Here is a 57,671-nt window from a genome sequence, read left to right on the forward strand (position 1 = left end):
TCCGCTCGGGCATTCGTCGTCGCCTTAGCGACCGCCCTGGCACTCAGCAGCGCGAACGTGGCCGGCACCCCGGCCTTCGCGCAGGAGGACCCCGCCCTGGCAGCCCTCACCCAGGTGGTCCCCGAGATCGTCGAAGAGGCCAAGACCGCCCCGCCCACCGAGATCCCCGACGGCGACGTCCAGAAGCCCTTCGCCGTCGCGACGGACCCCGACCGCACCCTGGTCGCGACCGTGAGCGAGACCGACATCGGCATCGGCATGCCGGAGGCCGCGGGCAACGGCAACCAGCCGCTGCCCGGCCTGGTCACCTACGCCGCCAAGCAGCCCAGCGTCGCCTTCGCCCACCAGCGCACCGGCCAGATCGCCCGGGCGCTGACCATCATCAAGGACGCCTCGGCGCCCACCGAGTACCGCTTCCCGATCTCCGCCCCCGAGGGCAGCATGCTGGAGGTCGAGGACGACGACGGCACCGTCCTGATCTACCAGGACGACTTCTACATCGGTGAGATCGACCTTCCGTGGGCCAAGGACGCCAACGGCAACGCGGTCCCGACCTCGTACCGGGTGGAGGGCATGACGCTCATCCAGACGGTCAGCCACGCGGGCGCCGCCTACCCCGTGGTCGCCGACCCCGCACTCAAGCTGCAGTGCGAGTGGTGGAAGGCCATGTGCCGGCTCATCTTCTCGAAGAAGCTCACCAAGAAGATCTACGGCGCCTGGTTCGTCGCCGGCGTCGCCGGCGCCATCGAGGCGATGAAGGGCGCCTGCGACAAGCTCAAGGGCAAGGCCAAACTGATCTGCAAGATCGCCTACACGGCGGGCGGCGCCTCGGCCATCTACAAGGTCCGGGAAGCCGCCAACAAGAACCAGTGCTTCGCGGTCAGGTTCCAGGCTCCGGGCATCGTCTGGTACGAGGTCCGCAAGAAGAGCTGCCAGAGCAAGTAGCCCCCGCACCATCCTGACGCCCCCGCCGACCCTGCGGGGGCGTCGCCGCAGGAGAATCGGCGGGGTCGCGGTGGTTACCGTACGTCATCGTGCGAATGAACCCTGGAAGACGGCAAACGTTTACGGATCATCCATGCAAGATCACCCGGATGGTCGCCGGTGATCTTTACGTTTGCGGCGTTTGTGCAATGCCCCCCACCGCACGTGGAAGGACATCCATGCGCATCTCCGCTCGGGCATTCGTCGTCGCCTTAGCGACCGCCCTGGCACTCAGCAGCGCGAACGTGGCCGGCACCCCGGCCTTCGCGCAGGAGGACCCCGCCCTGGCAGCCCTCACCCAGGTGGTCCCCGAGATCGTCGAAGAGGCCAAGACCGCCCCGCCCACCGAGATCCCCGACGGCGACGTCCAGAAGCCCTTCGCCGTCGCGACGGACCCCGACCGCACCCTGGTCGCGACCGTGAGCGAGACCGACATCGGCATCGGCATGCCGGAGGCCGCGGGCAACGGCAACCAGCCGCTGCCCGGCCTGGTCACCTACGCCGCCAAGCAGCCCAGCGTCGCCTTCGCCCACCAGCGCACCGGCCAGATCGCCCGGGCGCTGACCATCATCAAGGACGCCTCGGCGCCGACGGAGTACCGCTTCCCGATCTCCGCGCCCGAGGGGAGCATGCTGGAGGTCGAGGAGGACGACGGCACCGTCCTGATCTACAACAACGACTTCTACCTCGCCGAGATCGACCTTCCGTGGGCCAAGGACGCCAGCGGCAACGCAGTGCCGACCTCGTACCGGGTGGAGGGCATGACGCTCATCCAGACGGTCAGCCACGCGGGCGCCGCCTACCCCGTGGTCGCCGACCCCGCACTCAAGCTGCAGTGCGAATGGTGGAAGGCCATGTGCCGGGTGATCTTCTCGAAGAAGCTCACCAAGAAGATCCACAACGCCTGGCTGTACGTCGGGGCGGCCGCCGCGACCGAGGCGGTCAAGGCCGCCTGCGACAAGGCCAAGGGCAAGATCAAGGTGGCCTGCAGGGCGATCATCGTCGCGGGCGTCGCACAGTACATCTACAAGATCAGGGAAGCCGCCAGGAAGAACCAGTGCTTCGCGATCCGCATCCAGATGCCCGGACCCATCTTCTGGGGTGAGGTCCGCAAGAAGAGCTGCCAGAGCAAGTAGCCCCCGCACCATCCTGACGCCCCCGCCGATCCGGCGGGGGCGTCGCCCTACGCGCACACCTCCCGGAGTACCCATGCCTGCCATCACGCCACGGGCCCTCGCCGGTGGCCTCGCCCTCCTGCTTCTCCCCCTGGCCGCGCCCCCGGCACCCGCCGCCGCCGAACCGCCGACCCCGGCCGCCGTCCCCAGCGCCGCCGCGTCGAAGCCGGGAGACGACCCGAGCGCCCCCGCCAGCCTCGCGGCCGAGCCGAGCGCGCCCGACGAGGCCTCCGCCCGGCTGTCCGCCCGCCTGACGGGCCGGCGCGTCGAGGTCGCGGACGCCCGTACCGAGACCACCACCACCTACGCCAACCCGGACGGAACGCTCACGGTCGATTCCTTCGCGGGCCCTGTCAGGTTCCGCCGCGACGGCGAATGGGCCCCGGTGGACATCTCGCTCACCAAGGCTCCGTCGGGCGAGATCGTGACCCGGGGCCACGGCCGGGCGCTCAGGCTCGGCGGCGGACGCTCCGGGGTGTCCCGGCAGACGTCGTCCGCGCCGACCGACCTGATCACGATCGGCGAGGGCGCCGCCAAGGTGACCATGCAGTGGAAGGGCGCGCTGCCCGCACCGCGCCTGTCCGGCGAGACGGCCACGTACCCGGACGTCATGCCGGGCGCCGACCTGGTCGTCACCGCCACCAGGACGGGCGCCGAGCAGTTCCTGCTGCTCAAGTCCCGCCCGACCGCGCCGCTGACGTACGCGCTGGGGCTGAAGGCGCCGGGCCTTACGCCGCGCCAGGCCGCCGACGGCGGCGTGGAGCTGGTCGACGCCAAGGGCAAGGTCGCCGTCACCATCCCCGCGCCGGTCATGTGGGACGCCACCAAGCACCCGGTCTCCGGCGAGCACCTGCGCCGCGCCCCCGTGGACATGAAGGTCTCCGGCCGGGACCTCGTCCTCACCCCGGACCCGGCCTTCCTGAACGACCCGGCCACGACGTATCCCGTCACCGTGGACCCGTCGCTCAACCTGGGCCAGGTCTTCGACACGTTCGTGCAGGAGGGCTACGGCACCGACCAGTCGGGCGCCACCGAGCTCAAGATCGGCAACAACGGCAGCGGCCAGGTCGCCCGGTCGTTCATCACGTGGAAGACCCCCGGCATCGCGGGCAAGAAGATCCTCTCGGCCACGCTGAAGCTCTGGAACTACCACTCCTGGTCCTGCAGCGCCCGCTCGTGGGAGGTCTGGTCGGCTGATCGCGCCACGACGGCGTCGCGCTGGCCGGGCCCGCACTCGGCCGCCAAGTACGCCTCCTCCAGCGAGACGAAGGGCTACGGCAGCGGCTGCGCCGACGGCTGGGTCACCGCCAACGTCACCACGCTGGTGCAGCACTATGCCACCCAGGGCTGGAAGGAGTCCGGCATGGGCCTGCGGGCCGCCAGCGAGTCGGACGAGTACGCCTGGAAGCGGTTCCACTCGGGCAACGCCTCGTCGAAGGTGCCGGTCATCTCGGTGACGTACAACTCCTACCCGAGCGCCCCGGTCTCCACCTGGGTCTCGCCGTTCACCGAGTACGACGGCACCCTCTGGACCAACACGCTCACCCCGCAGCTGCGCAACCACGTGCGCGACCCCGACGGCGGGAACGTGCGCGGCCTGTTCGACGTGTACGCGGGCTCCACGCTGCTGATCGACAACCTCTACGGCGGCTACGTGGCCAGCAACGGCTTCTCCGGCGCGAATGTGCCTGCCGGCAAGCTCGCGAACGCCAAGACGTACACGATCCGGTCGTGGGCCAACGACGGCTCCCTGACCTCGAAGGCGTACCAGTCGAGGGCGTTCTCCGTCGACACCGCCAAGCCGCCCGCGCCCAAGGTGGCCTCCGCGGACTACCCGAACGACGGCGGCTGGCACGGCGACGCCGGCAAGGCGGGCACGTTCACGCTCACCCCGGCGAACACCGACACCGGCTGGATCGCGTACAAGCTCGACAACAGCGCCACCACGAAGGTGCTCAGCACCGGCGCGGCCGTCACCGCCAAGCTGACGCCGCCCACGACCGGCGCGCACACCCTCAGCGTCCACACCATCGACAAGGCAGGCAACGCCTCACCGGTCACCGCGTACACCTTCAACGTGGGCTCCGGTGCGGCCGTGGCCTCGCTCGTCGCTCCCGCGGACGGGCTGCGCAGCACCGGCAGGGTGCCGCTCGCGGTGACGGGCACGGCCTTCACCCAGGCCAGGTTCCAGTACCGGCGCTCCGAGACCGGCACCTGGGCGGACCTGCCGGTCGCGAACGTCACCGGCGCCGACGGCAAGCCGCTCACCGCCTGGCCCGTGGCGGCCCCCAACGGGGTGTCCGGGCTGGTCTGGGACGCCGCGACCCACCTCGGCGACGCCGCGGTCCAGGTGCGCGCGCTCGTCTCGGGCTCGTCCGGGACCACGGTGGAGTCCCACCCGGTCGAGGTCGTCGTGGACCGCCGCGCCATCCGGGCCGCCACCAGCCAGGTCGGTCCGGGCGTGCTGAACCTGCTCACCGGCGACTACCGCCTCCAGACCGCCACGGGCGGCTCCTTCGGCCTGACGCTCACTCGCACGGCCTCCTCGCGCGACCCCGGCACCGCGTGGTCGCCCGCGCTGACCGTGCTCAAGGAGACCTCGCCCACCTCCGTCGAGCTCACCCGGGCCGACGGCGCACCGGTGCAGTTCACCAAGACCAAGGACGGCTGGAAACCGGAGGCCGGCGCCGAGGACCTGACCCTCACCGGCACGTACACGCTCACCGACTCTCGCGGCGAGGTCACCGCCTTCACCAAACAGGGGGACGTCTACATACCCGCCGGGCACGCCTACGAGCAGGGCCTCCCCAAGTCGATCACCCGGTCGGGACACACGCTGGAGCTCGGCTACGACGCCGCCGGCCGCCTGGCCACCGTCTCACTCAAGGGAGCGGTGATCGCCCAGTACGGCTACGACGGCGCGGGCCGGCTCTCCGAGGCGTGGGACCCGCGGATCAGCCCGCCGCTGAAGACGGTCTACGGGTACGACTCCGCCGGCCGCGTCACCACGCTCACCCCGCCCGGCGAGCTGCCGTGGACCTTCGGCTACGAGGCGGACGGCCGCCTGCGCTCGCTCACCCGCGCCACGCTCAAGCCCGGCACCGCCGACCAGGTCGCCGGCGAGGCGAAGACCACGATCGTCTACAACGTGCCGCTCACCAAGGCGGGCGGCGGCCCGGCGGACGTCACGGCCCCGCACGTGACCGCCTGGGGCCAGGCCACGGCGCCCGTCACGGCCACGGCGGTCCACCCGCCGGGCTCCACGAACCGCCCCACCGTGACCTACCTGGACGCATCGGGCCGTGCGGTCAACGTGCTGACCCCCGGCGGGCACCTGTCCGCCACCGACTACGACCGGTTCGGCCACGCGGTGCGGGTGCTCACCGCCGCGAACAGGGAGCTGTCGCAGCGGCCGACGACCGACTTCCGGCTCGCCGAGCTGGCCATCACCGGCTACAGCCCCGACGAGCGCGCCGAGCTGCTGTCCACCCGCTCGGTCTACGACGCCTCCGGCCGCCGCAAACTGGAGGAGCTGAGCCCGGTCCACATCGTGAACCTGGAGTCCGACGTGGACGGCCTGGGGATCGGGTACGCCATCGGCGCCAGGACCCGCACCGTCAGCACGTACGACGAGGGACGGCCGGCCTCCGCGACGGCCCGCGACCTGCCGACCACCGTCAAGACCGGCGCCGTGATCGTCGGGCGCGAGTCCAAGCCGGACGTGGACGTCAGGACCACCGCCACCACCTACGACTGGGCCACCGGCCGCCGGCTCAGGACGGTCCGCGACCCCGGCGGCAGGACGGTCACCGCCGACACCGCCGCACCCGTCCTCTACTCGGCGACCGGCAGCGCCCCGTGCGGCGGGCGGCCCGAATGGGCAGGCCTGGTGTGCCAGGACGGCGGGCGGACGTACACCTACTACACCGCCTCCGGCCTGCCGCACACCGTGACCGAGGCAGGCACGGTCACCACGATCAAGCGCGACCAGGCCGGCCGGCCCATCGCGACCCAGTCCGGCGGGGAGGCCGAGATCGGCATCGGCTACAGCCCGGCCACCGGCCGGCCCACCGAGCGGTGGCGCGGCACGGAGAAGGTCGTGACGGCCTACGACCGGCTGGGCCGGGTCATCTCCCACACCGACGCGGACGGCGGCCAGACCCGCACCGACTACGACGACCTCGACCGCCCGGTCAAGGTCGCGGACTCGGCCCCGTCCACCAGGGTTTACGCCTACGACCACGCGGCCGAGCCGCGCGGCCTGCCCACCTCGGTCACCGACTCGGTCGCGGGCACCTTCACCGCCCGCTACGACGCCGATGGCCGCCAGATCGAGGGCGATCTGCCGGGCGGGCTGCACGTGCAGTCCCCGTACGACGAGCGCGGGCAGAACTACGCCCAGATCTACACCCGGGACGGGCTGGAGGCCCCGGTGATGATCGACCAGGTCGGCCGGAACGCCCACGGGCAGGAGCTGCTGCGCATGCGCACCGACGCCATGACCGAGCGGCAGCTCGGCTACGACAAGGCGGGCCTGCTCGCCTCGGCGCTGGAGATGGCGTTCCCGCTGTGCACGCTGCGCCGCTACGGCCACGACGGCGCGGGCAACCGGGTCCGGCTGGCCGTGCAGGCGTCGGACGAGGACTGCCCGGTGGCCGACGACTCCGCCGCGAGCGTCACGACGTACGCCTACACCTCCGACGGCAGGCTGACCGGCGAGGGCTACGGCTACGACCCGGCGGGCCGCACCACCTCGCTGCCGGGCGGGCGCACCGTCGGCTACTTCGCCGACGGCCTACCGGCCAAGCAGACCTCCGGCGATCGGAGCCTGACCTGGAAGCGCGACCCGGCGGGCCGGATCCGGTCGGAGACCACCGAGGCAGGGGCGGTCACCGTCCACCACTACGGCTCCGACGGCGACCGGCCCTCCTGGGCCGCCCAGAACGGCGCGGTCGTCCGTCACGTGGCCGGCGTCGGCGGCAACCTGGCCGCGCTCACGGACGCGACCGGATCGGTGCGCGTCCAGCTGCTCACCGTCGAGGGGGACGTGGGCACCGAGCTGGAGCTCGACAGCGGCCTGGCCACCGTGGTCGGGTACGACGAGTTCGGCGTGCCCTCCCAGCCGCGCCGGTACGGCCGGCTCGGCGGCGCGTTGCACCCGACCACGCTGGACGGGACGGTCCTGGTGTCGGGCCGCCTGTACGACCCGTCGCTCGGCCGCTTCCTCCAGCGGCCGTACTGAGCCGGCGCGATCCCGCCTGGGTCTCCCAGGCGGGGTCACCGGTCAGATCCCCGTCTGGTACGTCATGGTCTGGAGGAGTGCGGGACGATCAGCCCGTCCCATTCGTCCTCGCCGAGCTCGCGCAGGATCGCCTTCATCCGTTCCGCAGGGAGAATCCCCTGGGCGGCAGGAGGACGCCCAGGGGATTGGCGGAACACTCAGGCGCACGTGTACCCGGAGGGCGTCTGAGTGTTCCCGTTCGGACGGCTGGCCTGGAACCCGAAGGTGGTGCCGGTGTTCGGGGCCAGGGTGCCGTTGTGGCCCGCGTTCCTGGCGGTGACGGTCTGCCCGCTCACCGACACGGAGGCGTTCCACGAGCCGGTCAGCGTGTGCCCGGCGGGCAGGGTGAAGGTGACCGTCCAGCCGCTCATGCTGGACGTGCCGGTGTTGGTGACGGTCACCGGCTGGACGACGTACCCGTTGTTCCACTGCGTCTGCACGGTGCCGGCGGCCGTGCACCCGCCGCCGCCTTGGCCCGCTGTCGTGGTGAAGGTGACGAGCGGCGAGTTGGCCGACAGGTTCCCGGCCCCGTCCCGTGCCCGCACGTACACCTGGTACTGGGTCTCGGGGCTCAGGCCGGTCAGCGTGATCGAGTTCGTGGTGCTCTGGCCGAGCGGGTCCGTGGCGCCCTGCTCGCGGTAGACGTTGTATCCGGCCAGCCCGCTGCCGCCCGAGTCGGTGGAGGCGGTCCAGGTCAGGCCGGCGGAGTTGGAGGTGACGTTGCCCGCCACGGGCGTGCCGGGCGTGGTCGGCGGCGTGGTGTCGGTGGTCGTGCCACCGGCGAGCGCGTCGTGCACGGCGTTGTACGACGACTTCGGCTGGTAGTTCTCGTCGTAGATCAACGCGGCGCCCTGGCCCTGGAAGGTGTCCGGCACCCAGGAGTACTTGTCGGTGAAGCCCCAGATGGTGACCCCGGCGCAGGCGGTCACGTTCAGGCAGGCGTTGACGACGTTGCGGTAGTAGGTGGCCTGCGTGGCGTCCTTGCTCGCGTCCCTGGGCATCTGCATGCGCACATCGAGCTCGGTGATCCGGACCTGGACGCCGAGGTCGGCGAAGCGCTGCAGGTTCTGCTGGAGGTCGTTGGGGAAGCCGTACTGGATGGCGAGGTGCCCCTGGAAGCCCACGCAGTCGACGGGCACGCCCTGCTGCCGCAGCGACGAGACCAGGTTGTACATCGCGGTGCTCTTGGCGTTGATCCCCTCGACGTTGTAGTCGTTGATGCACAGCCGCGCGTTGGAGTCGGCGGCGCGGGCGGCGCGGAAGGCGTCGGCGATGTAGCTCTGGCCGAGCGTGTTGTACCAGAACGAGGTACGCAGGTTGCCGTTGTCGTCGAAGACCTCGTTCACCACGTCCCACGAGACCACGGTCGCGTTGCTGGCGTAGCGGCCGACGACCTGGCTGATGTGGTTCTGCATGGCCGAGCGCATCGCGGTGGCGCTGAGGCCCTGCACCCAGCCAGGCGTCTGGTTGTGCCACACCAGCGTGTGGCCGTGGACCTGCTGGTTGTTCTGGGTGGCGAAGTTGACGATGGCGTCGGCGCCGGAGAAGTTGAACTGGCCCTGGCTGGGCTCGGTGGCGTCCCACTTCATCGCGTTCTCGGCGGTGACCTGGCTGAACTCGGTGGCCGCGATGTTGCGGTAGGAGGTCTCATTGGACAGCGGGCTGGTGGCGAGCGCCGCACCGATGAACTTGCCCCGGGCGGACGCGTGCGTACGCAGGGGCGACGACGCGTCGGCCGAGGTGGCGGGCAGGAGGAAGGCTAAGAGCGTCCCCACCAAGGTGAGGACTCTGACGAGCGAGGACGACAGCACAGGCATCTACCTCCGGAGGCAGGCACTCGATCCGAAAGTTTCGATCCCTCTGGATCGCATCGCAGACGCTATTGACATGCAAGTGAAGGGTCAATGCAGATCTCGAGCAGCCCTTAAAGCAGCAGCTGGGAGCCAGAAACTATCGGCACTCAAATGAAACTTTCACGGAGCTTGATCGAAATCCCCGCCTCGGAGACATTGGTGGCAGTCACCGCGAGAAGGGCGGCGCCGATGCCGGACCGGGCTCATCCCGCCGGAGTGGAGCCGCCCCCGGGGAGCACCTGTTTCTCCGCCCTAGCGCGACGTACCTACCGGTCGGTACTGTGATTTATCCAGAATAATCGTCCACCGCGGGAGTTCTGCGCAATGTCCCTTTCGCACGACCAGGTCCAGGCCCAGCTCACCGGCCCCGGCCAGCTCTTCGAGATCGAGGAGATCGGCGACACCGGGGTACGCACGTGGAAGCACGCACCCACCCATTTCCGGGCCCTGCTGGAGATGAGCAGGTTCCACGGCGAGAAGGTCTTCCTCGTGTACGAGGACGAGCACGTCACGTTCGAGGACCACTTCCGCCGCGCCGCCACGCTCGCCAACCGGCTGGTCGACGACTACGGCGTGCGCAAGGGCGACCGGGTGGCTGTGGCCATGCGCAACTACCCGGAATGGGTGATCTCGTTCTCGGCGGTGCTGGCGGCCGGGGCCGTCGCCGTACCGCTCAACGCCTGGTGGACGGAGGCCGAGCTGGCCTACGGCGTGAGCGACTCCGGCGCGAAGGTGCTGATCGCCGACGGCGAGCGGGCCGCGCGGCTGGCCTCGGCGGGCGTGCCGATGATCGTCACCAGGGGCGAGGCGCCGGCGGGGGCGCGCGCGTTCGACGAGATCATGGGCGAGGTCACGGCCGACGTGCAGCTCCCCGCCGTGGAGCTGTCCCCCGAGGACCCGGCCACGATCTTCTACACCTCCGGGACGACCGGCAGCCCCAAGGGCGCGCTCGGCAGCCACCGCAACCTCGGCCAGTCCCCCATGACCGTGGCGTACGGGCTCATGCGCGCGGTCGCGCTGGCGGGCAAGGACCTCGCGGCGGCGGCCGGGACGCGCCGGGTCACGCTGCTGACCGTGCCGCTGTTCCACGTCACGGGCTGCTTCTCGGCCATGACCACGACGATGTTCGGCGGCGGCGGCATGGTGCTCATGTACAAATGGGACCCCGAGCAGGCGCTGCGCCTGATCGAGCGCGAGCAGGTCTCCACCATGATCGGCGTGCCGACCAACGCCTGGCAGCTCATGTCCCACCCCGACTTCGGCAAGTACGACCTGTCGTCCCTGACCACCCTCGGGTACGGCGGCGCCCCCGCCCCGCCCAAGCTGCTGGAGCGCATCACCGAGAACCTCCCCAACCGCGCCCCCTCCAACGGCTACGGCATGACGGAGACGACCGCCCTGGCCATCGGCAACGGCGGCGCCGACTACCACGCCAGGCCGGAGAGCATCGGCCTGCCCTCGCCCGTGGTGGACGTGCGCGTGGTGGACCCCATGGGCGCCGAACTGCCGCCCGGCGAGGTCGGCGAGCTGTGCGTACGCGGCCCGAACGTCATCCTCGGCTACTGGAACAAGCCGGAGGCGACGGCGGAGACCTTCATCGACGGGTGGGTGCACACCGGCGACCTGGCCAAGATCGACGACGAGGGCTTCGTCTACATCGTGGACCGGGCCAAGGACATGGTGATCAGGGGCGGTGAGAACGTCTACTGCGCCGAGGTCGAGGCGGCGCTGTTCGAGCACCCGGCGGTCGACGACGCGGCCGTGATCGGGGTGCCGGACGACGAGCTGGGCGAGGAGGTCGGGGCGGTCATCCGCGTCGCCCCTGGCACGTCGGTCACGGTGGAGGAGCTCCAGTCGTTCCTGGCGGACCGGATCGCCAAGTTCAAGATCCCGGTCCACGTCTGGTTCCGCGAGGGCGAGCTGCCCCGCAACCCCGGCGGCAAGATCCTCAAGACGCACCTGCGCCGGGAGATCCTCGGAAAGACTTGATCAGGCTCCCCGGCGCCTCCTGATCATGGTCTTCCCCGCCGGGGGCGACAAGGCCGTCACGTGTCGCAAGCCGACCGGACGACGGTGACCGCCGTCACATTCTGAGCGCGTTACCCCTGGTCGATCCGGGGGTCTCCGCCCTTGCTTACCTCGCGCGTAATCGCGGCCCCTACGCCGTTGCTGACATCTTTCACATGTCGCAACAAGACATCGAAGGAGCCCGATATGACCGCCGTTACCGTCACTGCCGACAAGGCCAAGTTCCTGCGTCTCGCGCTGGCCGCCGATGCCGTCGTCACCGGCGGCAACGGGCTGGTCTACCTGGCCTTCGCCGGTCCCGTCGGCGACCTCCTCGGCGCGGACGCCGCCCTGCTGCGCGGGATCGGCGTCTTCCTGCTCGTGTACGGCGCCGCGGTCGGCCTGCTGGCCGGACGCCGCGCGATCAGCCCGGCGGCCACCAAGGCCGTGATCGCCCTGAACATCATCTGGACCCTGGGCAGCGTCGCGGCCGTCGTCACCGGGGCCCTGGACCTCACCATGGTCGGCGCGATCTGGGCCATCGCCCAGGCCCTGGCCGTCGCCGGGTTCGCCGAGCTGCAGATCATGGGCCTGCGCAAGGCCCGCAACCAGTGACATCAAAGGGGATGACCATGGACACCACTCTCATCGAACGCTACGTCGCCGCCTGGAACGAGACCGACGCCGACGCCCGCGCCAAGGCCGTGGCCGAGCTGTGGACCGAGGACGCCACCTACACCGACCCCCTGGCCGACGTCGCCGGGCACGCGGGGATCGCCGCGGTGATCGAAGGGGCGCAGGGCATGTTCCCCGGCCTCGTGTTCACCCCGGGCGAGGTGTACGACGCCCACCACCACCTCGCCAGGTTCACCTGGCACCTCGGCCCCGCGGGCGGGGAGCCGGTCGCGGTCGGCTTCGACGTGGTGGAGCTGGCCGAGGACGGCAGGATCCGCAAGGTCCTGGGCTTCCTGGACAAGGTCCCTGCCTGACCCGCCGCATCCGGCCCCGGGTTTCCCGGGGCCATCGGCATGTGCCGGCGAAAACGATTTGCCCCGGCCACGGCCTCCGCCCGACAATCTAACTTCGTGCCCGATCGACTAAAGCGCCTCCTTCGTCACGTTTCCATCGACCTGAGCCCGCTACGTGATTCGCGCGACTATCGCCTGCTGTTCGCGTCCGGGGTCATCACGATGTTCGGCACGTTCATCTCCCTGGTGGCGGTGCCGTATCAGATGAAGGAGCTGACGGGCTCCTATCTGGCGGTCGGGCTGGTGAGCCTGGCGGAGTTCGTGCCCATGGTGGTGTGCGGCCTGTGGGGCGGCGCCATCGCCGACGCCCTCGACCGTCGCAAGATCATCGTACTGAGTGAGCTGGGCCTCCTGATCACCTCGGCCGCGCTCATGGTCAACGCCCTGCTGCCGAATCCCCAGATCTGGGTCCTGTACGTGATGGGCGCCGTCTCCACCGGCATCGCCTGCCTGCAGCGCCCCAGCATGGAGGCGGTGTTCCAGCAGGTCGTCAAGCACGAGCAGCAGGGCGCGGCGGCGGTGCTGTCGAGCCTGCGCTGGAACTTCGGCGCCATCGTGGCTCCGGCCCTGGGCGGGCTGCTGGTGACCACGTTCGGGGCGGCGGTGGCCTACGGGGTGGACGCGGTGACGTTCGTGCTGTCGCTGGCGCTGCTGTGGCGGATCAGATCCCTGCCGCCCACCGAGGACGCCGCCCCCGCGTCGCTGAAGTCGCTGGTCGAGGGCGTGCGGTACGCGGTGGGGCGGAGTGACCTGATGGGGACGTACCTGGTGGACATCGCCGCCATGGTGTTCGCGATGGCGACGGCCCTGTTCCCGTTCCTGGCCGACGAGCTGCGCGCACCGCACCTGCTCGGGCTGCTGTATTCGGCCGGCGCGGTGGGCGCCCTGATCGCCTCACTCACCGGCTCCTGGGCGGTCCGGGTGCAGCGGCAGGGCCTGGGGGTGATCGTCGCGGCGGCGCTGTGGGGCGTGGCGGTGTCGCTGACCGCGCTGGCCCCGAACGTCTGGGTGGTCCTCGTCTGCATCGCACTGGCAGGCGCGGCCGACATGGTCAGCGGCATCTTCCGCATGACGATGTGGAACCAGACGATCCCGCGGGAGCTGCGGGGGCGGCTGGCGGGCATCGAGCTCCTGTCGTACGCCAGCGGTCCCATGCTGGGCAACGCCAGGGCCAGCCTGATGGCCAACTTCGGCGGCACTCGCTTCTCGCTGGGCGCGGGCGGCTTGCTCTGCGTCGCCGCGGTGCTCGCGCTGGGCGCGGCCCTTCCGAAGTTCCGCCGCTACGACGCGCGGACGGACGAGCACGCCCTGGCGGAGAAGGCCCGCAGGGAGATGGCCACCTAAGCCCGGCCTTCCATCTTCGCGAACACCCGCAACGCCTCGGCGTCGGAGTAGACGCTCGTCACGTACTCCTCCACCCACTCCTTGATCCCCTCGAACCCGCTCTCGGCGACCAGCCGCTCCCCCACCCGGGCGGCGTCGAGCGGCGTCCACCGTAGGCTGACCGCCCCGCTCTCCCCATCCAGCAACGCCCAGTGCGCCGCCCCGCCCCTCCCGTACGGCATCCCGACCGACCCCGGGTTGACGATGAGCACCCGATCGGCCAGCCGCACGAACGGCATGTGCGTGTTCCCCAGCACCACGGTCTCGGCCGTCTCCCCCGCCAGCACCTCGCTCCACCGCTCCAGCGAGCTGTCGACCAGGATCACCTCCTCGTCACTGCGCGGCGTGCCGTGCACGAACAACGTCGCCCCCAGCCGCCCGAGCTCAACGACCTGCCGCGCCGGCAACCCGGCCAGCAACTCGACCTGATCGCCCCGCAACCGCTCCCCCGCCCACTGGGTGACCGCACGAGGGCTCTTGTTCCCTCGCGCCACCTCCACCAGCTCCCTGTCGGCGTTGCCATTGACCCACAGCGCCCGCCCTGCGAGCGCCACGAGCACATCCAAAGTCTCAACCGGCATCGGCCCCGCCGCCATGTCCCCGGTGAGCACGATGAGGTCGGCGGCGGCCACGTCAGGCTCGGCCAGCACGGCTTCGAGCGCGGGCAGCACTCCATGAACATCGGACAACACGGCAACACGCATGCCGCCACTCTCTCCCGATCCAGGCCCCACTGGGAGAGCCGTTCGCGACCAACGAACACCTCCGCGTGTATGCGCATTCACTCGGCGTGAACGGATTAGATTGGTAGCGTTGAACCATGACTGCGACTGCCGAAGCGGAGACCGTTGAGATGACGCCTCCACCCTCACTCCCCGACTGGGTCTTCCCACCACCGGAAGGCTTCGTCGCAGAAGATCTCGATCACATTCCGGATTTGCCTGCGCACACAGAGTTGATTGATGGAAGCTTGGTCTTCGTGAGCCCCCAGAGATACTTCCATCAGGCGGTCATCCGCCGGCTGTGTAACAAGCTGGAAGACCTGGCGCCTGCAGATCACGAAGTCGTACAGGAGATGAGCGTCAAGCTGGCTCCGCAGCAGCGTCCAGAGCCTGACCTCGTCGTCGTGGGACCCGACGCGGTGATCGGCGATGATGTCAGCTGTTTCAAGGGCGAGGACGTGGTCCTCGCCGTCGAAGTGGTCTCACCGGACTCCGAGGTACGCGACAGAAAGCGCAAGCCTGTCCTCTACGCAGAGGCGGGGATTCCCCACTTCTGGCTGATCGAGAAGATCAACGGCAAGCCGGTTGTTCACGTCTACGAGCTCGATCTCGTCACGAAGTCCTACGTCGTCACCGGTGTCCATCACGACAGGTTGAAGGTATCGGTACCCTTCGACATCGACATCGACCTCACCACGCTCAACAAGAGCAGAACACGATAAGGGCGGCTCAGCCCGCCTCCCACCACCCCTCATACTGCTCCACCAACTCATCCACCTTGGCCAGCGCATCGCGGTCGAGCCCTTCAACGACGACCAGCCACTGCGCGTCCTCAGCGTCGTCCTCCCCGGCGAGCGTCTCCCGCACCACCCCCGGCACTCCGAGCTGCGGAAACCACTCGCCCAGCGTCTCAGCGACCTCCTCGGCGTCTGCACGCTCGCCGAACACCAGCAACTGCCTCATGCAGTCGCATTCTGCCAGCCGACCACGCACACGCTGAATCGAACACCCTACGCACATCCCGTTACGGCCGCTAACGCGAAAGGGCTGGTACGGCGTGCGCCGTGCCAGCCCTTCGCAACCGGCTCAGCCGCTCCGCAGCTGAGCTCCCACGCGATCGGCCGCCATCGCCACCGCCGCATCCCGCGCCGCCGTAGTCTCCTCCACCGTCAACGTACGGTCGGCCGCACGGAACCGCATCGAGTAGGCGAGCGACTTGTTTCCCTCGCCCACCTGCTCCCCGGCATAGACGTCGAACAGCCGGATCGACTCCAGCAGTTCCCCTGCCCCGTCGCGCAGCGCCGTCTCCACGTCCGCCACCGGCGTGAAGTCGGGCACGATCAGGGCGACGTCCTGCGTGGCCACCGGATAGGCGGACACCGGAGGCGTCTCGACGGGCCCCGGCATGACCGCCTCGAGCCGCGTCAGCTCCAGCTCCATGGCAGCCGTGCGCGGCGGCAGCCCGTACGCCTCGATCACCCGCGGATGCAGCTCGCCCGCATGCCCCACGAGCGTGTCGCCGACGTAGAGGGCGGCGCACCGCCCGGGGTGCCAGGGCTCGTGCTGGTCGGCGCTGATGGACAGCTCCAGCCGCGACTCGGCCGCCACCAGCCGCGCGGCCTGCACCGCGTCGGCCCATGAAGCCTGCCGGCCGCCGCCCCACCAGCCGGACCGCTCGAACTCGCCGGCCAGCACGACCGCGACCCGCAGCGGCTGGTCGGGCAGCGAAGCCTCGATCGAGGCCAGCTCGTCGAGGGTCGGCCTGCGCTCGACGCCGAGCACCGGCGCGACGTCGGGGGCGTTCTCGCGAGGCCGGTAGACCGATCCCGTCTCGAACAGGGCGACGTCCGCGAACCCGCGCCCGACGTTGCGGACCAGGGTCTTGAGCAGCCCCGGCAGCAGCGTGGTGCGCATCAGCGGCTCGTCCTCCGACAGCGGGTTGGCCAGGCGCATCGCCCGGCGCCGCGCGTCCTCGGCCGGCAGCAGCAGCCGGTCGAAGTCGTCGGGGCTGATGAACGGGTAGCTGAGCACCTCGACGAAGCCGCCCTCGGCCAGTGCCCGGCCGACCCGCCTGTACAGCCGCTGCCTCTCGGTGAGCCCGGCGCCCGCCGGGGCGGCGGGCAGCAGCGAGGGCAGGCTCTCGTAGCCCTGTAGCCGGATGACCTCTTCGGCCAGGTCGTTGGGGTCGGTGAGGTCGGGCCGCCACGACGGCGGCGTCACCGTGATCATGTCGTCGCCGGTGACGGCCAGCCTGGCCGCCATGGCGCCGCCGGTCACGACCCCGGTCGGGTCGACGCCGCCCTCGCGGACGGCCGGGTCGGTGCCGTCGACCACGACGCACCCGATCTGCTCCAGCCGGGTGACCACGGTGTCCTTCGAGTATGTGACACCGGCCACCGTCGCCGGGTAGCCCGACGGGATCGCGATGCGCGCGGGCGACACCTCGACCTCGGCGTGCGTGACCCCGGGCTGGATGCTCGCCCCGCCCAGCTCGGCCAGCAACCGCACGGCCCGCCACGATGCGACGAGCGGCAGCTCCCGGTCGACGCCGCGCTCGAACCGCTTGGACGCCTCCGACACCAGCCCGTGCCTGCGCGACTCGCGCGAGATGCCGGTGGCGGAGAAGTGTGCGGCTTCGATGACGATGTCGGTCGAGCCGTCGGAGATCTCGGTCTCCAGCCCGCCCATGGTGCCGGCCATCGAGATCGGGCCCGACTGGTCGGTGATGAGGATGTCGTCGGGGTCGAGCTCGCGTACGACGTGGTCGAGCGTCTCCAGGCGCTCGCCCGCCACGGCCCGGCGTACGACGATCTCGCCGGTCAGCTTGTCGCGGTCGAACGCGTGCAGCGGCTGCCCGAGCTCCAGCATCAGGTAGTTGGTGATGTCGACGGCCATCGACACCGGCCGCATGCCGGCCCGCGTGAGGCGTACCCGCATCCAGAGCGGGCTCTGGGCGGCGGGGTCGAAGCCGGTGACCTCGCGCAGCACGAACCGGTCGCAGGCGGTCGGGTCGGCGATCGAGGCCGGCCACGACGGCCCGGTCTCCGCGGGCAGCTCGGCGGAGCTCGCGTCGGCGGGGTCGCGGAAAGCCACCCCGAAGGCGGTCGCCGCCTCGCGCGCCACGCCCCTGATCGACAGGGCGTAACCGATGTCGGGCGTGATCTCCAGCTCGATCACGTCGTCGCGCAGGCCGAGCAGCTCGACCACGTCGGCGCCGATGGGCGTGTCCGCGGGCAGCACCATGATGCCGGCCTGCTCGTCGCTCAGCCCGAGCTCGCGCTCGGAGCAGATCATGCCCTCGGACATCCGCCCGTACGTCTTGCGCGCGCCGACCTCGAACCCGCCCGGCAGCACACCACCGGGCAGCACGACGGGCACGCGGTCGCCGGCCGCGAAGTTCGTGGCGCCGCAGACGATCTCGCGCGGCGCGGCCTCGCCCGTCTCGACCTTGCAGTGCCTGATCGGCTTCTTGAAACCGGTCAGCTCCTCGATCTCGAGCACCTCGCCGACGACGACGTTCTTGACGTCGTGGCCGTGCGAGATGATCGACTCGAGCTTGAGCCCGGCCGCGGTGAGCTTGTCGGCCACCTCGTGGGCGGTGACCGCCGGGAGATCGACATACTCCCGCAGCCAGGAGAGCGGGACCTTCATCAGATCTCCATTCCGAACGGGAGCGTGAAGCGCACGTCTCCTTCGACCATGTCACGCATGTCCTCGGCGTTGTGGCGGAACATCAGCGTCCGCTCGATGCCCATGCCGAACGCGAACCCGGAGTAGCGCGACGGGTCCACGCCGCACGCGACCAGCACGCGCGGGTTGACCATGCCGCAGCCGCCCCACTCGATCCAGCCCTCCGACTTGCAGGTGCGGCAGGGCGGGTTGCCGGGGATCGCCGAGGCGCCGCGGCAGACGAAGCACTTGAGGTCCATCTCGGCGGACGGCTCGGTGAACGGGAAGTAGTTGGGCCGGAACCGCGTCGTGATGCCCTTGCCGAACATGACCTCGGCGAACCGGTCGAGCGTGCCCTTGAGGTGGGCCATCGTCAGGCCCTCGTCCACGGCCAGCCCCTCGGTCTGGTGGAAGACCGGGGTGTGGGTGGCGTCGAGCTCGTCGGTGCGGAACGTCTTGCCCGGCGAGATCACGTAGACCGGCAGCTCGCGCTGGAGCAGCGCGCGGATCTGCACGGGCGAGGTCTGCGTGCGCAGCACCATGCCCGACTCGGTGGACCCGACGAAGAACGTGTCGTGCTCGGAGCGGGCCGGGTGGTCCTTGGCGATGTTGAGCGCGTCGAAGTTGAACCACTCGCCTTCGAGCTCGGGCCCCTCGGCCACCTCGTAGCCCATGGCGACGAAGGCGTCGGCGATGCGCTCCTGCAGCGTGGTCAGCGGGTGGCGGGCGCCGCGCGGCCGCCGGTCCCAGGGCAGGGTGACGTCGACGGTCTCCTCGACGAGCACCCGCGCGTCGCGCTCGGCCTCCAGCTCCGCCTGGCGTGCGGCCAGCGCCTCGTTGATCGCTCTGCGGGCGCCGCCGACGCGCTTGCCCGCCTCGGCGCGGGCGGCGGGCGGCAGGGCGCCGATCTCGCGGTTGGCCAGGGCGATGGGCGAGCGGTCGCCCGCGTGCGCCAGCCTGGCCTGCTTGAGTGCGTCGAGGCTGTCGGCCGCCTTGATCGCCGCGATGGCGTCGGCCTCCATGCGGGACAGCTCGTCGGCATGCAACGGTGTCACCTCGACGGGGTCGTAGTCAGACAAGAGTGAGCTCCGTATCCAGGGCTTGAGCGGAAAAGAGTCTAGTGGGACCCGCCCACCGGGCCCGAATCGCGCGCCCGGCTCCGTGCGGCGGACTACACAGCAGCGGAGACGGCGAAGTCGGGTGTGCCGGTGGGCACGGTAAATCGGAACTCCGCCCCGCCCTCGGGCGCCCGCTCCACGGTGATTGTCCCGCCGTGCGCCTCGACCAGGCCCTTGACGATGAACAGGCCGAGCCCGGTGCCGCCGCGCCTGCGGCTGTTGCCGCCCCGCCAGAACTGCCTGAAGACGCGCGGAGCCAGCTCGGGCTCGATGCCCTCGCCCTCGTCGCGCACCGACACGGCAACTCCCCATCCGACGGACTCGATCTCAATTGTCACAGTGCCGCGCCCGTGGCGCAGCGCGTTTTCCACCAGGTTACCCAGAATCTGGTCGACTTTGTCCTGGTCGAGCCACGTCTCCGGCAGGTCGTCGTCGGCGATCAGGCGGAAGCGCTCCTCCGTCTCGCCCGCCGCGACCCGGCCCGCGATGAGCCTGCGCGCCCTGGCCGGCAGGTCGACGACCTGGCGGCGCACCTCCAGCCGCCCCGACTCGATGCGCGAGACGTCGAGCAGCTCGGTGATGAGCCTGGTGACGCGGTCGGCGTCGTTGTTGACCGTCTCGAGCATCACGCGTTTCTGCTCGTCGGTGAAGCGCGTCCATTTGGCCAGCAGCGTCGCGGTGAACCCCTTGACGCTGGTCAGCGGCGAGCGCAGCTCGTGGGCCACGGTGGAGACCAGGTCGGCGCGGCTGCGCTCCAGCCTGGCGCGGGCGCCGCCGTCGCGCAGGGTGATCGTCACGCGCTCGACCTCGCCACCGCGCTCGGGCTCGCGTACGAGCCGCGCGGCGACGTAGAGCTCCTGCCCGCCCGGCAGGTGCAGCGGCCGCTCCGGCGCCCGGCTCCGGGTACGCAGCCCGCCCTCGGGGTCGAGCGCCTTCCACCAGTCGCGCCCGTCGTGGTCGCGGAAGGGGAACACGTCGTTCATGTGCCTGCCGACGGCGCGCTCCATGGCGACGCCGGTGAGCCGGGCCGCCGCCCGGTTGACGGACAGCACGCAGCCATATCGGTCGGTCACGATCAGGCCGTCGGGAAGGTCGTCGATGGCTATCGTGCACGCGGCGGCCACAATTTGCCCGTCGGTTTCTGCGCCGTGCACGACCCCGCCTCCTCCGCCTACAACGCCGACAATAGCGGGTTTCCAGCCGCCTAGGACACTCGCTGCGCCCTAGCGGAGGAGTAAAGGCATACCGCCGCCGCAGTGGCCAGGTTGAGACTTTCAGCCTGTCCGTAGATGGGCACTCTGACCACATCGTCCGCCTCGGCGAGTATCTCCTCCGGCAGTCCCCAGGCCTCGTTTCCGAAGATCCACGCGGTGGGACCCGACAGGTCGACGTCGTCGAGCGTGTGCTTGCCCGCGCCGTCGGCCGCCAGCACGCGCAAGCCGCGCTCCTTCAGTTGACGCACGGCGGCGCCCACCGGTGCACCGATGACGACGGGCAGATGAAACAGGCTGCCGGCGCTGGCGCGTACGCACTTGCCGTTGTACGGATCCACGGAGGCGTCGGTGAAGACCACCGCGTCGGCGCCGGCGGCGTCGGCGGCGCGCATGACGGTGCCGGCGTTGCCCGGGTCGCGCACGTGCGCGAGCAGCGCGACCAGGCGGGGCTCGCCGGTCAGGGCCTCGTCGAGGGGCACGTGCACGAGCCGGCAGACCGCCAGCAGCCCCTGCGGGGTCACGGTCTGGGACAGCTCGGCCATGACCTCGCCGCTGGCGCGGTGCACGGGCACGCCCTTGAGCGTGGCCTCGGTGATCAACTCGGGGTGGCGCAGCTCGGCCTCCGCCGTGCTGAACAGCTCCAGGGTGACGCCGTCGAGCCTGAGCGCCTCGCGTACCGCCTGCGGGCCCTCGGCCAGGAACTTGCGGTCCTGCTCCCTGAAGGCGCGCTTGGTGAGCCGCCTGGCCGCCTTCACCCGCGGCGACCTCACGTTGGTCAGCTCGGACCCCGCCATGCTCTCCCCTTGAATATCAGGAACACAACAAAGGGCCCACCGCCATCGGTGGGCCCCTCGATCAAAGGCAATTGCTTCAGCTCGCGGCCGGAGCGTTCACGTTCGCCGGGAGCGCCTTCTTGGCGGCCTCGACGAGCGTGGCAAAGGTCTGGCTGTCGTTCACCGCGATGTCAGCGAGGATCTTGCGGTCGACCTCGATGTTGGCCAGTCGCAGACCCTGGATCAGGCGGTTGTAGGTCATGCCGTTCTGACGGGCGGCGGCGTTGATCCGCTGGATCCACAGACGGCGGAACGCACCCTTACGGTCCTTGCGGTCCCGGTAGGCGTACGTCATCGAGTGGAGCATCTGCTCCTTGGCCTTGCGGTAAAGCCGCGACCGCTGGCCACGGTAACCGCTCGCCCTCTCGAGGACGACCTTGCGCTTCTTCTTGGCGTTGAGCGCCCGCTTCACGCGTGCCATGATTCTTCTCCCCGGGGGTTCGCGCTACTTGGCGAGCAGTTTCTTGATCTTCTTGGAGTCGGCGTCGGAAAGGACGACCTCGTTCTTGAGACGGCGCGTCAGCGTGGACGACTTCCACTCGTTGTAGTGCGCGCGATTGGCCCGGCGACGCTTGATCTTGCCAGTGCCGGTGATCCGGAACCGCTTTTTCGCACCGCTGTGCGTCTTCATCTTCGGCATGTCGCCGTCTCTCCTCGTTTCGGTCGTGCCGGTGGCCGGGCCGGTGCTGGCCGACCCGGTCGCGGCGTCTTTCGTCTGCCTGTGGCTGCTGGGGCGCGTTGTAAGGCTAACCCCAACCGCGGGTCATCCTTCCTGTAGGGAAGTCTCCTCGCCGCCACGCTGTGCCTTGGCTGCGGCCTTTTCGGCCTTGGCCTCAGCCTTCTTCTTGTGCGGACCGATCACCATGATCATGTTACGGCCGTCCTGCTTGGCGTGGGACTCCACGAAGCCGAGCTCCTGGACGTCGTCCGCGAGGCGCTGCAGCAGGCGGAAGCCGAGCTCCGGCCGGGACTGCTCGCGTCCGCGGAACATGATCGTGACTTTGACCTTGTCCCCCGCCTTGAGGAACCGCACCACGTGACCCTTCTTGGTCTCGTAGTCGTGCGGGTCGATCTTCGGCCGGAGCTTGATCTCCTTGATGATCGTGTGCGCCTGATTCTTGCGCGCCTCGCGCGCCTTCATCGCGGACTCGTACTTGAACTTGCCGTAGTCCATGAGCTTGCACACGGGCGGTCGAGCCGTGGCCGCGACCTCGACGAGGTCGAGGTCGGCCTCCTGGGCGAGCTTCAGCGCGTCGTGAATGGAGACGATGCCGACCTGCTCGCCGTTCGGGCCCACGAGGCGAACCTCGGGAACTCGGATACGCTCGTTGATGCGGGGCTCAGTGCTGATGGGGCCTCCTAGGTTTGCGATCCCTACGTGCTCGTCGTGCCGAGGCCTCCCGCGCTGAACGCGAAAAACCCCGCACGTCGCGCATGCGGGGCCACTGAGCTCTGTGGCTTTCGTGGCCTCGAGCTCCCCGGAGTAGTCCGGCGTGATCCTGGACCCGGCCACCTTTCGGCGACCCGGGTGGGAGGGAGACCTCCGCTTGCGCGTCCAGCAAGGCATGCCGGACCGATCAGAGAGCTACATTACCACAACCATCCGGCCCTCCAGAATCATCCCGCCGTCCAAGGATCCTTTCATCCTGCCTGGCCAAGGATCTCTCCCGGCGGGCCACGCTCGGCCCGTCCGGGTGGCCGACCGCCAGAAGATCCTCGTAGATCGGAGGGGGTCACTCTGAGGATCCCCGGAGGCAACCCGTCGCGCGCGTGCCCGGGTCGGCAGCGGATCAGCCCGTCCGGGTGGCCGACCGCCTGAGGATCTCCGCCTCGCCGGCCGCCCGCATCGCCTCGACGGGCACATCCGTCCGGCCCGTCATCAGCTCCACCTGCCGCACCGCCTGATGCAGCAGCATCGCGAACCCGCCGACGACGGTGCCGCCCGCCGCCTCTACGGCCGCCGCCGCGCTGGTCGGCCACGGCGAGTAGACCACGTCGAAGAGCGCGGGCACCCGGGCCAGCCGGTCGGCGAAGGCGTCGGCCGCGCCGCCGGGCAGCGTGGAGATCACCAGGTCCACCCGCGTCAGCGGGTCGAGCTTGTCGAACGTCTCCACCGCCAGCGCCACGCCCAGCCGCTCGGCCACCTCGACCGTCTCTCCGGCCCGGGTGGGGTCGCGTACCAGCAGGGTGGCCGAGAACAGCCCGAGGTTGCGCAACGCCGCCAGCGCGGAGGCCGCCGTGGCTCCTCCGCCGAGCACGGTGGCCGATCGCGGCGCCGGCACCCCGGCCTCGGCCAGCGCCTGCTCCATGCCGTAGACGTCGGTGTTGTCGCCGTGGCGCAGCCCGTCGCGGAACACCACCGTGTTGGCGCCGCCGACCTCGACGGCCGCCTCGGACACGGTGTCGAGCAGCGGCAGCACGGCCCGCTTGAGCGGCATGGTGAGCGACAGCCCCGCCCAGGGGTCATCGTCGTCCGGCACCTGCCCGCGCACGGGCACCAGCTCCCGCAGCAGCCCCGGCAGCCGCGCCTCGTCGCACTCGAACGCCTCGTAGCTCCACCCGTCGAGGTCCATCGCCTGATAGGCGGCCCTGTGCAGGTAGGGCGAGAGCGAATGACCGATGGGCGACCCCATCACCGCAGCCCGCATCCGCACTCCTTCCCAACGAACACGACGACCCTATCGCCAGCGCCCCGACCTCCCGAACGGCTGGTGCGTCCCCCTTGGACAGCGCCGTCACGGCGGCGGCTCTCCGGCCCAGCGACCACGTCGGCACGCGGGCAACCCGCTCACCAGCCGCCGCACCAACGCGCCGCGGCGCCTCCGAGAGCCGCCCGTTGACGTCGGCGCGTGGGCGGCGTCAGGCGGCGGGCCGGCGCGGACGGCCGGTCAGCCGCCGCACCGCGGTACGCCGTGCGGCGGCACACCGGTCAGCCGCCGTTGCTTTCGTACTCCGCGAGGAGGGCCTGGCGCTCGGCCTCCGTGGTGGCGAACTTGGTGATGTTGCTCTTGGGGTCGGTGGCGACGAAATAGAGCCAGTCGCCCTTCTCCGGGTTCAGCGCCGCCTCGATGGCATGGTCGCCGGGGTTGGCGATCGGCCCGGGCGGCAGGCCAGGGTGCGCGTACGTGTTGTATCGGCTCTTGATCTTGGTCTCTGGGATGGTGGCGGCGGTGCCGTACTTGCCGAGCGCGTACATCACCGTGCTGTCCATCTCCAGCTTCATCTGCGGCTCGCGCCCCAACCGGTTGTAGATGACGCGGGCGATCTTCGGCATGTCCTCGGCTCGTCCGGCCTCGGCCTGCACGATGCTGGCGATGATGATGATCTCGTGCGGCGTGTGCCCGAGGGCCTTGGCGCCGCCTTCGAGGTCGACCTTGTCCGCCGTCTGCTTGAACCGGTCCACCATCGCCGCCAGCATCTGCGTCGGCGTGGTCTTCGGCTGGAACTCGTACGTGGCGGGGAAGGCGTACCCTTCGAGCCTGCCCTTCGCGTACGGCGGCAGGTCGAGATCGCCGGCGTCCTTGGCCGCGGCGGTGAACTCCTTGACCGGCTTGCCGGTCTCCTTGGCGAGCGTGGTCAAGGTGTCGGACAGGCGCAGGCCCTCCTTGAGCCGCACCTTGGCGAGCAGCCGGTTGTCCGGCGTGAGGAGCATCGACACGGCCGTGGTCGCCGGCAGTTGCTTGCGCAGCTTGTACGAGCCCGGCTGCAGCTGGTCGCTCTTGCCCGCGTTGCCGATCGCGTTGGTGAACGCCCTGGCGCTGGCCACGACCCCCTGCCGCTCCAGCTCTTCTGCCACCTCCGCGGCGCTCTGGCCGTCCTTGATCTCGATGACGACCTCGCCGGTGCCCTGACCGGTGTAGTCATCGGGCACGAGGGCGTCACTGAGCCAGAGGTAGCCGTAGTAGCCGCCGCCGCCGATGATGCCCGCGAGCACGACGAAGGCGAGCAACGGTGCTATGAATCCGCCCCGGTTGCGGCGCCTGCGCCGCCTGCGGCTGTTGCCGCGTTTGCCGGAGCCCCGGGTGCGGCGCCTGGGCTGACCTTCGTCGTCCTCGGCGCCGAGCAGCGTGTTCAGATCGAGATCGTTCATAGGTTCGCTGGCCAATCTCCCGGTACGGCCGGCCAGGAGTCAAGCGGATGCGCCCAACCGGCAGGGGTTACCGAGCGGAACTGGGGGGTCCGCCGGGCATGCTCCCATGCCCAGCGGGAATCACTCTGAGTAGCCATGCTAAGGGATGGAAAGAGGGCGGATGCCCCGTTTTGGGGCTTTCGCGCGGGGACAGAGGCGGTCCCGTCGAACATCAGCTCGTCCCGAGGTTCTTGTTCAACTCTTCCCGGTATCTCACGAACTCGCTCTCTTTGTTGGTGAATTTGGTGATTCTATGCGCCGGATCCGTCGTTACAAACCAGTGCCAATCACCCTTCGCCGGGTGCAGGGCCGCCATCAGCGCCTTTTCCCCAGGATTGGCGATGGGTCCCGGCGGCAGTCCTTTGTGGCGATAGGTGTTGTAAGGAGAGTCGACCTTGGTGTCGCTCTCCGTGACCCTCAGCGTCCGCCGGTTCTGGGCGTACAGGACGGTGCTGTCGATCTCGAGCTTGGTGCCGCGCTCGAGGCGGTTGTAGATCACTCTGGAGATCTTGGGGTAGTCCTCGTCGGTCCCGCCCTCGGCCTGGATCAGGCTGGCCACCGTGACGGCCTCCAGCGGCTTGAGGTGCACACGGGCAGCCTGCTTCTCCAGCCCCACCTTCCTGGCCGCCATGCCGAAGCGCTCGACCATCGCCGCCAGCACGTCCACGGCCGTGTCCCCGGGCTCGATCTCGTACGTGGCGGGGAACAGGAACCCTTCCAGCCCGGGCGCGTACTTGGGCAGGCCGACCAAGGCCTTGTCGACGCTCTGCAGCTCCTTGAGCGGCAGCCCGGTCTGCCGGGCGACGCGGCTCAGCACCTCGCTCGTCCGCAGGCCCTCCGGCACGGTGACCCGCCGCACGACCCTGGATGCCGGGCTGAGCAGCAGGTCGAGCGCGGCGCCCGCCGCCATGCCCTTGCGCAGACGGTAGTGTCCGGGCCGCAGCCGGTCGGCCACCGCGCGGTCCTCCGTCGCGCGCACGAACGACTGCGCGCTCGCCACCACCCCGGCATCGGCCAGCGCCGAGCCGATGGCCTCCGCGCTGGAGCCGGGCACGATCCGCACGGTCACCGCGCCGGTGCCGGTGCCCTCGAAATCGTCGGGGCTGAGGTACGGCTTGAGCACCGCGAACGCCCCCACCCCCAGCGCCACCAGGCCCGCGATCAGGCCGGCGGAGATCAGTCCGGCCTTGCGCACGGCCCGCCGGCGAGGTGTGGGTGCGGGTAGCGGGATGACGTCCGCCTCGGCGTCGTCCTCCGGCGCGGGCCGGGCACCGCTCTCCGCCCCGGCCTCTTCGGGCACGGAGTCCCCGGCCTGGAACGGAATCACATCGCCGGCGTCCTCGTCCTCGGGAGTGCCGTTCGGCGCGTCGTTGGACGGGTCGTTGGGCGTGCCGCTCATGCGACCACCCCGCCGGCCATCGGCCCCGCCGCCGTGCTTCCCCGCCCCGTGGACCGCCGGCTCATCGGGCAGGTCCGTCGGCCGCTGGGGGCGGTTCGACGGGCCTGCCTGGTGGTCTCTCTGTGGCGCGCTCGGAGTCGAGCGCGTCCTGCAGCAGCACGACCGCCGCTGCCTGGTCGACGACGCCGCGCTGCTTCTTGGCCTTCACGCCGCTGGCGCGCAGCCCCTGCTGGGCGGCGACCGTGGTCAGCCGCTCGTCGAACAGCCGCACGGGCGTCGGCGCGAGCCGGGCCGCGAGGTCGGCGGCGAACCGGCGGGCCAGCGCGGCCGCCTGCCCCTCGCGTCCCGACAACGAGGTGGGCAGCCCCACCACGACCTCGATCGCCTCGTGCTCGGCGACGATCGCGGCGATGCGGTCGAGGTCGCCCTTGCCCCGCTTGACGGTCTCGACCGGCGTGGCCAGCATGCCTGATGGGTCGCTGCGGGCCACGCCGACGCGTACGGAGCCGACGTCCACGCCGATCCGTGAACCGAACCTCATGTCAGCCGAGCTGCCCAGTGATCTGCGCGGCGATGGCCTCTTCGACCAGGCGCAGCGCGTCGCCGATCGCCTCCGGTCGTGTGCCTCCGCCTTGTGCGACATCGTCCTTGCCGCCACCGCCACCCCCAAGAGCCTTGGCGGCGACGCCGACCAGCCGTCCGGCCTTGAGCCCTCGCTCGCGCCCCGCCTCGTTGACCGCGGCAACCACCACCGGCCGGTCGGAGGGGACGCCGGCGATCACGATGACCGCCGGCCGGTCGGCCGGGAACCTGCCGCGCACATCAAGCGCGAGCTTACGCAGGTCATCGGCGCCGGTGCCATCAGGCGCGCGGTGTGTCACGACGGAGACACCCTGCAGGTCACGAGCCTGAGACACCAGATCGCCGGCCACCTCGAGCACCTGGGCGGAGCGGAGCCTCTCCAGCTCCTTCTCCGCCGTGCGCAGCCGGGTGACGATGCCGTCGATGCGCTCGGGCAGCTCCTCCCGGCGCGCCTTGAGCTGCTCGGTGAGCTGGTGGACCAGCACGCTCTCGCGGGCCAGGAAGCGGAAGGCGTCGATGCCGACGAGCGCCTCGACGCGGCGCACGCCTGCGCCGACCGACTGCTCGCCGAGCACCTTGACCAGGCCGAGCTGCCCGGAGCTGTGCACGTGGGTGCCGCCGCACAGCTCGCGCGAGTAGTCGCCGATCTCGACCACGCGGACCTCGTCGCCGTATTTCTCGCCGAACATCGCCAGCGCGCCCATCGCCCTGGCCTCGGCCTGCGAGGTGTAGAAGGCGTTGACCTTGAGGTCGTTGACGAGCACCGCGTTGACCTCGTCCTCGACGTCGCGCAGCACGCTCGCCGGCACCGCGCCCGCCGCGGTGAAGTCGAAGCGGAAGCGGCCGGGCGAGTTCTCCGAGCCGGCCTGGGCCGCCGTCTCGCCGAGCGCGTTCTTGAAACCGCGGTGGACGAGATGGGTGGCGCTGTGGCTGCGCGAGATCGCGCGGCGGCGCTCGAGGTCGATCTCCGCCTGCGCCTCGTCGCCGACCTTCAGCTCGCCGCTGCGGATCTTGCCGCGGTGCATGACGAGCCCGGGGAGCGGGGACTGCACGTCGACGATCTCGACCTCGGCGCCGCTGGTGCGGATCACGCCCTGGTCGGCGAGCTGGCCGCCGCCCTCGGCGTAGAACGGGGTGCGCCCGAGCACGACCTCCACGGTCGTGCCCGCGCCCGCCGCCGGGACGGACGCGCCGTCGACGAGGATGCCGACCACGCTCGTGTCGGCCTCGGTCTGGTCGTAGCCGAGGAACTCGACCTTGCCCGCCGCCTCCAGCAGCTGCCCGAAGACGGAGATGTCGGCGTTGCCGGTCTTCTTCGCCGCCGCGTCGGCCTTGGCCGCCGTCTTCTGCTCCTTCATGAGGCGGCGGAAGCCCTCCTCGTCGACCTTGAGCCCGTGCTCGGCCGCCATCTCCAGCGTCAGGTCGATCGGGAAGCCGTAGGTGTCGTGCAGCTTGAACGCCTGGTCGCCGGGCAGCGTGGTGCCGGACTTGCGCTTGGTCTCCTCGACGGCCACGTCGAAGATCGCGGTGCCGGTGCGGAGCGTGCCGAGGAAGGACGCCTCCTCGGCGTCGATGATCCCGTGAATCTGCGGCGCGTCGGCCTTGAGCTGGGAGTACTGCTCGCCCATGACGTTGATCGCGACGTCGGTCAGCTCGTGCATGTAGCGGTCGTCGCCGGAGCCGAGCAGGCGCAGGTTGCGCACGGTCCGGCGCAGGATGCGGCGCAGGACGTAGCCGCGGCCCTCGTTGCTGGGCATGACGCCGTCGGCGACGAGCATGGTGCCGGTGCGCACGTGGTCGGCGATCACCCGCAGGCTGACGTCGGCGCGGTGGTCGCGCCCGTAGCGGGTCTTGGTGAGCTCGGCCGCCTTGTCGAGGATCTTGTACGTGGTGTCGATCTCGTAGAGGTTGTCGACGCCCTGCAGGATCGTCGCCATGCGCTCGAGGCCCATGCCGGTGTCGATGTTCTTGGCGGGCAGCTCGCCGGCGATGTCGAAGTCGACCTTGGTGCGGACCTGGCTGAGCTGGTACTGCATGAAGACGAGGTTCCACACCTCGAGGTAGCGGTCCTCGTCGGCGACGGGCCCGCCCTCCTTGCCGTATTCGGGGCCGCGGTCGTAGTAGATCTCCGAGCAGGGGCCGCCGGGACCGGGCACGCCCATGTGCCAGTAGTTGTCCTCCAGGCCGCGGCGCTGAATGCGCTCATCGGGCAGGCCGACGCGGTTGCGCCAGAGGTCGTAGGCCTCGTCGTCGTCGAGGTAGACCGTCGCCCACAGCCGGTCCTCGGGGAAGCCGAAGCCGCCGTCGGACTCCGACTTGGTGAGCAGCTCCCACGCGAACGGGATCACCTCGGCCTTGAAGTAGTCGCCGATGGAGAAGTTGCCCAGCATCTGGAAGAACGTGGCGTGCCGCGTGGTCTTGCCGACCTCTTCGATGTCGGGGGTGCGCACGCACTTCTGCGCGGTGGCCAGCCGTGACGCCGGAGGCGTGCGCTGCCCCAGGAAGTACGGCTTGAACGGCACCATACCCGCATTGACCAGGAGAAGCGTTGGGTCCTCAGCGATCAGGCTGGCCGAGGGCACGACCTTGTGCCCACGCTCCTCGAAGAAGCGCAGGAAGCGGCGGGCGATCTCTGCCGACTCCATGATGGCCATCCTTTACGTAGTCAGTTGTTGTCTTCAGCGTTGTCGAGCTCGAAGCGCGCCCGCAACTCGGTTTCGCGCTCGGCCGCCTCGCCGAGGGCGTCAGAGGTAAAGTCTCTCACCCTCCGGAGCATGCCCGCCGCGCCGTCGGCGGTCCTGCGGGCCACATGGTTCGGATGCAGCGCCTGCAGGCGGCGCATCACCCAGAAGGCGAGGAACGCGCCGAGCGACAGGTAGAACAACCTTCTGATCATCGCGGCCGCCTCGGCCCGGGCGTGCGCCTGGGAGGCCGGCGGGCCTCGATGGCGCGCCGCACGCCGTAGCCGAGCGCCGACACCTTGATCAGCGGCCCGGTGAAGATGGTCTGCGTGACCGCGCTGAGCTTGGCCGCGTGGCCGCTGACCTGCTTGACGTCCCTGGCGATGGCCTCGACGGCGATCAGCTGCCTGTTGGTCTCGTTGACCGTGACGCTCATGTCCTCGAGCAGCGGCGTCAGGCGGTTGTTCAGGTCGGAGACCGCCTTGGTGGTCTCCGTGAGCAGCCTGGCGAGCTTGACGAGCACCATGGCGAGAACGCAGACCAGGACTATCCAGCCCGTGGCGGCGATCAGGCCGGCGACCTCTCCAGCGGTAAGCATCCGCTCATCTCCCTCGTACGCTGGGCCGGAACGGCAAGACCCTATCGCGTCCCGGCGACAACGTTACTGAGGAAGCCCAGCCGGATCAGGCCGCCACGTCGGCCCCCGGCACTTCCGAGACCGCCCGCATGAGCCCGCGCGCCGCTCTGATCTCGGGCGCGACCAGCCGTTCCGGCATGACGGCTGCGGCCGCGCGCAACGCCTTGAGCGCCGCGCCGGCCGCGTGTTCGGCGGCTCTGTTGCCGCGGCAGCCGTACATCTGCCTGGCCCAGGCGGGCAGCGTCGCGAAGGCGAGCGCGCCGGCGGCGGGCAGCGAGCCGAGCGCGAGCGGCGGCGTGAGGAACGCCAGCCGGAACGACAGCCGCGGGCTGACACTGCGGCGCAGCGCGTCGCGGGCCTCGCCGGTGGCGGACAGGTACGGGCGCATGCCGTCGAAGTAGTCGTTCAGCTCCGCCACGTCGCCGGGCACGTCGTCCACGCCGGCGAGGCGGGCGCTGCGGCGCTGCTCGGCCACGTAGGCGTCCGATTCGGCCCTGGTGAGCGGCACGCCGGAGCGCAGGGCCAGCTCCAGGTGCGAGGAGGTCTCCGCGCAATGGACCCAGCGCAGGTTCTCCTCCTCGTCCACGCGGAACAGGGTGCCGGTGCCGGTGTCGAGGCCTATGAGGCGGGCTTGCACGCTGCGTACCCGCTCGGCCGCCCGCTCGGCCTGCTCGCGGGTGCCGAACGTGCGCACGGTGACGAAGTCGAGCTGCCGCCGCAGGCGGGCGCGGGCGACCTCGGGGTCGTCGAGGAGGCAGTTCTGGGCGATGCCACGGATGGTACGGGGATGCAGGGCCTGCAACTGGAAAGCGCGCAGCACGGCCGGCCAGCCGAGCGCCTCGGTGTGGACTCGCCAGGTGATCGAGTGGGGACCGAACAGGCCGTCGCCGGGGGTAACCGTCGCCTTCACACGGTTGTGATTCCCCGTGAACGCCTGTTTAGTACGGCTTTCACACATCGCCCTCCATCGCACCACCCGCCGGCCCGGCGCCGGCAAGGTGTCGGCACACACCCACTGCCGGCGCGAACGCGTGCCTGTCCGGCGTGCGGCGCGCGCTCCGGCGCCTTCCGTTCACCACTCGTTCCCGGAGGACGGCAACCGTCGTGGGCGCTCGTGGAGCGGGTCAGGAGCCGCGGAGGAAGTCGCGGATCTTGGACCAGCGGTCGGCGACCGGGGCCTCGGCGCCGTGCCGGGTGGGCTCGTAGTAGCGGCGGTCGCGGACCTGCTCCGGCGCGTAGTCCTGGCGTACGACCCCGTGCTCGAAGTCGTGCGGGTATTTGTAGCCGTCCCCATGGCCCAGCTTGGCGGCCCCCGGGTAGTGGGCGTCGCGCAGGTGGCCGGGGACCTGGCCGATCAGGCCGCGCCGGACGTCGCCGATCGCGGCCCCGATGGCCTTGACCACGGCGTTGGACTTGGGCGCCAGCGCGCAGTGGATGACGGCGTGGGCCAGGTTGATCTGGCCCTCGGGCAGGCCGATGAGCTGCACGGCCTGGGCGGCGGCGACGGCGGTCTGCAGGCAGGTGGGGTCGGCCATGCCGACGTCCTCGGAGGCGAAGATGACGATCCGGCGGGCGATGAAGCGCGGGTCCTCGCCGGCCTCGATCATGCGGGCCAGGTAGTGGAGCGCGGCGTCGGCGTCGGATCCGCGCATCGACTTGATGAACGCGCTGATCACGTCGTAGTGCTGGTCGCCCTGCCGGTCGTAGCGCACGGCGGCCTTGTCGACGGCCTTCTCGACGACCTCCACCGTGATACGGGGAGCTTGATCCCCGCATCGGACAATCGCCTCTTCCTCGCTTTTCGGGGGGAACGCGGGGGGAGCTTGCTCCCCCCGCGAGGCAATCGCCTCTTCCTCGCCCTTCGGGGGGAACGCGGGGGGAGCTTGCTCCCCCCGCGAGGCAATCGCCTCTTCCTCGCCCTTCGGGGGGGACACGGGGGGCATGCCCCCCGTGGGGTCGGCCAGCAGCGCCGCCGCCTCCAGGTAGGTCAGCGACCTGCGCGCGTCCCCGCCCGCGAGGCGTACGAGATGCTCCAGCGCCTCCGGGGCGAGCGTGGCGCGTCCGCCCAGGCCGCGCGGGTCGGACACGGCCCGCTCCAGCACCACCCGGATGTCGTCCTCGGACAGGGACTCCAGCGTGAGCAGCAGCGAGCGCGACAGCAGCGGCGAGATGACCGAGAAGAACGGGTTTTCTGTGGTGGCGCCGATGAAGGTGACCCAGCGGTTCTCCACGGCGGGTAGCAGGGCGTCCTGCTGGGCCTTGTTGAAGCGGTGCACCTCGTCCACGAACAGCACGGTCTGGCGGCCGGTCATGCCCAGCTCGCGCCGGGCGTTGTCGATGGCCGCCCGCACGTCCTTGACGCCCGCGGACACCGCGGAGACCTCGACGAAGCGGCGCTTGGTGACGTTGGAGACGACGTACGCGAGCGTGGTCTTGCCGGTGCCCGGCGGCCCCCACAGGAAAAGCGACATGGGAGCCTCGCTCTCGACCAGGCGCCGCAGCGGGGTGCCGGGGCCGAGCAGGTGCCGCTGGCCGATCACCTCATCGAGGGTGCGCGGGCGCATCCGCACCGCGAGGGGCTGCGGGGTGGCCTCCTCAGCCGCCGAATCGAACAGACTCTCCACAACGCGAGATTACACTCCCCATACGGCTCTCGCTCCGGAGTCGCCGGCCTGGAAGACGTAGTAGCCGGCCACGGCGGCCAGCACCAGCGTCACGCCCGACAGGGTCAGCGTCACGGGACGGCCGAACCGGTCGCGGCCGACGGAGTCGCGGGCCGGGCGGGTGGCGTACACGAGGAGCAGGGAGGCCACGGCCAGGCCGAGCACCGACAGCAGCAGCGGGTTGGCGAAGCTCTGGTGGGCGGAGATGCGGGTGCCCAGCTCACCGTCCGCGGTGGCGAAGCGGGCGGCCTTGAGGCTCTCGCCGCTCTGCTTGGCCGCGAAGACGGTCGCGGGGGCGGCCAGGGAGAGCAGGACGACGGCCCAGGCGACGTACGCCCGCCAGCGCGGCAGCAGCGCGTAGCCGGCCGCCACGGCGACGAGCAGCGGGGTCAGCACGACCGCGAAATGAATGATCAGCGCGTGGGCCGGCAGGCCCAGGATCTGGTCGAACATGTGGACTCCTTAGTGCTCATTTCAACTACGTCTGCCAGCACCATAAGGTTCGCGACCTCACTGGCCGCCCTGATAGCTTTCGCCACTTACGTCCGGCACATATCCGAGGCCGGTAGCATGCGCGAAGTTGTTTGGTCATGTGTCGGCAAAGATGAAGGAGACATGCGGTGAGCGGCGACGACCGCAAGAACGAGCTGGCGCGGGAGCACAAGGAGCGGCAGGAGAAGCGCGCAGCAGCCGAGCAGTCCTCCAAGGCGAGGAGGAACACCTTCATCGGCGCAGGCGTGGCCGTCGTAGTGGTGGCGGGCGGCGTCTTCGCCGCGACCACTCTGGTCGACAAGGACGGCGCCGTGCCCGCCTCAGCGGCGAGCACGCCCTCGGCGTCCGCCTCCCCCTCCGCCCCCGCGCCGTCGGAGCTCCCGAGCACCACGCCGCCGAAGAAGGCGGGCGACGTGACGTGCACGTACAAGCGTGACGACTCGGTTCCGCACAAGTTCGTGGGGCTGCCGGGCAAGAAGCCCAACCTGAAGCTCAGCACGATGACGATCCGCACCAACCACGGCAACGTCGTCATCGAGGTGGACGCGAACGCCACCCCGTGCTCGGTCAACTCGATGGCCTTCCTGGCGAAGAAGGGCTTCTACAACAACAACAAGTGCCACCGCCTGGCGACGCTGGAGACGTCCGGCCTGTTCCTGCTGCAGTGCGGCGACCCGCAGGCCAAGGCCGACGGCAAGAACCCGACCGACGGCCAGGGCACCGCGGGCTACGTGTTCGCGGACGAGGCCGTGGGCGTCATGCCGTACACGAGGGGCGTGGTGTTCCTGACGCAGCCGCTGGACGCGGCCGGGCAGAACAGCAGCCAGTTCGCCATCTCAATGTCGGACGAGAACGCCCAGCTCGAGCCGCAGTATTCGGTGCTGGGCATCGTCAAGTCGGGCCTGGAGATCATCGAGAAGGTCGCCAAGGACGGCGTCCTCGTCAACGAGGGCGACATCACCGGGGACGGCGGCTCCACCGCCCCGAAGACGCCGATCATCATCAAGAGCGTCACGGTCAAGTAACGGCGCGACGTGAAACGGCAGGCACCGGGCGGTGCCTGCCGTTCGCGTGTGCGCCGCGGTTACGCGTCCGTCTTCGGCTGGGCGTCGACGCCCGCCTCCTTGCGCTGGTCGACCGTGATCGGCGTGGGCGCGCCGGTGAGCGGGTCGAAGCCGGAGGCCGTCTTCGGGAAGGCGATCACGTCGCGGATCGAGTCGCCGCCGGACAGCAGCATGCAGATCCGGTCCCAGCCGTAGGCGATGCCTCCGTGCGGCGGCGGGCCGTACTTGAACGCCTCCAGCAGGAAGCCGAACTTGCTCTCCGCCTCCTCCTTGGAGATGCCGAGCACGTCGAAGACGCGCTGCTGCATCTCGGCCCGGTGGATACGGATCGAACCGCCGCCGATCTCCATGCCGTTGCAGACCATGTCGTAGGCGTAGGCCAGCGCCTCGCCGGGGTGGTCCTGGAAGTTGTCGGCCCACTCCGGCTTCGGCCCGGTGAACGGGTGGTGCACGGCCGTCCAGCCGATCTCGCGGCCCACCTCGTCGTGCACGGGCTCGAACATGGGGGCGTCGACCACCCACAGGAACGACCATGCCGACTCGTCGATCAGGCCGCAGCGGCGGCCGATCTCCAAGCGGGCCGCGCCGAGCAGGTCGCGCGAGGCCTGCCTGGGGCCGGCCGCGAAGAAGACCGCGTCGCCGGGGACGGCGCCGACCTTGGCCGCGAGCCCGGAGGTCTCCTCCTCCGACAGGTTCTTGGCGACCGGGCCGCCGAGCGTGCCGTCCTCCTGCACCAGCACGTAGGCCAAGCCCTTGGCGCCGCGCGAGCGGGCCCACTCCTGCCAGCCGTCGAGCTCCTTGCGGGTCTGCGAGGCCCCGCCCGGCATGACGACCGCGCCCACGTATTCGGCCTGGAAGACGCGGAAGGACGTGTTCGCGAAGTAGTCCGTCATCTCGACCAGCTCCTGGCCGAAGCGCAGGTCGGGCTTGTCGGAGCCGTAGCGGGCCATCGCGTCGGCGTACGTCATGCGCGGCAGCGGCGCCGGCACCTCGTAACCGGCGATCTCCCGCCACAGCCTGCCGATCAGCTTCTCGCCGACCTCGATGACGTCTTCCTGGTCCACGAAGGACATCTCGACGTCGATCTGGGTGAACTCCGGCTGACGGTCGGCCCGCAGGTCCTCGTCGCGGTAGCACTTGGCGAGCTGGTAGTAGCGCTCGAGCCCGCCGACCTGCAGCAGCTGCTTGAACAGCTGGGGCGACTGCGGCAGGGCGTACCAGTTGCCGGGCTGGAGCCGCACCGGCACCAGGAAGTCGCGCGCGCCCTCGGGCGTGGAGCGGGTCAGCGTCGGCGTCTCGACGTAGACGAAGCCGAGCTCGTGCATCACCTCGTTGGCCAGGTAGGTGGCCTTGGAGCGGGTGCGCATCGCGTCGGCCACCTGCTGGCGGCGGATGTCGAGGTAGCGGTACTTCAGCCGCGCCTCCTCCGACACGCCCACGTTGCCCTCGACCGGGAACGGCAGCGGCGCCGACTCGCTCAGCACCTCGACCGTGTCGGCCACCACCTCGATCTTGCCGGTGGGCAGGTCGGGGTTCTCGTTGCCCTCCGGGCGGACGCGGACCTGGCCGACGACCTTCACGCAGTATTCGGCGCGCAGGTCGTGGGCGTGGTCCTCCTCGCGGAAGACCACCTGCGCCGAGCCGGAGGCGTCACGCAGGTCGATGAACACCACGCCGCCGTGGTCCCGGCGGCGGGCCACCCATCCCGCGAGCGTCACCTGCTGCCCGGCGTGCTCCTCGCGGAGCGACCCGGCCGTATGCGTGCGGATCACTGCACTTTCCCTTCGTACGGATAAAGGAAGGGCGGCAGCGACCCGGCGCGTGCTGACTCGCGGATCACTGCACTTTCCCTTCGTACGGATAAAGGAAGGGCGGCAGCGACCCGGCGCGTGCTGACTCGCGGATCACTGCACTTTGCCCTTCAAGACGTCGACGACCTGGGCCAGCGGCACCTCGGTCTGGTCAGCGGTGGTCAGGTCTTTCACTTGTACGGCCTCGGCCGCCAGATCACGCTCGCCCAGGATCAGTGCGAAGCGGGCGCCGGAACGGTCGGCACCCTTCATCGCGCCCTTGAGCCCTTTGCCGCCGAAGGCCATATCCGCGGCGACACCGGCCGCGCGCAGCTCGTTCAGTAGCTTGAACATGGCCCGCGCGGCTTCGTCACCCAGCGCCACACCGTACACCTCGCACCGGGGCGGGGTGTCGAGCGCGAGGCCTTCCCGCTCCAGGGCGATCACGGTGCGGTCCAGGCCCAGGCCGAAGCCGATGCCGGGCAACGGCGGCCCGCCGATGGCCTCGGAGAGCCCGTCGTAGCGGCCGCCGCCGCCGATGCCGGACTGCGCGCCCAGCAGCGGGTGGTCGAACTCGAAGGTCGTGCGGGTGTAGTAGTCGAGTCCGCGCACCAGCCTGGGCGCGTCCTGCCACGGTATGCCGAGGTCGGCCAGGAGCTGCTTGACCCGGTCGTGGTAGGCCTTGCAGTCGGCGCAGAGGTGGTCGCGGATGAGCGGGGCGCCCTCGAGCTGCGCGCGGACCTCGGGACGCTTGTCGTCGAGCACGCGCAACGGATTGATCTCGATCCGCGCCCTGGTCGCCTCGTCGAGGTCGAGCGCCCGCAGGAACTCCTGCAGCCGCGCCCGGTAGATCGGCCTGCACTCCTTGCAACCAAGCGAGTTGAGCAGCAACCGCACCTGGGTGAGACCGACCGTGGAATACCACTGCCAGGCCAAGGCGATGGTCTCGGCGTCGACGGCCGGGTCCTCGCTGCCGATCGCCTCCAGGTCGAGCTGGTAGAACTGGCGGTAGCGGCCCTCCTGGGGCGCCTCCGCGCGGAACACCGGCCCGTCGGTCCAGACCTTCACCGGGAGCTGGCCGCGGTGCATGCCGTATTCCAGGACCGCGCGCAGCACCCCGGCGGTGAACTCCGGGCGCAGCGTCAGCGACCTGCCGCCGCGGTCGGTGAAGGTGTACATCTCCTTGCTCACGACGTCGGTGGACTCTCCGACGCCACGGGCGAACAGCTGAGTGTCCTCGAAGACCGCGGTCTCCAGGTAGGAGTATCCCGCGCGCCTGGCCGTCTCCGCGAACGCTCCGCGGATCGCGTAGAACGTCGACGCCTGTGGTGGAACGTATTCCTTGACGCCCTTGGGTGCTTGGAAGCTCATTAGATCCCTCGTGTGGGACCGGCGTGCGGCGCTGCTTCCTTCAAGTATGGGTTGGCAGCGCGCTCGTGGCCGATCGTGGTCTGTGGTCCGTGGCCCGGCAGTACGACCGTATCGTCAGGCAGCGGCAGACACTTGGTGGCCAGGCTGCGCAGGATCGTCGGGTAGTCGCCCCCGGGAAGGTCAGAGCGTCCGATGGAGCCGGCGAACAGCAGGTCGCCAGAGAACAAGATCCCGCGGGGGGCTTCGCGCCCCGAGAACCCCCCAAGGTCAACCGCAAGGTCAACCCCGGAGCCGGCGGCTGCGCCGCCGTCGTCCGTCAACCTGAAGCTCACCGACCCCCTGGTATGGCCGGGCGTATGGTCGACCACGAGCTCGAGGCCGGCGAGCTTGAGCACGGCGCCGTCGGACAGCTCGCGAACGTCGTCGGGCTCGCTCAGCGTGAGGCCGCCGAACAGCGAGGCGCTCGTGCCGGACCAGCCCGCGGCCGGGTCGCTCAGCAGGTGGCGGTCCTCGGGGTGGATCCACGCGGGCACGTCGCGCGCGCCGCAGACCGGGGCCACCGACCAGACGTGATCGAGGTGGCCGTGGGTGAGCAGGACCGCGACCGGCTTGAGCCGGTGCTCGCGCAGCAGCTCGTCGACACCGTCGGTCGCGTCCTGACCTGGATCGACGATCACGCACTCCTCGCCGGCGGCAGGCGCGACGACGTAACAATTGGTCTGGAAGGCCCCTGCGGGGAAGCCTGCGATGAGCATCTGCCTCAGGTGATCTCGTCGAAAAGCCAATGGGAATGTAACCGAAGGGTACCGGTGCGGGTCGCCGGGCTGCGAATCATTACCCGTTGGCCGATACGATTCGCCCACCTCAGTTGATTCACTATGGGAGGCAAAGCGGTGGCCACGGGGAAGGACCGGCAGAAGCAGCTGGCACGCGAGCACTACGAGCGGCAGCTACAGCGCCGTCTCGAGCGCGAGCAGAAGGCCAAGCGCGCGGCGATCATCGGCTCGACCGTGGGTGTGGTGATCGTGGTCGGCGGCATCGTCGCCGCGGTCGCGCTCCTGGGCGGCAACGACGGAGGCACGGAGGCGGCCGCATCGCCCTCGGCGTCCCCTGCGGACACCGCCACGGCGCCGCCGACCACGGGACCCAAGCCGTACAACGCGGCGACCGGCACGTGCGACTACGTCGCCGACAGCTCCGGCGGACAGGTCAAAGACGTCGGCACGCCGCCGACGAAGGTCGAGACCAAGCCCGCCGTGAAGACGATGACGTTCAAGACCAACCTCGGCGACATCGTGGTCGAGCTGAACAACGCCAAGGCGCCCTGCACGACCAATTCGCTCGAGTTCCTGGCGAAGAAGAAGTACTACGACGGCAGCAAGTGCCACCGGCTCGGCAACGAAAAGTTCCCGATGCTGCAATGCGGCGACCCGACGGCCAAGGCCGACGGGAAGAGCCAGGACGGCTCGGGCGGCCCCGGCTACGTGATGGCCGAGGAGAACCTCCAGGGCGCCCAGTACAAGCGCGGCGTGATGGCGATGGCCAAAACGCAGGCGCCAGGCAGCACGGGAAGCCAGTTCTTCCTCGTTTACGGAGACATCGGGCTCACCCCGGATTACACCCCAGTGGGTACGATCACCAAGGGGCTCGACATCCTCGACAAGGTGAACAAAGCGGGCGTCATCGCCGACATGGGAGATGGGACCGGGGCACCAAAGCAATCCGTCGAAATCAAAGACGTGACAATCGCCGGCAAGAGCTGACGTAATACAAACTAGGGACGAAGTAGTCCCGAAGGGTCTGATGGATAGTGCGGGAGGACACGGTGAGCACCGACCCGTGGGGCCGGGTAGACGACGACGGCACCGTCTACGTGCGTACGGCTGAGGGAGAGCGGGCCGTCGGCTCCTGGCAGGCCGGTGAACCCGAAGAGGCACTGGCCTACTTCCATCGCAAATACGACGAGCTGGCGGGCCAGGTTCAGCTGCTCGAGCAGCGGGTCAGAGGCACCGATCTGGCTCCGGCGCAGGCCGAGGCCAGCATCGCCAAGCTGCGCGAGGCCGTCGCCGACGCCCACGCCATCGGCGACCTGGCCGCGCTGACCGCCCGGCTCGACGGCCTGACGGAGCTGGTCGCCCAGCGCCGTGAGGAGGTCAAGGCGGCCCGCGAGCAGGCGCGCGCCGAGGCCAGGGAGGTCAAGGAGCGCATCGTCGCCGAGGCCGAGCGCATCGCCGAGGAGACCACCCACTGGAAGTCGGGCGGTGAGCGGCTGCGCCAGCTGATCGAGGAGTGGAAGGCCGCCGACCGCATCGACCGGGTCACCGAGGCCGCGCTGTGGAAGCGGCTGTCGGCCGCCCGCACGGCATTCGCCAAGCGGCGCAAGCAGTACTTCGCGGGGCTGGACGAGCAGCGCGAGGGCGTGCGCGCGGCCAAGGAGCGCATCGTCGCCGAGGCCGAGGCGATCGCCGGCTCGACCGACTGGGGCACGACCGCGGCCATCTACCGCGAGCTGATGCAGCAGTGGAAGAGCGCGGGCCGGGCCTCGCGCGAGGTCGAGGACGAGCTGTGGACCCGCTTCAAGAGCGCCCAGGACCAGTTCTTCCAGGCCCGCTCCGCGGTCTTCGCCGAGCGCGACGCCTCGCTGGCGGCCAACGCGCAGGTCAAGGAGGAGCTGCTGGCCGAGGCGGAGAAGATCCTCCCTGTCACCGACGTGCGCACGGCCAGGGGCGCGCTGCGCCACATCCTGGAGCGGTGGGAGGCCGCCGGTCCCGTGCCGCGCGAGCAGCGCGACCGGCTCGAGGGCGGGCTGCGCAAGGTGGACGAGGCCGTGCGCAAGGCCGAGGACGCCGAGTGGAAGCGCTCCAACCCCGAGGCCAGGGCCCGTGCGCAGAGCGCGGTCGACCAGCTGCGCACCTCCATCGAGCAGTTGGAGAAGCGGCTGGCCAAGGCGCAGGCCGCCGGGCGCGCCAAGGACATCAAGGAGACCGAGGAGGCGCTGGACGCCCGCCGCTCCTGGCTGGAGGAGGCCGAGCGGACGCTGGCCGAGTTCAGCTGAGCCGTGGCCCCCTCGCCTGCGCCTTCCCGCCCGATAACGGGGAATCGGGCGGCACGCGCGGGGGCCTGAGATCTAGGCTGGCGGCATGGATCCCGTCAGCGTCGCGCGCGCCCTCGTCGAGGAGATGTTCCCGGGGGCCCTGTACGCCTTCGTCGGCGGCAGTGTGCTCACCGAGCAGCGCACCAGCACCTCAGATCTCGACGTCGTGGTGGTGCTCGACGGCCTGCCCACTCCCTACCGCGAGTCGCTGCGGTGGCGCGAGTGGCCCGTCGAGCTGTTCGTGCACAGCGAGACGAGCCTGCACGCCTACCTCGACAAGGACTTCGACCGGCGGCAGCCCAGCCTGGCCCGCATGTGCGCGGATGGCGCGGTGCTGGCCGACCGGACGGGCGGGCGGGCCAGCGACCTGCAGGCGGCGCTCGGCGAGCGGCTGGCCGCCGGTCCCGGCGGCCTGACGAGCACGGAGGCGGAGCGGGCCAGATACGCCCTGTCCGACCTGCTGGACGACCTGTCGGGGGCCACGGATCCCGGCGAGCGGACGTTCATCCGCTGGCAGGTCGTGCACGAGACGGCCAGGATGGCGCTCGGGCTGGGGCGCAGGTGGCAGGGCAGCGGAAAGTGGCTGCTGCGGGAGCTGCGCGCGCACGACCCGGAGCTCGCCCAGGAACTGCTCGCCGCGCTCGACGATCCGGCGCGCCTGGCGGCCGTCGCCTCGGACGTGCTTGAGCGGGCGGGAGGGCGCCTCTGGGAGGGCTACAGGGCCGAGGGGGACCCCTTCCACCGGCCGCTGCGTCACATCGCCTCAGGGGCGCTCTCGGGCGAGACGGCGCAGAGCTCCGGCATGCGCCGGCTGGCCGCGATCAGCGGCACGACCGCCGGGTCGGACCGGCTCTGGATGGGGCAGACGCACGTCGCGCCCGCCACCCGCTCGTCCGACCACCATCACGGGGCGTCGGAGACGGCGATCTACGTGGTCAGCGGCACCCCGTCGTTCGTGTTCCTGGAGGGCTCGCAGGAGGTGCGCCTGGACACCAAGCCCGGCGACTACGTCTTCGTGCCGCCGTACGTGCCGCACCGCGAGGAGAACCCGGACCCGTCGCAGGAGGCGGTGGTCGTGATCGCCCGCAGCACCCAGGAGGCCATCGTGGTCAACCTCCCCGACCTCCGCCCCCGCTGACGCGGCACATCGCACCACTGCGCGCGTCACGTGAGCGCTGGTCGTGGCGCGCCGGGCCCTCGGCGGGCGGGCCATCTCGCGACACCGACCGCCGGGACACGTGCGCGGCGACCGGGGTCAGCTGCCCGCGCCGCTGACCCGGTAGACGTCGAAGACCCCCTGGATGCTACGCACGGCCTTGAGCACGTGCCCCAGGTGCTTCGGGTCGCCCATCTCGAACGTGAACTTGCTGATCGCGACCCGGTCCCGTGACGTCGTGACCGACGCGCTCAGGATGTTGACGTGCTGGTCGGACAGCGTCCGGGTGACGTCGGAGAGCAGGCGCGGCCGGTCCAGCGCCTCCACCTGGATGGCCACCAGGAACACGCTGTCGTCGCTCGGCGACCAGCTCACCTCGACCAGCCGGTCCGGCTGTGCCTTGAGCTGCTGGATGTTGGTGCAGTCGCCCCGGTGCACGGACACGCCGTGCCCTCGCGTGACGAACCCGACGATCTCGTCGCCGGGCACCGGGGTGCAGCACTTGGACAGGCGTACCCACACGTCGGCGTCGCCCGCCACGACCACGCCCGCGCCGCCCGCGCCACGGGGACGGCCGCGCAGCCGGGTCGGCAGCGCGGTCTCGGCGATGTCCTCCTCGGCGCTGTCGACGCCGCCGATCGAGGCCACCAGCTTCTGCACGACGGACTGGGCGGCGACGTGCCCCTCCCCCACGGCCGCGTAGAGCGCGGACACGTCGGGGTAGCGCAGGTCGCGGGCCAGCGCCAGCAGCGTCTCACCGGACATCAGCCGCTGCAGCGGCAGCCCCTGCTTGCGCATGGCGCGGCCGATGGCCTCCTTGCCCGCCTCGATCGCGGTCTCGCGGCGCTCCTTGGAGAACCACTGCCGGATCTTGTTGCGGGCCCGGCCCGACTTGACGAACTTCAGCCAGTCACGCGACGGCCCGGCGTCGGGCGACTTGGAGGTGAAGATCTCGACGGTGTCGCCGTTGCCGAGCCGCGACTCCAGCGGCACCAGCCGCCCGTTGACGCGGGCCCCGATGCAGCGGTGGCCCACCTCGGTGTGCACGGCGTAGGCGAAGTCGACCGGCGTCGCCCCCTCGGGCAGGGGGATGACCTGGCCCTTCGGGGTGAACACGTAGACCTCGGACACCGACAGGTCGAACCGCAGCGACTCGAGGAACTCGCCCGGGTCGGAGGTCTCCTTCTGCCAGTCGAGGAGCTGGCGCAGCCAGGCCATGTCGCTGCCCGGCTTGACCTTGCCGGTGGGGCCCGGGGCGCCGACCTCCTCTTTGTACTTCCAGTGCGCGGCCACGCCGTATTCGGCCCGGTGGTGCATCGCGTGGGTGCGGATCTGCAGCTCCACCGGCTTGCCCTCGGGGCCGATCACCGTCGTGTGTAGCGACTGGTACATGTTGAACTTGGGCATCGCTATGTAGTCTTTGAACCGCCCGGGCACCGGGTTCCACCGGGCGTGGATGGTGCCGAGCGCCGCATAGCAGTCGCGCACGCTGTCGACCAGCACGCGGATGCCCACCAGGTCGTAGATGTCGTCGAACGCGACGTCCCTGGCGATCATCTTCTGGTAGACCGAGTAGTAGTGCTTCGGCCGGCCCTTGACCACCGCGCGGATCTTCGCCTCGCGCAGGTCGCCGGAGACCTTCTCGATGACCTCCTGCAGGAACAGGTCCCGGCGCGGCGCCCGCTCCGACACCATGCGCGCGATCTCGTCGTAGCGCTTGGGGTAGAGCATGGCGAAGGCGAGATCCTCGAGCTCCCACTTGATCGTGTTCATGCCCAGGCGGTGGGCCAGCGGGGCGAAGATCTCCAGGGTCTCGCGCGACTTCTGGTGGCGCTTGTGCTCGGGCAGGTAGCGCATGGTGCGCATGTTGTGCAGCCGGTCGGCCAGCTTGATGATCAGCACGCGGATGTCGCGCGACATGGCGACGACCATCTTGCGCACGGTCTCGGCCTGCGCGGCGTCGCCGAACTTGACCTTGTCCAGCTTGGTCACGCCGTCGACCAGGGACGCGATGGTCTCGCCGAAGTCGCCGCGCAACTCGTCGAGGCCGTAGGCGGTGTCCTCGACCGTGTCGTGCAGCAGCGCCGCGCACAACGTCTCGTCGTCGGTGCCCAGCTCGGCAAGGATGGTCGCCACGGCGAGCGGGTGCGTGATGTACGGGTCGCCGGACTTCCGTTTCTGGTCGCGGTGGTGGTAGGCGGCGACGTCGTAGGCACGCTCGATCACGCGCAGGTCTGCCTTGGGGTGGGTGGCGCGGACCGTGCGGAACAGCGGCTCCAGCACCGGGTTCATGGCCCCACCCCCAAACCGCCGCCGGCGCGTCGCTGGCACGCCGGACGGCTCGGCACTGCCGGAGTCGGTTACATCGGGCACGACCGCATCACGGGGCACACGGACTCCTCCCGCAATGGCTCCTCACGCAATTGGCTCCTCACGTTCGAGTCCAGATCCCTCAGTGTATCCAGGCCGCGAACCCGGGGCCGTCGCGGGCCGGACTCAGACGATCACCAGGGAGTGCAGGTCCACTCCTGTCAACCGCTCACGTCCCTTGAGAAAGCCCAGCTCCATGAGCACCGCGATGCCGATGACCTGGGCGCCCGCCCTCTCCACCAGCTCCACGGTCGCCTTCGCCGTGCCGCCCGTGGCCAGCACGTCGTCGACGATGAGAACCCGGTCACCCGGCGTGAAGGCGTCCCGGTGGACCTCGATGGTCGCGGAGCCGTACTCCAGATCGTAGGACTCTTCCAGGGTCGCGGCGGGCAGTTTCCCCTTCTTCCGCACCGGCACGAACCCGGCCGCCGCCCGATACGCCACCGGCGCCGCCAGAATGAACCCGCGCGCCTCGATCCCGACGATCTTGTCGGCCTGGTGGAGCCCGGCCAGCTCGTCCACCACGGCCGCCATCGCCACCGGGTCGGCCAGGAGCGGGGTGATGTCCTTGAACAGGACACCCGGCTTGGGGTAGTCGGGGACGTCCCTGATCCGCTCCAGGATCAACGTGCTCAGCTCGCTCATGGCGCTTCCCTCGCATCTCTCAACCGGGCCGTGTGCCGGGCTCCATGATGCTGCATCCCGGCCCCCGTCCGGACCGGCCCGGCCCGGACGGGGGCCTGGACGTCCTCCGGCGCCCGGGACGTCCCCGAGTCCCACCTCGGGCGCCAGCGGCCCGCACGCACACGACGACGCCCCCGCCCCGGTGAAGGGCGAGGGCGTCGTCCGTGCGTGCGCCGTCCCGGCTACCGCTTGGCTACGGCCGCGCTTTTGGAACCCTTCGCCCCCTTGCCGCCGCCGGTCGAGGCGAGCCTCTTGGCGATGGCCTGGTACTTCGGCTCCCGCTCCTTGAGCGTGACCAGCAGCGGCGTGGCCACGCACAGCGAGGAGTACGTACCGACGATCATGCCGACGAACAGGGCCAGCGCCAGGTCCTTCAGCGTGCCCGCGCCGAGCAGCGTGGTGCCGATGAACAGGATCGCCGCCACCGGCAGGATCGCGACCAGCGACGTGTTCAGCGACCGGATCAGCGTGTGGTTGAGCGCGTTGTTGGCCGCCATCGAGTACGTCTGCTTGGACGTGTGGCCCAGCTTGGCCGTGACTTCCTTGATCATGTCGAACACCACGACCGCGTCGTAGAGCGAGTAACCGAGGATGGTCAGGAAGCCCAGCAGCGTCGCCGGCGTGACCTCGAAGCCCGACCAGGCGTAGACGCCGGCGGTGATGACGAGGTCGTGGATGAGCGCGACGATGGCGGCCAGCGCCATCTTCGGCTCGAACGCCATCGACAGGTACAAGATGATCGCCAGCATGAACACGCCCAGGCCTATCCAGGCCTTCTGGGACACCTCACCGCCCCAGGACGCGCCGATCGACTGGACGTCGATCTGGTTGACGGGGGCGTTGAAGTCCTTGGAGATCGCGGTCTGCACCTGGTTGAGGGTGCCTTCCGAGAGGGTCTCCGTGGTGACCCGCCAGCGCTCGCCGGCGGTCTGCACGATCGGCTGATGCACGCCCTCGTCCTGGAAGGTCTCGCGGATCTGCTCGATGCTCGCGCTCGGCGCGCTGAACGAGAAGACCGAGCCGCCCTTGAACTCCACACCCAGGTTGAGCCCGTTGATCAGCAGACCGGCGAGCGAGATGACCAGCAGCAGGCCGGACAGGCCGTACCACAGCTTCCAGCGGCCGACGAAGTCGACGTCGATCTCGCCGCGGTAGAGGCGACGCCCCAGTCCCATCTCAGGCCTCCTGCGGAGTGGTCGTGCGGGCGGCCGTGCCGGTCTCGCTCATGCGCTCGGCGTCGAGACCGGACAGCGGGTGCCCCTTGGCGAAGAACTTCAGCTTCGCCAGCATGGCGATGAACGGCTTCGTGAACAGGAACACCACCACGACGTCGATCAGCGTGGTCAGGCCCATCGCGAACGCGAAGCCGGCCACACCGCCCACGGCCAGGAAGTAGAGCACGATCGCGGCGATGAACATGACGGCGTCGGCGATCAGGATCGTGCGGCGGGCGCGGACCCAGGCCACCTCGATGGCCGCGCGGAGCGACCGCCGTCCTTCCTTCATCTCGTCACGTATGCGTTCGAAGTAGACGATGAAGGAGTCGGCGGTGATGCCGATCGAGACCACCAGGCCGATGATGTGCGGCAGCGACAGCCGGAAGCCGGCGTTGTGGCCGAGCACGACCACCGACGTGTACGTGATGACCGAGGCCACGACGAGGCTCAGCACCGCCACGATGCCCAGGCCCCGGTAGTAGAACAGGCAGTAGAGCACCACGAGCGCCAGGCCGATGATGCCCGCGATCAGGCCGCCCTCCAGCTGGTCCTGGCCCAGGGTCGAGGACACCGTGTCGATCGAGCTGCGGTTGAACTTCAGCGGCAGCGCGCCGTACTTCAGCTGGTCGGCCAGGTTGGTGGAGCTGATCTGGTCGAAACCGCCGGTGATCTCGGCGCGGCCGCCGGTGATCGGGCTGATGATGTTGGGGGCGGTGATGACCACGCCGTCGAGGACGACCGCGACCTTGTTGCGCGGCTCCTGCGAGTTGTAGGCCTGCGTGGTGAGGTCGCCCCAGGCGCCCGCGCCCTTGCTCTTGAAGTCGAGCTGGACGACCCATTCGGTGGTGCCCTGCTGGATGCCGGCGGTGGCCGTGTCGATGTCGGTGCCGACGACCTTGGCGACGTCGAGGACGTACTTGTAGCTGCCGTCGGTCTCGCAGGCGGCGTACTGCTTGGCCGGGTCGTCCTGGACGCCCTGGCCGCGGTTGGCCGGGTCGGCGCAGTTGAGCTTGTTGAACTGGGCCAGCACCGCCGGGTCGATGCCCTCGGTGTTGATGCCGGCGTTCGGGTCCTCGGCGGGCGGCGGGCCGGCCGACCCGGTCGGCGACGCGGCCGGCGTGGCCTTGGCGTCCTGCTTCTTGCCCTGGGCGCTCTGCGTGGCCGACGGCTGCGCCGAGGCCGACGCGCTAGGGGTCGGCGCGGTCAGCGCCGACGACAGCGCCTTGCCCGTCGGCGACGCGCTGGGCGTGCCCGCGGACTGGGACGGCTTGGCCGAGCCCGTCGCGGAAGCGGAGGGCGAGGCGGTCGGCGTGGGCGCGTTGGTGGCCAGGTTTTGCGGCACCTGCGTGGCCGCCATCGCGAGCACCTGGCGGAAGCGCAGCTCCGCGGTGGTGGCGACCAGCTTGATGGCCTCGCTCTGCCCGACGCCCGGGATGGAGATGATGATGTTGTCGCCGGACTTGGCGACCTCCGCGTCGGAAATGCCGGTGCCGTTGACTCGGTCCCGGATGATGTTGACCGCGCGGTCAAGGATCTCCTCGGGCGGAGCCTTGCCGTTCTGAGTCACGGGAGACAGAGTCACCGTCGTGCCGCCGGCGAGGTCGAGCCCCAGCTTGGGCGTGAACGCCCTCTGCAGGAGCATCGTCCCGCCCAGGGCGAGGATGAGCGCCAGCAGCACCAGGAGCGTTCGCCCCGGTCGGCTGTGGCGGCTGGTCGGTCGGGCCACTGGTCGTCAGTTCTTTCGGATAGAGGTTTGTCGCAGAGCTTAGTCAGGACTGCTTGGTGTTGGAGTCCTGGTCTCCGTTCTGGTCCACGGTGGTCTCGGACTCCTTGTCATCCTCCCCCGCCTCGTCCGTCGCGGAGGCGTCGCCGGGCGTGACGACGCGGCCGATCGCGGCCTTCACCCAGCGGGTCTCGATGCCGGGCGCGACCTCGAGAACGACGTCATCATTGTCCACCGCGACCACGGTGGCGAACAGACCTGTCGTCGTCATGACACGCGCGCCGGGCGCCAAGGAGTTCTGCATCCGGACCGCCTCTTGCTGGCGCTTGCGCTGGGGGCGGATCAGCAGGAAGTAGAACACCACCACCAAAAGAATCAGCGGCAGGATGCTTCCGAGTTGTCCCATGTCCATAAGGGGCGACCTTCCATTGTCGTACAAGGAGTTGACACCGGCCTCGCGCCGGAAATTCCGTGCGTTGCGTCGGGCCGCGCCGCTCAGCACGTCAGCCTACACAGCCAGCCAAGCCACGGAGTGTAGGCGCTTGTTGCGAAACGCGGCAACGAGGCAGCGTTTCGGCGCGCGGGGAAGTTCCCGATTTGAAACGGTTGCAACCGATTCGTAATCAGTCGAAAAGCGAGGCTCCGAACGCATCTGGGGGCGGTGTCATGCCGAGGTGGGTCCACGCGGCCGCGGTCGCGACCCGCCCGCGGGGCGTCCTGGCCAGCAGCCCCTGGCGTACGAGGAACGGCTCGGCCACCACCTCGACGGTCTCCGGCTCCTCCCCCACCGCCACGGCCAGCGTGGAAAGGCCGACCGGACCACCGCCGAACTTCCTCAGCAGCGCGCCGAGCACCGCGCGGTCGAGCCGGTCGAGCCCTTCGGCGTCGACCTCGTACAGGTTGAGCGCCGCGGAGGCGATCTCGCGGTCGATCACGCCGCCGGTGCGCACGTCGGCGAAGTCGCGCACGCGGCGCAGCAGCCGGTTGGCGATGCGGGGCGTGCCCCGCGAACGCCTGGCGATCTCGTGGGCGCCCTCGGCGGGGAGGTCGACACCGAGCAGCTTGGCCGACCGGTAGAGCACCTGCTCCAGCTCGCCGACCTCGTAGAAGTCCATGTGCGCGGTGAAGCCGAACCTGTCGCGCAGCGGCGCCGGCAGCAGCCCGGCCCGCGTGGTGGCCCCGACCAGCGTGAACGCCGCGATGTCGAGCGGGATCGCGGTGGCGCCCGGGCCCTTGCCCACGATGATGTCGACCCGGAAGTCCTCCATGGCGAGGTAGAGCATCTCCTCGGCGGGCCTGGCCATCCGGTGGATCTCGTCGATGAACAGCACCTCGCCCTCGGCCAGCGTGGACAGGATGGCCGCGAGGTCGCCGGCCCGCTCCAGCGCGGGGCCGGAGGTGATCCTGAGGGGCGCGTTCAGCTCCGCCGCTATGATCATCGCCAGGGTGGTCTTGCCGAGTCCCGGGGAGCCGCTCATCAGCACGTGGTCCGGCGGCCGCTGCCGGCGCAGGGCGCTCTCGAGCACGAGCGACAGCTGCTCGCGCACGCGGCCCTGGCCGATGAACTCGCCGAGCCGCTTGGGCCGCAGCGCCGCCTCGATCTGCAGCTCGTCGCCGGCGGCATCGGGCGACACGAGCTCTCGCTCAACCCCCACGCCGACCACGCCTCCTCACCCGGACCACACCATTACCGCCCTGCCCCAAACCGCCCGGCGTCAGCAGCATCCCACGCCGAGCCCACAGAGCGCCGCGCTCTCCCGCGCCGCCGCAGGACCGAACCGCGGGGTCCGAAGTTATCACCGCGCCGCGACGGTGGGAGGCGGTGCAGCGGGGCGCGGCACGACCCGGACGGTGCCCGGCCGGGACCGTGCTCATCGGACGCTCAAGGCGCGCAGAGCCGCCTTGAGCAGGGCGGCGACCTGCGGCTGGCGGCCGGCGACGAGCTCGGCGTCGGCGTCGGGCTCCACGATGGCGATCGCCTCGTCGGCGTCCTTGCCGGAGTAGCCCAGCCCGACCAGCCCCGAGTGGACCTGCTCCCGCCACGCCGCCATCCGCCGCTGCCCGTTGAGCGCGGCGTTGACGGCCTCCTCGGGCGTGCCGAGCCGGTCTTTGAGCTCCAGCACGATGCGCTGGGCGCCTTTCTGCCCGATGCCCGGCACCTGCGTGAGCGCCTTGAGGTCCGCACTGGCCATGGCGACGCGCAGCGCATTGGGCGTGTGCACGGCGAGCATGGCGAGGGCCAGCTTGGGCCCGACGCCGCTGGCCGTCTGCAGCAGCTCGAACACGGCGCGCTCGTCGTCGGCGGCGAACCCGTAGAGGGTGAGCGACTCCTCGCGCACCACCAGCGACGTGGCCAGGCGCGCCTCCTCGCCGACGCGCAGCGTGGCGAGCGTGCCCGGGGTGCAGTGGATGAGCATGCCGACGCCGCCGACCTCGATCACGGCCCCGTCCGGGGCGATCGCCGCCACCTTCCCGGCCACCGAGGCGATCACAGCTCCACCTCGGCCACTGACGCGATCACAGCTCGACCCCGGTCACTGACGCGATCACAGCTCGACCCCGCGATCATCGCTTGACGTCCTTTCGTGTGGCCTTGGCCAGCGCCTCGGCGAGGCGGCTCTGCGCGCCGCCGCGCCACACGTGGCAGATGGCCAGAGCGAGCGCGTCGGCGGCGTCGGCGGGCTTGGGCATCTCGGTCAGCCGCAGCAGGCGCGTGACCATGGCGCCGATCTGCTTCTTGTCGGCGGTGCCGCTGCCGGTGATGGCGGCCTTGACCTCGGACGGCGTGTGCAGCGCCACAGGTAGCCCGCGCCTGGCCGCGCACAGCACGGCGATGCCGGCGGCCTGCGCGGTGCCCATGACGGTGCGTACGTTGTGCTGGCTGAAGACCCGCTCGACCGCGACCGCGTCAGGCCGGACGTCGTCGAGCCACTGCTCGATCCCGGCCTCGATGCCGACGAGCCGCGCGCCGAGCTCCTCGTCCGCGCCGGTGCGCACCACTCCGACGGCCACCAGCGTCAGCGGCGCGCCCGGACGCCCCTCGACGGCACCCAGGCCGCACCGGGTCAGCCCCGGATCGACGCCCATCACCCGCACCTGGCCTGCCCCTCTCCGACACCGCCGCCGAACACCTGTTCGGCACGAGACTCTACCCCGGCCGACGTGGCCGCGCACCGTGAAACGCGCAGGCGGTCGGGCCTGGCTTGGCGTAAAGCCTGTCAGAAGTAGTCGAGCATGTACGGCTTCGCGGCGAAGGCCATGTCGAGGGCCTCGTCGTAGCGCTCGTCGCCGGACATGAGCCCGGTGACCCGCAGCGTGGCCGTCGGGATCCCGGCGTACAGGGCGGACAGGCCGTTCACGCTGAGCACCGCGCCGGGCGCGCCGGCCCCGGACTCCCCGATCGGCGTGGCCGCGCCCGAGCCGCCGGAGAACTCAAGCCGCCAGGTGCCGCCGCCCCGCACCGGGTCGTCCACGGTGACGACGGCGTCGCAGGCCACGGGAGCCGGGTAGCCCCTGCGCTCGATCGCGGAGGCCACGTCCAGCACCCTGAACATCCACCGGACCTGCTTGACCTGCTCCTTCGACCGCTCAGGCAGCAGCCACAGCACCGGGTCGTCGGGCGCCACGGGGGCGGTCACGTGCTGGGCGATCGAGGAGGAGGTGCCGACCAGGGACCACAGCGCCCTGGCGGTCTCGGCGGATCCGGCGACGAGGGTGCCGATCTGGATGTCCTCACCCTGCCACCGGTAGATCACGAAGCCGTCGTCGGCGAGGTAGCGGAAGTCGTCTTCGTCGTCCAGCCACAGGCTCCAGGTGCGCGCGTCGAAGGAGACGGGCCCGCTCGCGCGGGCGGCGCCGTGTACGCGGTGGAGCACGGAGACGAGCTCGGCGGCGTCGCCGGGGCCCATCCTGCGCAGCTTGACCTGCCCGGACGGCCGGATCCTGCGCAGCGCGCCGGCGGGGAGCCGCACGTTGTTCTGGGCTCCGGCGTGCTCGTAGCCGAGGGCGCGGTAGATGGGCGTGGTGGCCGGATAGAGCGCGGACACCGCGTCGCCGAGCGCGGCGGCCCGGTCGATGACGGCCCTCATGATCTGCGTGCCGACGCCGCGGCCTCGGTCCTCGGGGTTGACGGTGACCCCCGCGATCCCGGCCATGGGCTGCGGCCTGCCGTGCCACCACTGCGTGAACCGCCGCAGCCGGGCGGCGGCGGTGAGCCTGGAACCGTCGAACGCGCCCAGGTAGCGGCCCTCACCGAGGATGGAGCCCGCCGCTTGGCACCACCGCTCCGTGTCGGATGCGGACAGCAGCCCGAACGAGCGCTTGCGGAGGTCGAGGACGTCGTCGAGGTCGCCGGCAGTCAGATCGCGAATTTCCACAACGGCCAAACCTATGCAGCGGGCGTACGGGACCGCGAGCCATTTGTGGTGACCGCGAGCCTGTCGAGGTAGAGCACTTGAGCGGCCACGACGGCGACCAGCGCGACGGCGACCACGAGCAGCGGCGTGGCCGCGCCGACGTCGGGCGCGCCGGTGGCGTAGCCGCCGAGCTGGTTCATCTGGGCGAGCGGGGCGGTGAACATGGCGGGCTCCTGGGCGATCAGCAGGGGCCAGAGCAGGTCCTGGGCGTTCACCAGCGCGACGGCGCCGGTCAGGATGCCGGCCATGGGCAGCGAGGGCATGACGACGCCGCTGAAGAAATCCCGGCCGTTGCGCTCGGCCAGTCCCTTGCACAGCAGGGTGAGCACGAAGAGCGCGGGCACGCTCACCAGCAGGGGCGGGAAGAGGGCGACGAAGGTATTGATCAGGCCGAGGTTGCGCATGTTCTGCCAGTTCGCGACCCCGAGGGGGCCGGTGCTGACGAACAGCCAGGGCGCGAACAGCAGCAGCAGCCACTCGCTCCCGCGCCCGAGCGGCCGCAGGCCGCCGATGCCGAGCGCGGCCAGGTAGGCGACCCCGACCGACACGAACGCTCCCGCGACGGCGGGCACCCACGTGTTGACCTGCGTCTGCAGGCCCGCCGCCGCGGTGCCGGGCGAGGTGAGCACGCCGAAGATCCACGGCCAGGCCAGCAGCGCGCCGGCGGCCACGAAGATGACCAGCGCCGACACCCCGACGACCACCCCGGCGGCCGTCGGCTGACGGCTGGAGCCAGCAGACGCGGAGCCGGAAGGCGGCACCGCACCCGGCGGCACAGAGCCGGAGGGTGCGGAGGCCCGGGTGAGCGTGATGCGCATCCGGGAGAGGACGGCGATGAGGGTCGCGGCGACGCCGAGCACGCCGAGGATCACCCCTGTGAGGGCCGCAACGGACGCCCCAGAGCCGAATTTGGCCAATCTGAAGGCGTAGTCGAACTGGAGGCCCGCGAGCGTCTCCGTGGAGCGCTCAGGCCCTCCCCTGGTGAGCACCAGGCCGATCGAGAAGGTCTGCAGGCCCACGGCGACCGTGGCGAGCGCCACGAGCGCGCCGACGACGAACATGGCGGGCCTGACGGTGCCGCCGCGCAAAGCCGGCAGGAACGCGGTGACCGCCAGCGCGCACACCACGCCGAACGTGGCGGCGGCGACGATCAGCCGCAGCACACCCGGCGCCGTGTCAGGAGCGCGCAGCCCCTCGGCCAGCGCGCTCACGCCGGAGGCGTCCGGCGTCAGCCAGTACAACCAGGCCGCCGCCACGCCCACCGGGGAGAACGTGACGATCGCCAGGGACAGCACGATCCGCCCGGCCCGGCGCGGCCAGGTGCCCGCCCGGTCGAGGGCCAGCGCCAGCAGCGGCCCCACCACCACGGCCACGAGCAGCGGTATGACCGTCAGCGAGAACGTGAATCCCAGCGCCTGCCAGAACAGCTCGTCGCCCAGCAGCTTGAGGTAGTTCGCCGTCCCCACGAAGGTGCTCTCCTTGAAGACACCGCCGCTCTGGAGGCTGAACCAGATCGTCTGCGCCGTCGGCAGCACCAGCGTGATGAGGGTGCCGAGGAGCGCCGGCACGGCCAGCAGCCAGCCGATCGCCCGGTAGGTGGGCTTTGGTTGGTTGGGGGAAGTCACGTCGCCCGACCCTACGCCGCTCCGAGCCCTCCACGCACGCGAAGAAACCAACGGAACGAGGGTCGTCAGGCATGCATGAGCAGGGCCCGGCGCGAACCGGGCCCTTGCGGAGAACCGAACCTTGAGCAGCGGGAACCAGCCCGTTGAGCGAACGCCTACTCGGCGCCCAGGCGCTCCAGGACGGCGTCGCTGACGTCGAAGTTGGCGAAGACGTTCTGCACGTCGTCGCTGTCCTCCAGCGCGTCGATGAGGCGGAACACCTTCTTGGCGCCCTCCTCGTCGAGCGGCACGCTCATCGTCGGCAGGAAGCCCGACTCGGCCGAGTCGTAGTCGATCCCGGCCTCCTGCAGCGCCTTGCGCACCGGCACCAGGTCCCCCGCCTCGGAGACGACCTCGAAGGAGTCGCCCAGGTCGTTGACCTCCTCGGCACCCGCCTCCAGCACGGCCATCAGCACGGTGTCCTCGTCGAGCCCGTCCTTGGGCACGATCACGACGCCCTTGCGGTTGAACATGTAGGAGACGGACCCGGGGTCGGCCAGGGAGCCGCCGTTGCGGGTCAGCGCGACGCGCACTTCGGAGGCGGCGCGGTTGCGGTTGTCGGTGAGGCACTCGATGAGGACCGCGACGCCGCCGGGCGCGTAGCCCTCGTACATGATGGTCTGCCAGTCGGCGCCGCCGGCCTCCAGGCCGCCGCCCCGCTTGCGCGCCCGCTCGATGTTGTCGTTGGGCACGGAGTTCTTCTTCGCCTTGAAGATGGCGTCGAAGAGGGTGGGGTTGGCGTCCGGGTCAGGGCCACCGGTCCGGGCCGCCACTTCGATGTTCTTGATGAGCTTGGCGAACAGCTTGCCCCGCTTGGCGTCGAGCGCGGCCTTCTTGTGCTTCGTCGTCGCCCATTTGGAGTGGCCGGACATTACTTAGAGCTCCCTAACCATGTCTACGAAGTAACGGTGCACGCGAGTGTCCCCGGTCAGTTCGGGGTGGAACGAGGTCGCGAGCAACGGACCTTGACGGACCGCGACGATCCTATCCCCAGGCTCGCACCGGCCCAGAACTTCGACGTCGTCGCCGAGGGATTCGACCCAGGGAGCGCGGATGAACACCGCGTGCACCCGCTCGCCGGCGAAGTCCAGATCCTCCTCGAACGAGTCCACCTGGCGGCCGAACGCGTTGCGCCTGACCACCATGTCGATGCCGCCGATCGTCTGCTGCCCGGCGGCGCCGTCCTCGATCCTGTCGGCCAGCATGATCATGCCGGCGCAGGAGCCGTAGGCGGGCATGCCCTCCTTGACCCGCATCCGCAGCGGCTGGAGCATGTCGAAGGTCTCGGCGAGCTTCCACATGGTGGTCGACTCCCCGCCGGGGATGACCAGTCCGTCGACCGCGTCCAGCTCGGCGGGCCTGCGTACGGCGACGGCCGACGCGCCTGCCTCCTGAAGCATGCGCACATGCTCGCGCACGTCTCCCTGGAGAGCGAGTACACCGATCGTGGGCACAGTCGATCCTTCCGTCTGGGTGCGGGTTCCGTCCATTCAACACCAGGATGGCGTGGCATCTTCCTATAGAGCCGTCTTGACGTAGACGGGCTGGTGGTCGGACAGGGTCACGCTGTGCTCGACGTGGCAGCGCCGCACCGTGCCCTTGGGGGCGAACAGGTAGTCGATCTTCCTGCTCTCGCGGGTCCGGCGTCCGGTACGCCGCGCGCCGCGCTGGTCGCACTCCTGGTACGCCCGGTAGACCGGCGCGATGGCGCGGCGGCCCGCGGCGCTGCCGTACCCGCTGTCCGGGGGCGCGACGTTGAGGTCGCCGCCGACGATCGTCCGGTGCCCGGGCTTGACCGCGATCTCGAGCAGCCGCTTGATCTGCCTGGTCCGGTAGGGGGCGCCGGGCTGGCGGTCGTCGTACTGCGCGCCGGAGGACAGGTGGGTGCCGCAGGCGTGGACCTTCCTGGCGGGGATGGTCGCGCAGAGGGCGGCGCGCTTGACGAACCAGGGCGGCGCGGGCAGCGGATGGGTCTCGAACGTCGCCGCGTCGCCGGCCACCGCGACGGCGATGCTCTGCGCGCCGCGCGGGCGGCCGAGGCGGTCGGGGTGGCATGCGTACGGGGTGCCGTCGTGGGAGACCAGGTCCCACGAGCCGATCGTCCATTTCCGGCCGGTGCGCTGCTCCAGCCAGAGTTCGAGCGTGCCGGCCGCGCCCGTGCAGAACTCCTGCAGAAAGATCACGTCGGGTTTGACGGGCTGGTTGAGCGCGTACGTGCCGATGTTCCCGGCCAGTTCGACGGCGCCGGCGCGGTAGAGGCGGCAGGCGGAGTTGGTGCCCGTGCAGACGTTCCAGGTCATCACCGACAGGCCGGCAGCCGCCGGAGCCGCGGGCGCTCCGGCGGCGAATACTCCGGCCGCGAGTAACACGTGTCCCACCATGGTCGGAAATCCAACCACACGGCGTCGTACGCGGCCTTGTACAGGCGGAACCCCGGGACCGGGCGGGTGACCGGGTCCCGGGGTTCACGGGTCAGGGGCGCTCGGTCTCCAGGCGGACCGTCTCCTCCACCGTCATCTGCTGCGGGCTGCGCAGCGCCGGGTCGAGCGGCCTCAGGTACGTCTGCTGCACCCCGGGCACCCGGTCCTCGACGACGAACGTGGCCCGGGTGTAGACCTCGGCCCCCGGCTCGGAGACCCGGGGCACCACCTTGAAGTCGGCCGACAGCTGCTCGCGCTCGATCTTCGTCAGCACGTACCCGCGCTGGTTGTTGTAGAACTTCAGATGCGGGTTGATCTTCAGGAACGGATGCGTCGCCGGGTCGGAGTCGGTCCCGTTCCCGCCGGTGGAGATCGAGGTGGCCACCAGCTCCGAGCCCACGGACGGCCCGGTCGGGTCGTCGTAGTCGAGCTTGAGGTCGCTGGCCCAGTGGGCGTGCACGTCGCCGGTCAGCACCACGGGGTTGCGCACCTTGGCGTCCAGCCAGCCCTGGGTGATGCGGCGGCGGGAGGCGACGTAGCCGTCCCAGGCGTCCTGGCTGGTGACCTTGGCGGGCCCGGCGTTGTTGTCGCGCTGGGCGAAGAACACCTGCTGGCCGAGGATGTCCCACTGCGCCCGCGAGTGGCGGAACCCGTCCAGCAGCCAGGCCTCCTGCTCGCCGCCGGTGATCGAGCGGGCCGGGTCGATCGAGGCCGGGCAGTCCTTGTAGCCGTCGCCGCAGCCCTGGTCGTCACGGTACTGGCGGGTGTCGAGCATGTGGAAGGTGGCCATCCGGCCCCACCGGATGCGGCGGTAGAGCTGCATGTCGACGCCGCGCGGGATGGAGCTGCGGCG

Annotated in this window: 48 protein-coding genes and 1 pseudogene (1 of these 49 running past the window's edge); 12 read left to right on the plus strand and 37 right to left on the minus strand. The window is 70.3% G+C overall.

Annotated elements, in window-relative coordinates; genetic code table 11:
* The 3 genes and pseudogenes from EJK15_RS11570 to EJK15_RS11580 form a co-directional block, all read left to right on the plus strand.
* Positions 1 to 945, plus strand: a pseudogene (locus EJK15_RS11570) (hypothetical protein); the annotation flags it as partial.
* 218 nt (positions 946 to 1,163) lie between these two features.
* Positions 1,164 to 2,120, plus strand: a complete 957-nt coding sequence (locus tag EJK15_RS11575) for a hypothetical protein (RefSeq protein ID WP_138710386.1) — start codon at positions 1,164 to 1,166, stop codon at positions 2,118 to 2,120.
* Positions 2,121 to 2,193: 73 nt separating this feature from the next.
* A complete protein-coding gene (locus EJK15_RS11580; protein WP_138710387.1) occupies positions 2,194 to 7,401 on the plus strand; it encodes a DNRLRE domain-containing protein in 5,208 nt (1,735 codons plus the stop codon).
* A gap of 197 nt (positions 7,402 to 7,598) precedes the next feature.
* Here EJK15_RS11580 and EJK15_RS11585 read toward each other — a convergent pair whose 3' ends face one another.
* Positions 7,599 to 9,257, minus strand: a complete 1,659-nt coding sequence (locus tag EJK15_RS11585) for an endo-1,4-beta-xylanase (protein WP_171074244.1) — start codon at positions 9,255 to 9,257, stop codon at positions 7,599 to 7,601.
* 360 nt (positions 9,258 to 9,617) lie between these two features.
* Between EJK15_RS11585 and EJK15_RS11590 the strand changes: the two genes are divergently transcribed.
* The 4 genes from EJK15_RS11590 (at position 9,618) to EJK15_RS11605 (ending at position 13,672) form a co-directional block, all read left to right on the plus strand.
* Positions 9,618 to 11,282: a class I adenylate-forming enzyme family protein gene (locus EJK15_RS11590; protein WP_138710388.1), complete on the plus strand. Its 1,665-nt coding sequence runs from the start codon at positions 9,618 to 9,620 to the stop codon at positions 11,280 to 11,282.
* A gap of 225 nt (positions 11,283 to 11,507) precedes the next feature.
* Complete coding sequence (locus tag EJK15_RS11595; protein ID WP_138710389.1) at positions 11,508 to 11,915, plus strand: hypothetical protein; 408 nt, start codon at positions 11,508 to 11,510, stop codon at positions 11,913 to 11,915.
* A gap of 17 nt (positions 11,916 to 11,932) precedes the next feature.
* Positions 11,933 to 12,289 (plus strand): nuclear transport factor 2 family protein, encoded by a 357-nt coding sequence (locus EJK15_RS11600; RefSeq protein WP_240776902.1) that lies wholly within the window; start codon positions 11,933 to 11,935, stop codon positions 12,287 to 12,289.
* 96 nt (positions 12,290 to 12,385) lie between these two features.
* Positions 12,386 to 13,672 carry an MFS transporter gene (locus EJK15_RS11605; protein ID WP_206060798.1) on the plus strand — a complete coding sequence of 429 codons (1,287 nt, stop codon included), beginning with the start codon at positions 12,386 to 12,388 and terminating at the stop codon, positions 13,670 to 13,672.
* On the opposite strand, the gene EJK15_RS11610 is transcribed toward EJK15_RS11605, so the two are convergent.
* The gene (locus EJK15_RS11610) at positions 13,669 to 14,415 is read right to left on the minus strand and encodes a metallophosphoesterase family protein (RefSeq protein WP_138710392.1); all 747 of its coding nucleotides are present in this window, start codon (positions 14,413 to 14,415) and stop codon (positions 13,669 to 13,671) included. The two genes, EJK15_RS11605 and EJK15_RS11610, sit on opposite strands and share 4 nt — an antisense overlap.
* 116 nt (positions 14,416 to 14,531) lie before the next feature.
* On the opposite strand from EJK15_RS11610, the gene EJK15_RS11615 reads away from it, so the two are divergent.
* Positions 14,532 to 15,155, plus strand: a complete 624-nt coding sequence (locus EJK15_RS11615) for a Uma2 family endonuclease (RefSeq protein WP_240776903.1) — start codon at positions 14,532 to 14,534, stop codon at positions 15,153 to 15,155.
* Positions 15,156 to 15,162: 7 nt separating this feature from the next.
* On the opposite strand, the gene EJK15_RS11620 is transcribed toward EJK15_RS11615, so the two are convergent.
* The 18 genes from EJK15_RS11620 to EJK15_RS11705 all read right to left on the minus strand — a co-directional run bounded on the left by EJK15_RS11620 (position 15,163) and on the right by EJK15_RS11705 (position 33,811).
* Positions 15,163 to 15,396, minus strand: a complete 234-nt coding sequence (locus tag EJK15_RS11620) for a hypothetical protein (protein WP_138710393.1) — start codon at positions 15,394 to 15,396, stop codon at positions 15,163 to 15,165.
* Positions 15,397 to 15,519: 123 nt separating this feature from the next.
* Entirely contained in the window at positions 15,520 to 18,084 is a 2,565-nt protein-coding gene (locus EJK15_RS11625) for a phenylalanine--tRNA ligase subunit beta (protein WP_138710394.1), read from the minus strand.
* On the minus strand, positions 18,084 to 19,124 hold the full coding sequence (gene pheS, locus EJK15_RS11630) for a phenylalanine--tRNA ligase subunit alpha (protein ID WP_240776915.1): 1,041 nt from the start codon (positions 19,122 to 19,124) through the stop codon (positions 18,084 to 18,086). Before pheS ends, EJK15_RS11625 begins: the two co-directional genes overlap by 1 nt.
* Before the next feature lie 149 nt (positions 19,125 to 19,273).
* On the minus strand, positions 19,274 to 20,374 hold the full coding sequence (locus tag EJK15_RS11635) for a sensor histidine kinase (RefSeq protein WP_138710396.1): 1,101 nt from the start codon (positions 20,372 to 20,374) through the stop codon (positions 19,274 to 19,276).
* Between the two features lie 50 nt (positions 20,375 to 20,424).
* On the minus strand, positions 20,425 to 21,228 hold the full coding sequence (locus EJK15_RS11640) for a TrmH family RNA methyltransferase (protein WP_138710397.1): 804 nt from the start codon (positions 21,226 to 21,228) through the stop codon (positions 20,425 to 20,427).
* A gap of 76 nt (positions 21,229 to 21,304) precedes the next feature.
* Positions 21,305 to 21,688 (minus strand): 50S ribosomal protein L20, encoded by a 384-nt coding sequence (gene rplT / locus EJK15_RS11645; protein WP_138710398.1) that lies wholly within the window; start codon positions 21,686 to 21,688, stop codon positions 21,305 to 21,307.
* A 24-nt stretch (positions 21,689 to 21,712) separates the two neighbouring features.
* A complete protein-coding gene (gene rpmI / locus EJK15_RS11650) occupies positions 21,713 to 21,907 on the minus strand; it encodes a 50S ribosomal protein L35 (protein WP_103958467.1) in 195 nt (64 codons plus the stop codon).
* Between the two features lie 123 nt (positions 21,908 to 22,030).
* Positions 22,031 to 22,639: a translation initiation factor IF-3 gene (gene infC / locus EJK15_RS11655; RefSeq protein ID WP_138710462.1), complete on the minus strand. Its 609-nt coding sequence runs from the start codon at positions 22,637 to 22,639 to the stop codon at positions 22,031 to 22,033.
* Positions 22,640 to 23,057: 418 nt separating this feature from the next.
* Positions 23,058 to 23,915 (minus strand): shikimate dehydrogenase, encoded by an 858-nt coding sequence (locus EJK15_RS11660; protein WP_138710399.1) that lies wholly within the window; start codon positions 23,913 to 23,915, stop codon positions 23,058 to 23,060.
* A 281-nt stretch (positions 23,916 to 24,196) separates the two neighbouring features.
* The gene (mltG, locus tag EJK15_RS11665) at positions 24,197 to 25,357 is read right to left on the minus strand and encodes an endolytic transglycosylase MltG (protein WP_138710400.1); all 1,161 of its coding nucleotides are present in this window, start codon (positions 25,355 to 25,357) and stop codon (positions 24,197 to 24,199) included.
* A 211-nt stretch (positions 25,358 to 25,568) separates the two neighbouring features.
* Positions 25,569 to 26,795, minus strand: coding sequence for an endolytic transglycosylase MltG (gene mltG, locus EJK15_RS11670; RefSeq protein ID WP_240776905.1), 1,227 nt, complete (start codon positions 26,793 to 26,795; stop codon positions 25,569 to 25,571).
* 61 nt (positions 26,796 to 26,856) lie between these two features.
* Entirely contained in the window at positions 26,857 to 27,336 is a 480-nt protein-coding gene (gene ruvX, locus EJK15_RS11675; RefSeq protein ID WP_138710401.1) for a Holliday junction resolvase RuvX, read from the minus strand.
* A gap of 1 nt (position 27,337) precedes the next feature.
* Positions 27,338 to 30,022 (minus strand): alanine--tRNA ligase, encoded by a 2,685-nt coding sequence (alaS, locus tag EJK15_RS11680; RefSeq protein WP_138710402.1) that lies wholly within the window; start codon positions 30,020 to 30,022, stop codon positions 27,338 to 27,340.
* A gap of 20 nt (positions 30,023 to 30,042) precedes the next feature.
* Positions 30,043 to 30,261, minus strand: a complete 219-nt coding sequence (locus tag EJK15_RS11685; RefSeq protein ID WP_240776906.1) for a hypothetical protein — start codon at positions 30,259 to 30,261, stop codon at positions 30,043 to 30,045.
* An 8-nt stretch (positions 30,262 to 30,269) separates the two neighbouring features.
* Positions 30,270 to 30,656: a DUF948 domain-containing protein gene (locus tag EJK15_RS11690; RefSeq protein ID WP_138710404.1), complete on the minus strand. Its 387-nt coding sequence runs from the start codon at positions 30,654 to 30,656 to the stop codon at positions 30,270 to 30,272.
* A gap of 85 nt (positions 30,657 to 30,741) precedes the next feature.
* Entirely contained in the window at positions 30,742 to 31,605 is an 864-nt protein-coding gene (locus tag EJK15_RS11695) for an oxygenase MpaB family protein (protein ID WP_240776907.1), read from the minus strand.
* Between the two features lie 214 nt (positions 31,606 to 31,819).
* Entirely contained in the window at positions 31,820 to 33,259 is a 1,440-nt protein-coding gene (locus EJK15_RS11700) for a replication-associated recombination protein A (protein WP_240776916.1), read from the minus strand.
* Positions 33,260 to 33,328: 69 nt separating this feature from the next.
* Entirely contained in the window at positions 33,329 to 33,811 is a 483-nt protein-coding gene (locus EJK15_RS11705; protein ID WP_138710407.1) for a DUF2231 domain-containing protein, read from the minus strand.
* A gap of 167 nt (positions 33,812 to 33,978) precedes the next feature.
* On the opposite strand from EJK15_RS11705, the gene EJK15_RS11710 reads away from it, so the two are divergent.
* A complete protein-coding gene (locus EJK15_RS11710) occupies positions 33,979 to 34,875 on the plus strand; it encodes a peptidylprolyl isomerase (RefSeq protein WP_138710408.1) in 897 nt (298 codons plus the stop codon).
* Between the two features lie 59 nt (positions 34,876 to 34,934).
* On the opposite strand, the gene aspS is transcribed toward EJK15_RS11710, so the two are convergent.
* The 3 genes from aspS to EJK15_RS11725 all read right to left on the minus strand — a co-directional run bounded on the left by aspS (position 34,935) and on the right by EJK15_RS11725 (position 38,830).
* On the minus strand, positions 34,935 to 36,686 hold the full coding sequence (gene aspS, locus EJK15_RS11715) for an aspartate--tRNA ligase (protein ID WP_138710409.1): 1,752 nt from the start codon (positions 36,684 to 36,686) through the stop codon (positions 34,935 to 34,937).
* Between the two features lie 132 nt (positions 36,687 to 36,818).
* Positions 36,819 to 38,075 (minus strand): histidine--tRNA ligase, encoded by a 1,257-nt coding sequence (hisS, locus tag EJK15_RS11720; RefSeq protein ID WP_138710410.1) that lies wholly within the window; start codon positions 38,073 to 38,075, stop codon positions 36,819 to 36,821.
* Positions 38,075 to 38,830, minus strand: a complete 756-nt coding sequence (locus EJK15_RS11725; RefSeq protein WP_138710411.1) for an MBL fold metallo-hydrolase — start codon at positions 38,828 to 38,830, stop codon at positions 38,075 to 38,077. The genes hisS and EJK15_RS11725 overlap by 1 nt, the downstream gene beginning before the upstream one ends.
* A 138-nt stretch (positions 38,831 to 38,968) precedes the next feature.
* Here EJK15_RS11725 and EJK15_RS11730 point away from each other — a divergent pair, with 138 nt between their 5' ends.
* The 3 genes from EJK15_RS11730 to EJK15_RS74395 all read left to right on the plus strand — a co-directional run bounded on the left by EJK15_RS11730 (position 38,969) and on the right by EJK15_RS74395 (position 42,307).
* A complete protein-coding gene (locus EJK15_RS11730) occupies positions 38,969 to 39,838 on the plus strand; it encodes a peptidylprolyl isomerase (protein WP_338089861.1) in 870 nt (289 codons plus the stop codon).
* Between the two features lie 62 nt (positions 39,839 to 39,900).
* Complete coding sequence (locus EJK15_RS11735) at positions 39,901 to 41,130, plus strand: DUF349 domain-containing protein (RefSeq protein ID WP_138710413.1); 1,230 nt, start codon at positions 39,901 to 39,903, stop codon at positions 41,128 to 41,130.
* An 85-nt stretch (positions 41,131 to 41,215) separates the two neighbouring features.
* Positions 41,216 to 42,307 (plus strand): cupin domain-containing protein, encoded by a 1,092-nt coding sequence (locus tag EJK15_RS74395; protein WP_240776908.1) that lies wholly within the window; start codon positions 41,216 to 41,218, stop codon positions 42,305 to 42,307.
* Between the two features lie 117 nt (positions 42,308 to 42,424).
* Here the strand turns inward: EJK15_RS74395 and EJK15_RS11745 are convergent, their stop codons facing one another.
* The 14 genes from EJK15_RS11745 to EJK15_RS11810 all read right to left on the minus strand — a co-directional run.
* Positions 42,425 to 44,617, minus strand: coding sequence for a RelA/SpoT family protein (locus tag EJK15_RS11745; protein WP_138710414.1), 2,193 nt, complete (start codon positions 44,615 to 44,617; stop codon positions 42,425 to 42,427).
* Positions 44,618 to 44,821: 204 nt separating this feature from the next.
* Complete coding sequence (locus EJK15_RS11750; RefSeq protein ID WP_138710415.1) at positions 44,822 to 45,340, minus strand: adenine phosphoribosyltransferase; 519 nt, start codon at positions 45,338 to 45,340, stop codon at positions 44,822 to 44,824.
* Positions 45,341 to 45,561: 221 nt separating this feature from the next.
* Positions 45,562 to 46,554 carry a protein translocase subunit SecF gene (secF, locus tag EJK15_RS11755; protein ID WP_138710416.1) on the minus strand — a complete coding sequence of 331 codons (993 nt, stop codon included), beginning with the start codon at positions 46,552 to 46,554 and terminating at the stop codon, positions 45,562 to 45,564.
* Between the two features lies 1 nt (position 46,555).
* The gene (gene secD / locus EJK15_RS11760; RefSeq protein WP_338089862.1) at positions 46,556 to 48,322 is read right to left on the minus strand and encodes a protein translocase subunit SecD; all 1,767 of its coding nucleotides are present in this window, start codon (positions 48,320 to 48,322) and stop codon (positions 46,556 to 46,558) included.
* Between the two features lie 43 nt (positions 48,323 to 48,365).
* Positions 48,366 to 48,725 (minus strand): preprotein translocase subunit YajC, encoded by a 360-nt coding sequence (gene yajC / locus EJK15_RS11765; RefSeq protein ID WP_240776909.1) that lies wholly within the window; start codon positions 48,723 to 48,725, stop codon positions 48,366 to 48,368.
* Between the two features lie 217 nt (positions 48,726 to 48,942).
* On the minus strand, positions 48,943 to 49,974 hold the full coding sequence (ruvB, locus tag EJK15_RS11770; RefSeq protein ID WP_138710417.1) for a Holliday junction branch migration DNA helicase RuvB: 1,032 nt from the start codon (positions 49,972 to 49,974) through the stop codon (positions 48,943 to 48,945).
* Between the two features lie 216 nt (positions 49,975 to 50,190).
* Positions 50,191 to 50,811 carry a Holliday junction branch migration protein RuvA gene (gene ruvA / locus EJK15_RS11775; RefSeq protein ID WP_138710418.1) on the minus strand — a complete coding sequence of 207 codons (621 nt, stop codon included), beginning with the start codon at positions 50,809 to 50,811 and terminating at the stop codon, positions 50,191 to 50,193.
* A 73-nt stretch (positions 50,812 to 50,884) separates the two neighbouring features.
* The gene (gene ruvC, locus EJK15_RS11780) at positions 50,885 to 51,415 is read right to left on the minus strand and encodes a crossover junction endodeoxyribonuclease RuvC (protein ID WP_138710419.1); all 531 of its coding nucleotides are present in this window, start codon (positions 51,413 to 51,415) and stop codon (positions 50,885 to 50,887) included.
* Positions 51,416 to 51,537: 122 nt separating this feature from the next.
* On the minus strand, positions 51,538 to 52,695 hold the full coding sequence (locus tag EJK15_RS11785) for a GNAT family N-acetyltransferase (protein ID WP_240776910.1): 1,158 nt from the start codon (positions 52,693 to 52,695) through the stop codon (positions 51,538 to 51,540).
* 11 nt (positions 52,696 to 52,706) lie between these two features.
* On the minus strand, positions 52,707 to 54,359 hold the full coding sequence (locus EJK15_RS11790; protein ID WP_138710420.1) for a carbohydrate ABC transporter permease: 1,653 nt from the start codon (positions 54,357 to 54,359) through the stop codon (positions 52,707 to 52,709).
* A 155-nt stretch (positions 54,360 to 54,514) separates the two neighbouring features.
* The gene (locus EJK15_RS11795) at positions 54,515 to 55,270 is read right to left on the minus strand and encodes a YebC/PmpR family DNA-binding transcriptional regulator (RefSeq protein ID WP_138710421.1); all 756 of its coding nucleotides are present in this window, start codon (positions 55,268 to 55,270) and stop codon (positions 54,515 to 54,517) included.
* 3 nt (positions 55,271 to 55,273) lie between these two features.
* On the minus strand, positions 55,274 to 55,888 hold the full coding sequence (pdxT, locus tag EJK15_RS11800; RefSeq protein ID WP_276615380.1) for a pyridoxal 5'-phosphate synthase glutaminase subunit PdxT: 615 nt from the start codon (positions 55,886 to 55,888) through the stop codon (positions 55,274 to 55,276).
* 27 nt (positions 55,889 to 55,915) lie between these two features.
* Positions 55,916 to 56,779: an endonuclease/exonuclease/phosphatase family protein gene (locus tag EJK15_RS11805; RefSeq protein ID WP_138710423.1), complete on the minus strand. Its 864-nt coding sequence runs from the start codon at positions 56,777 to 56,779 to the stop codon at positions 55,916 to 55,918.
* 91 nt (positions 56,780 to 56,870) lie between these two features.
* Positions 56,871 to 57,671: the 3' end of an alkaline phosphatase D family protein gene (locus tag EJK15_RS11810; protein ID WP_138710424.1), read on the minus strand. The gene runs 885 nt beyond the window's last position; only the last 801 of its 1,686 coding nucleotides appear in the window; its start codon lies off the right edge, out of view — the gene reads right to left on this strand; its stop codon occupies positions 56,871 to 56,873.

Source organism: Nonomuraea basaltis (assembly GCF_005893125.1).
GTDB classification, from domain to species: domain Bacteria; phylum Actinomycetota; class Actinomycetes; order Streptosporangiales; family Streptosporangiaceae; genus Nonomuraea; species Nonomuraea basaltis.

Coding starts and splice junctions, on each gene's coding strand:
- EJK15_RS11575 (WP_138710386.1), top strand. CDS start 1,164: ATGCGCATCTCCGCTCGGGCATTCGTCGTCGCCTTAGCGACCGCCCTG.
- EJK15_RS11580 (WP_138710387.1), top strand. CDS start 2,194: ATGCCTGCCATCACGCCACGGGCCCTCGCCGGTGGCCTCGCCCTCCTG.
- EJK15_RS11585 (WP_171074244.1), bottom strand. CDS start 9,257: ATGCCTGTGCTGTCGTCCTCGCTCGTCAGAGTCCTCACCTTGGTGGGG.
- EJK15_RS11590 (WP_138710388.1), top strand. CDS start 9,618: ATGTCCCTTTCGCACGACCAGGTCCAGGCCCAGCTCACCGGCCCCGGC.
- EJK15_RS11595 (WP_138710389.1), top strand. CDS start 11,508: ATGACCGCCGTTACCGTCACTGCCGACAAGGCCAAGTTCCTGCGTCTC.
- EJK15_RS11600 (WP_240776902.1), top strand. CDS start 11,933: ATGGACACCACTCTCATCGAACGCTACGTCGCCGCCTGGAACGAGACC.
- EJK15_RS11610 (WP_138710392.1), bottom strand. CDS start 14,415: ATGCGTGTTGCCGTGTTGTCCGATGTTCATGGAGTGCTGCCCGCGCTC.
- EJK15_RS11615 (WP_240776903.1), top strand. CDS start 14,532: ATGACTGCGACTGCCGAAGCGGAGACCGTTGAGATGACGCCTCCACCC.
- EJK15_RS11620 (WP_138710393.1), bottom strand. CDS start 15,396: ATGAGGCAGTTGCTGGTGTTCGGCGAGCGTGCAGACGCCGAGGAGGTC.
- EJK15_RS11625 (WP_138710394.1), bottom strand. CDS start 18,084: ATGAAGGTCCCGCTCTCCTGGCTGCGGGAGTATGTCGATCTCCCGGCG.
- pheS (WP_240776915.1), bottom strand. CDS start 19,124: ATGGAGGCCGACGCCATCGCGGCGATCAAGGCGGCCGACAGCCTCGAC.
- EJK15_RS11640 (WP_138710397.1), bottom strand. CDS start 21,228: ATGGCGGGGTCCGAGCTGACCAACGTGAGGTCGCCGCGGGTGAAGGCG.
- rplT (WP_138710398.1), bottom strand. CDS start 21,688: ATGGCACGCGTGAAGCGGGCGCTCAACGCCAAGAAGAAGCGCAAGGTC.
- rpmI (WP_103958467.1), bottom strand. CDS start 21,907: ATGCCGAAGATGAAGACGCACAGCGGTGCGAAAAAGCGGTTCCGGATC.
- EJK15_RS11660 (WP_138710399.1), bottom strand. CDS start 23,915: ATGCGGGCTGCGGTGATGGGGTCGCCCATCGGTCATTCGCTCTCGCCC.
- mltG (WP_138710400.1), bottom strand. CDS start 25,357: ATGAACGATCTCGATCTGAACACGCTGCTCGGCGCCGAGGACGACGAA.
- mltG (WP_240776905.1), bottom strand. CDS start 26,795: ATGAGCGGCACGCCCAACGACCCGTCCAACGACGCGCCGAACGGCACT.
- ruvX (WP_138710401.1), bottom strand. CDS start 27,336: ATGAGGTTCGGTTCACGGATCGGCGTGGACGTCGGCTCCGTACGCGTC.
- alaS (WP_138710402.1), bottom strand. CDS start 30,022: ATGGAGTCGGCAGAGATCGCCCGCCGCTTCCTGCGCTTCTTCGAGGAG.
- EJK15_RS11690 (WP_138710404.1), bottom strand. CDS start 30,656: ATGCTTACCGCTGGAGAGGTCGCCGGCCTGATCGCCGCCACGGGCTGG.
- EJK15_RS11700 (WP_240776916.1), bottom strand. CDS start 33,259: ATGCGCCCGCGCACCCTCGATGAGGTGATCGGCCAGCGGCACCTGCTC.
- EJK15_RS11705 (WP_138710407.1), bottom strand. CDS start 33,811: ATGTTCGACCAGATCCTGGGCCTGCCGGCCCACGCGCTGATCATTCAT.
- hisS (WP_138710410.1), bottom strand. CDS start 38,075: ATGAGCTTCCAAGCACCCAAGGGCGTCAAGGAATACGTTCCACCACAG.
- EJK15_RS11725 (WP_138710411.1), bottom strand. CDS start 38,830: ATGCTCATCGCAGGCTTCCCCGCAGGGGCCTTCCAGACCAATTGTTAC.
- EJK15_RS74395 (WP_240776908.1), top strand. CDS start 41,216: ATGGATCCCGTCAGCGTCGCGCGCGCCCTCGTCGAGGAGATGTTCCCG.
- EJK15_RS11745 (WP_138710414.1), bottom strand. CDS start 44,617: ATGAACCCGGTGCTGGAGCCGCTGTTCCGCACGGTCCGCGCCACCCAC.
- EJK15_RS11750 (WP_138710415.1), bottom strand. CDS start 45,340: ATGAGCGAGCTGAGCACGTTGATCCTGGAGCGGATCAGGGACGTCCCC.
- secF (WP_138710416.1), bottom strand. CDS start 46,554: ATGGGACTGGGGCGTCGCCTCTACCGCGGCGAGATCGACGTCGACTTC.
- yajC (WP_240776909.1), bottom strand. CDS start 48,725: ATGGGACAACTCGGAAGCATCCTGCCGCTGATTCTTTTGGTGGTGGTG.
- EJK15_RS11795 (WP_138710421.1), bottom strand. CDS start 55,270: ATGTCCGGCCACTCCAAATGGGCGACGACGAAGCACAAGAAGGCCGCG.
- pdxT (WP_276615380.1), bottom strand. CDS start 55,888: ATGGACGGAACCCGCACCCAGACGGAAGGATCGACTGTGCCCACGATC.
- EJK15_RS11805 (WP_138710423.1), bottom strand. CDS start 56,779: ATGGTGGGACACGTGTTACTCGCGGCCGGAGTATTCGCCGCCGGAGCG.